General features: G+C 72.6%; 37 protein-coding genes and 2 pseudogenes. 17 read left to right on the plus strand and 22 right to left on the minus strand.

All coding sequences use genetic code 11. The annotated features are described in order from the left end of the window. Together AB0D10_RS41275 and AB0D10_RS41280 are read right to left on the minus strand one after the other, a co-directional pair. A pseudogene (locus AB0D10_RS41275) lies at nt 1-512 on the minus strand (hypothetical protein); the annotation flags it as partial. A 201-nt stretch (nt 513-713) separates the two neighbouring features. Next, entirely contained in the window at nt 714-1,025 is a 312-nt protein-coding gene (locus AB0D10_RS41280; RefSeq protein WP_360266604.1) for a hypothetical protein, read from the minus strand. Between the two features lie 240 nt (nt 1,026-1,265). On the opposite strand from AB0D10_RS41280, the gene AB0D10_RS41285 reads away from it, so the two are divergent. The 3 genes from AB0D10_RS41285 (at nt 1,266) to AB0D10_RS41295 (ending at nt 3,240) form a co-directional block, all read left to right on the plus strand. Further along, complete coding sequence (locus tag AB0D10_RS41285) at nt 1,266-2,027, plus strand: alpha/beta hydrolase (RefSeq protein ID WP_360266607.1); 762 nt, start codon at nt 1,266-1,268, stop codon at nt 2,025-2,027. Beyond that, nucleotides 2,020-2,478 carry a winged helix DNA-binding protein gene (locus AB0D10_RS41290; protein WP_360266609.1) on the plus strand — a complete coding sequence of 153 codons (459 nt, stop codon included), beginning with the start codon at nt 2,020-2,022 and terminating at the stop codon, nt 2,476-2,478. Before AB0D10_RS41285 ends, AB0D10_RS41290 begins: the two co-directional genes overlap by 8 nt. A gap of 144 nt (nt 2,479-2,622) precedes the next feature. Beyond that, entirely contained in the window at nt 2,623-3,240 is a 618-nt protein-coding gene (locus AB0D10_RS41295; protein ID WP_360266612.1) for a hypothetical protein, read from the plus strand. A gap of 38 nt (nt 3,241-3,278) precedes the next feature. On the opposite strand, the gene AB0D10_RS41300 is transcribed toward AB0D10_RS41295, so the two are convergent. The 5 genes and pseudogenes from AB0D10_RS41300 to AB0D10_RS41320 form a co-directional block, all read right to left on the minus strand. Further along, a complete protein-coding gene (locus AB0D10_RS41300) occupies nt 3,279-4,202 on the minus strand; it encodes a carbohydrate ABC transporter permease (RefSeq protein ID WP_360266614.1) in 924 nt (307 codons plus the stop codon). Continuing rightward, nucleotides 4,199-5,464, minus strand: a pseudogene (locus AB0D10_RS41305) (sugar ABC transporter permease); the annotation flags it as partial. The pseudogene AB0D10_RS41305 and the gene AB0D10_RS41300, both read right to left, overlap by 4 nt. Before the next feature lie 54 nt (nt 5,465-5,518). Beyond that, entirely contained in the window at nt 5,519-6,847 is a 1,329-nt protein-coding gene (locus tag AB0D10_RS41310) for an extracellular solute-binding protein (protein ID WP_360266617.1), read from the minus strand. Nucleotides 6,848-6,906: 59 nt separating this feature from the next. Beyond that, a complete protein-coding gene (locus AB0D10_RS41315) occupies nt 6,907-8,616 on the minus strand; it encodes a glycoside hydrolase family 13 protein (RefSeq protein ID WP_360266619.1) in 1,710 nt (569 codons plus the stop codon). A gap of 197 nt (nt 8,617-8,813) precedes the next feature. Further along, a complete protein-coding gene (locus tag AB0D10_RS41320) occupies nt 8,814-10,121 on the minus strand; it encodes an ABC transporter substrate-binding protein (RefSeq protein WP_360266622.1) in 1,308 nt (435 codons plus the stop codon). 144 nt (nt 10,122-10,265) lie between these two features. Here AB0D10_RS41320 and AB0D10_RS41325 point away from each other — a divergent pair, with 144 nt between their 5' ends. Genes AB0D10_RS41325 through AB0D10_RS41335 form a run of 3 tightly spaced genes read left to right on the plus strand, consistent with a single transcriptional unit; the run spans nt 10,266 to nt 13,910 of the window. Further along, entirely contained in the window at nt 10,266-10,769 is a 504-nt protein-coding gene (locus AB0D10_RS41325) for a PadR family transcriptional regulator (protein ID WP_360266625.1), read from the plus strand. Continuing rightward, a complete protein-coding gene (locus tag AB0D10_RS41330) occupies nt 10,766-11,539 on the plus strand; it encodes an ABC transporter ATP-binding protein (protein ID WP_360266628.1) in 774 nt (257 codons plus the stop codon). The genes AB0D10_RS41325 and AB0D10_RS41330 overlap by 4 nt, the downstream gene beginning before the upstream one ends. Before the next feature lie 4 nt (nt 11,540-11,543). Continuing rightward, nucleotides 11,544-13,910, plus strand: coding sequence for an FtsX-like permease family protein (locus AB0D10_RS41335; RefSeq protein ID WP_360266631.1), 2,367 nt, complete (start codon nt 11,544-11,546; stop codon nt 13,908-13,910). A gap of 145 nt (nt 13,911-14,055) precedes the next feature. Here AB0D10_RS41335 and AB0D10_RS41340 read toward each other — a convergent pair whose 3' ends face one another. Further along, entirely contained in the window at nt 14,056-16,083 is a 2,028-nt protein-coding gene (locus AB0D10_RS41340) for an AAA family ATPase (protein ID WP_360266700.1), read from the minus strand. A 512-nt stretch (nt 16,084-16,595) separates the two neighbouring features. On the opposite strand from AB0D10_RS41340, the gene AB0D10_RS41345 reads away from it, so the two are divergent. Both AB0D10_RS41345 and AB0D10_RS41350 read left to right on the plus strand, forming a co-directional pair. Next, nucleotides 16,596-17,198, plus strand: a complete 603-nt coding sequence (locus AB0D10_RS41345) for a hypothetical protein (RefSeq protein ID WP_360266634.1) — start codon at nt 16,596-16,598, stop codon at nt 17,196-17,198. A gap of 202 nt (nt 17,199-17,400) precedes the next feature. After that, complete coding sequence (locus AB0D10_RS41350) at nt 17,401-18,195, plus strand: NAD(P)-dependent oxidoreductase (RefSeq protein ID WP_360266703.1); 795 nt, start codon at nt 17,401-17,403, stop codon at nt 18,193-18,195. A gap of 144 nt (nt 18,196-18,339) precedes the next feature. On the opposite strand, the gene AB0D10_RS41355 is transcribed toward AB0D10_RS41350, so the two are convergent. Beyond that, the gene (locus tag AB0D10_RS41355) at nt 18,340-18,636 is read right to left on the minus strand and encodes a hypothetical protein (RefSeq protein ID WP_360266637.1); all 297 of its coding nucleotides are present in this window, start codon (nt 18,634-18,636) and stop codon (nt 18,340-18,342) included. Between AB0D10_RS41355 and AB0D10_RS41360 the strand changes: the two genes are divergently transcribed. Both AB0D10_RS41360 and AB0D10_RS41365 read left to right on the plus strand, forming a co-directional pair. After that, complete coding sequence (locus AB0D10_RS41360) at nt 18,611-19,069, plus strand: hypothetical protein (protein ID WP_360266640.1); 459 nt, start codon at nt 18,611-18,613, stop codon at nt 19,067-19,069. The genes AB0D10_RS41355 and AB0D10_RS41360 overlap by 26 nt on opposite strands. 680 nt (nt 19,070-19,749) lie before the next feature. Further along, nucleotides 19,750-20,193 carry a hypothetical protein gene (locus AB0D10_RS41365; protein ID WP_360266642.1) on the plus strand — a complete coding sequence of 148 codons (444 nt, stop codon included), beginning with the start codon at nt 19,750-19,752 and terminating at the stop codon, nt 20,191-20,193. A 305-nt stretch (nt 20,194-20,498) separates the two neighbouring features. Here AB0D10_RS41365 and AB0D10_RS41370 read toward each other — a convergent pair whose 3' ends face one another. Further along, nucleotides 20,499-20,660, minus strand: coding sequence for an NUDIX hydrolase (locus AB0D10_RS41370; protein ID WP_360266645.1), 162 nt, complete (start codon nt 20,658-20,660; stop codon nt 20,499-20,501). 88 nt (nt 20,661-20,748) lie between these two features. Next, entirely contained in the window at nt 20,749-21,465 is a 717-nt protein-coding gene (locus tag AB0D10_RS41375; protein ID WP_360266648.1) for an SDR family oxidoreductase, read from the minus strand. A 72-nt stretch (nt 21,466-21,537) separates the two neighbouring features. Here AB0D10_RS41375 and AB0D10_RS41380 point away from each other — a divergent pair, with 72 nt between their 5' ends. Further along, nucleotides 21,538-22,353, plus strand: a complete 816-nt coding sequence (locus tag AB0D10_RS41380; RefSeq protein ID WP_360266650.1) for a helix-turn-helix transcriptional regulator — start codon at nt 21,538-21,540, stop codon at nt 22,351-22,353. 62 nt (nt 22,354-22,415) lie between these two features. Here AB0D10_RS41380 and AB0D10_RS41385 read toward each other — a convergent pair whose 3' ends face one another. Both AB0D10_RS41385 and AB0D10_RS41390 read right to left on the minus strand, forming a co-directional pair. Continuing rightward, the gene (locus AB0D10_RS41385; RefSeq protein ID WP_360266653.1) at nt 22,416-22,622 is read right to left on the minus strand and encodes a hypothetical protein; all 207 of its coding nucleotides are present in this window, start codon (nt 22,620-22,622) and stop codon (nt 22,416-22,418) included. Beyond that, nucleotides 22,619-23,464 carry an HD domain-containing protein gene (locus tag AB0D10_RS41390; RefSeq protein ID WP_360266656.1) on the minus strand — a complete coding sequence of 282 codons (846 nt, stop codon included), beginning with the start codon at nt 23,462-23,464 and terminating at the stop codon, nt 22,619-22,621. Before AB0D10_RS41390 ends, AB0D10_RS41385 begins: the two co-directional genes overlap by 4 nt. A 318-nt stretch (nt 23,465-23,782) precedes the next feature. Between AB0D10_RS41390 and AB0D10_RS41395 the strand changes: the two genes are divergently transcribed. Next, nucleotides 23,783-24,139: a helix-turn-helix transcriptional regulator gene (locus AB0D10_RS41395; protein ID WP_360266659.1), complete on the plus strand. Its 357-nt coding sequence runs from the start codon at nt 23,783-23,785 to the stop codon at nt 24,137-24,139. Nucleotides 24,140-24,145: 6 nt separating this feature from the next. Here the strand turns inward: AB0D10_RS41395 and AB0D10_RS41400 are convergent, their stop codons facing one another. The 3 genes from AB0D10_RS41400 to AB0D10_RS41410 all read right to left on the minus strand — a co-directional run bounded on the left by AB0D10_RS41400 (nt 24,146) and on the right by AB0D10_RS41410 (nt 28,407). Then, nucleotides 24,146-25,882, minus strand: a complete 1,737-nt coding sequence (locus tag AB0D10_RS41400; RefSeq protein ID WP_360266662.1) for a hypothetical protein — start codon at nt 25,880-25,882, stop codon at nt 24,146-24,148. 340 nt (nt 25,883-26,222) lie between these two features. Then, nucleotides 26,223-27,500, minus strand: coding sequence for a hypothetical protein (locus AB0D10_RS41405; RefSeq protein WP_360266665.1), 1,278 nt, complete (start codon nt 27,498-27,500; stop codon nt 26,223-26,225). A 430-nt stretch (nt 27,501-27,930) separates the two neighbouring features. Beyond that, entirely contained in the window at nt 27,931-28,407 is a 477-nt protein-coding gene (locus AB0D10_RS41410; RefSeq protein WP_360266667.1) for a hypothetical protein, read from the minus strand. Between the two features lie 247 nt (nt 28,408-28,654). Here AB0D10_RS41410 and AB0D10_RS41415 point away from each other — a divergent pair, with 247 nt between their 5' ends. Continuing rightward, nucleotides 28,655-29,851, plus strand: coding sequence for a hypothetical protein (locus AB0D10_RS41415; protein WP_360266670.1), 1,197 nt, complete (start codon nt 28,655-28,657; stop codon nt 29,849-29,851). A 514-nt stretch (nt 29,852-30,365) separates the two neighbouring features. Here AB0D10_RS41415 and AB0D10_RS41420 read toward each other — a convergent pair. The 3 genes from AB0D10_RS41420 to AB0D10_RS41430 form a co-directional block, all read right to left on the minus strand. Beyond that, nucleotides 30,366-32,408 carry a protein kinase gene (locus tag AB0D10_RS41420; RefSeq protein ID WP_360266673.1) on the minus strand — a complete coding sequence of 681 codons (2,043 nt, stop codon included), beginning with the start codon at nt 32,406-32,408 and terminating at the stop codon, nt 30,366-30,368. Between the two features lie 1,062 nt (nt 32,409-33,470). After that, entirely contained in the window at nt 33,471-33,680 is a 210-nt protein-coding gene (locus AB0D10_RS41425) for a hypothetical protein (RefSeq protein ID WP_360266675.1), read from the minus strand. A 281-nt stretch (nt 33,681-33,961) separates the two neighbouring features. Further along, a complete protein-coding gene (locus tag AB0D10_RS41430; protein ID WP_360266678.1) occupies nt 33,962-34,630 on the minus strand; it encodes a hypothetical protein in 669 nt (222 codons plus the stop codon). 112 nt (nt 34,631-34,742) lie between these two features. Between AB0D10_RS41430 and AB0D10_RS41435 the strand changes: the two genes are divergently transcribed. Then, on the plus strand, nt 34,743-35,402 hold the full coding sequence (locus tag AB0D10_RS41435; RefSeq protein ID WP_360266680.1) for a TetR/AcrR family transcriptional regulator: 660 nt from the start codon (nt 34,743-34,745) through the stop codon (nt 35,400-35,402). Between the two features lie 61 nt (nt 35,403-35,463). Here AB0D10_RS41435 and AB0D10_RS41440 read toward each other — a convergent pair whose 3' ends face one another. Continuing rightward, nucleotides 35,464-36,024 (minus strand): TetR family transcriptional regulator, encoded by a 561-nt coding sequence (locus tag AB0D10_RS41440; RefSeq protein WP_360266683.1) that lies wholly within the window; start codon nt 36,022-36,024, stop codon nt 35,464-35,466. 37 nt (nt 36,025-36,061) lie between these two features. On the opposite strand from AB0D10_RS41440, the gene AB0D10_RS41445 reads away from it, so the two are divergent. After that, the gene (locus AB0D10_RS41445; RefSeq protein WP_360266686.1) at nt 36,062-37,108 is read left to right on the plus strand and encodes an epoxide hydrolase family protein; all 1,047 of its coding nucleotides are present in this window, start codon (nt 36,062-36,064) and stop codon (nt 37,106-37,108) included. A gap of 141 nt (nt 37,109-37,249) precedes the next feature. Here the strand turns inward: AB0D10_RS41445 and AB0D10_RS41450 are convergent, their stop codons facing one another. Then, nucleotides 37,250-38,341: a vWA domain-containing protein gene (locus AB0D10_RS41450; RefSeq protein WP_360266689.1), complete on the minus strand. Its 1,092-nt coding sequence runs from the start codon at nt 38,339-38,341 to the stop codon at nt 37,250-37,252. Between the two features lie 329 nt (nt 38,342-38,670). Between AB0D10_RS41450 and AB0D10_RS41455 the strand changes: the two genes are divergently transcribed. Further along, the gene (locus tag AB0D10_RS41455; protein WP_360266692.1) at nt 38,671-39,057 is read left to right on the plus strand and encodes a hypothetical protein; all 387 of its coding nucleotides are present in this window, start codon (nt 38,671-38,673) and stop codon (nt 39,055-39,057) included. Between the two features lie 406 nt (nt 39,058-39,463). Beyond that, entirely contained in the window at nt 39,464-39,739 is a 276-nt protein-coding gene (locus tag AB0D10_RS41460; RefSeq protein ID WP_360266695.1) for an EsaB/YukD family protein, read from the plus strand. A 33-nt stretch (nt 39,740-39,772) separates the two neighbouring features. On the opposite strand, the gene AB0D10_RS41465 is transcribed toward AB0D10_RS41460, so the two are convergent. Then, nucleotides 39,773-40,540, minus strand: a complete 768-nt coding sequence (locus AB0D10_RS41465) for a hypothetical protein (RefSeq protein WP_360266698.1) — start codon at nt 40,538-40,540, stop codon at nt 39,773-39,775. Nucleotides 40,541-40,941: the final 401 nt, after the last annotated feature.

Below are 40,941 nucleotides of genomic sequence, written 5' to 3' on the forward strand. Positions count from 1 at the left end.
GCCGGGGCCGGGGCCGGGGCCGGGGCCGGGGCCGGGGCCGGGGCCGGGGCCGGGGCCGGGGCCGGGGCCGGGGCCGGGGCCGGGGCCGGGGCCGGGGCCGGCAGCAGCAGCTTGACGTGGTGCTCGAAGTACCGGCCGACCCCGTGCCGCGCGGCGGCCTCGTCCGAGGCCGGGACGCCCTGCGCCCACGGCGTCGCCTCGATCTTCGCCCGCAGCACGGTGAACCCGTCCGTCGCCAGCCGCCCCGCGGTCCGGGCGGTCACCGCCGCGACCTCCTGCACCGTCCCGGCGGCCCGCAGGGTGAGCATCGGCTGTGACGGCGACGCACCGCGCTCCAGCAGGATGTGCGTGAACTTCAGGCCGTGGCCGCCGGCCCACGCGGCCAGCGCCTCGGCGGCACCGGGCCCCACGGTCAGGTGCACCTCGAAGTCGCCCCGGACGTCGGGCGGATCGGGCTGGGCAAACTCGCCGGGCAGGCCGGCGAGTCGCTGGTCAGGACGAGTGGCGAGCATGGGGAGCATCCTGCCAAGCCCCTCTGACAACGGCCCGCCCACGCCCGGCCGTACGGCGACGATCCCTCCCTGGCCCACGGCGATGCCGCCGGCCCGCCGAGGCGTTCAGGGGTTCAGGCGTTCAGGCGTTCAGGCGTTCAGGCGTTCAGGCGTTCAGGCGTTCAGGCGTTCAGGCGTTCAGGCGTTCAGGCGTTCAGGCGTTCAGGCAGCGGAGAGGAGCAGCTTGAACGGCGCGCCGTCGGCGTCGGGCGTCCAGCCGTTCGACCGCGCGGCCCGGATGCCCGCGGCGACCTCGCGCGGCAGGACGAGTTCGGCCGGCACCGGGTTCGGTTCGGCGACGGCCGGCCGCCCGGTCTCCACGACGAGCGTCGTTCCGGGACGGGCCGCGTCCTCGACCACGTACCCGAGGGTGCTGCCGTCGTAGTCGCAGCACCAGTGCCTGCTGCTCACCCGCCAGCGGTACTCCACGCCGTCGACGACGATGCGGCGGGAACCCTTCTTCGTCAGTGCCACGCTCTGCCCTTCGCTTCCGACTGCCGGTAGCCGTCCGCGGGTCAGTCTCCCTTCCCGGCGCACGCGTGTCACCGGGTTTGGCCCGGAGCTCCGGCGCGATCGCCCGGCGTCCGCTCGGTGTCCGCCCGCGGATCACCCCGCCGCTGCCCGGGGGCCCGCCGGAACCGGCGATCTCCGGCAGTCCGGCGTGCGACCCAGATAACTTGTGTCACGACACATATGTCGCGTAACATGTTTGCTATGAACACGAACGAAGCACTGAGCAGTCCGACCCTCGTCTTCATCCCCTGCTTCTCCGGCGCCCCGTGGAGCGCCGAGCAGCTCGCCCCCTACGGCGAGGCGCCCAAGCGCACGCTGCGCCTGCCCGAAGGCGTCGACGACATCGAGCGCTACGCCGACCACGTCGAGACCGCGATCGCGGACCTGGACGACTACGTGCTGATCGGCGACTCGTTCGGCGCGAACATCGCGCTCGCGCTCGCCACCCGCCGCCCCCGGGGCCTGCGCGCCCTGGTCCTGTCCGGCGGATTCGCGGCCAACCCGGTCGACTCCAAGCCGTGGAAGGCCCTGATGCGGGTGGTCGGCAAGGCCCGCGGCCCGCTCTACCGGCAGCTGACGCTGCGGGCCCACGCCCACCGCCTCGCCTCCCCGTTCGACGACAACGGACAGGTGCCCTGGAGCGAGGCGCGCAGCCGCGACCTGTTCCTCGCGAACACCCCGGCCACCTCCTTCGACGCCCGCCTGCAGGCCGTCCTCACGGCCGACTACGTCGACGCGCTCGGCCGGGTCCGGGTCCCGACCCTGCTCCTGACCCCCTCGCACGACGTGCTGATCGGCGAGAACGCCTCCAAGGTCATGCTCGCGGGCATCCCCGACGCCCGCGAGGTCGTGCTGCCGAACACCGGCCACATGTTCCGCTTCTCCCACCCGGCCACCTACGCCACCGCGGTCAAGGACTTCCTCGCCACCCTGCCGACCACCCGACAGGGCACCGATGCGTAAGGCCGAGCACCTGCGGTTCGCGATCCTGGCAGCCCAGCGCGAAGGCAACCGGCTGCTGATCCAGGCCCTCAAACCCCACGGCATCACCCCGTCGCAGGCCGAGGTGCTGCGGCTGCTCCAGCAGCACGGCACCCTGACCCTCAACGGGCTCGGACAGCTCCTGGTGTGCGAGAGCGGCACCAACCCCAGCCGACTGGTCGAACGCGTCGTCGCGGCCGGGCTGGTCGAGCGCCGCACCGACGCCGCGGACCGCCGCTACCTCCGGCTCAGCCTCACCCCCGAGGGCGAACGCCTGGCCACCGCGGTCGCCGGGATCGAGGAGTTCCTCTACAGCTCGATGGACGCCGCCTCCGAGGGCCTGGACACCGACGCGATGCTCGACTTCCTGCACCGATTCATCGATGCCCTGCCCTCCGGCGAGGCCCTCAACAAGCGGCTCGCCCTCGACTGACGCCACGACCCGCACGAGACCCGCACGGGACCCGTCGACTGCGCGCCGAGGAAGGAGCGACCCCCTGCACCCCCTGGCTGCCCGCGCGCACAGCCGGTCGGCGAAGGTGGGGGACGACAGGTCGGCGAACGGAAGGCGGAGGCCTTGCAGCACTTCACATTGACGTCCAAGCAGGAGGCCCGCTGCCCCGTGTTCCTGAACGGGGTGATCCACGAAGAGTTCTCGGACGGCGGCTACGACCGGCCGATGCACTACGCCTGGCACTACGCCACGGGCGGCGCACCGACGGCCGACCTGCCGCCCGAGCTGTGGCTGATCACGAAGGACCGGGCCTACGACTTCGACTTCCACACGTCGTTCGGCGGGCACGTCGTCAGCGGCGACTTCCTCTCGCTGATGCGGTCGACCGACACCGGCCGGTGGCAGGCCGCGAGGCTGCACCCGGTGTCCACCACCGGCCGACGGATCGCGCGCAAGGACTACTTCTTCGTGAAGTTCCCCCCGACCGAGCTGCTGAAGGTCGAGGACGTGGTCGACCTGGAGAACTCGAAGATCGACTTCCGTCGTGACGGACAGATCAAGAAGGTCTGGGAACTCCGCTTCAGGAGGCCGCCGAAGCGCGACCTGTTCCTCCTCGACTGCATCCCGCTGCTCGGTGTCGCCTTCTGCTCGAAGAGGTTCGCCGACAGCGCGAAGCTGTTCGGGCCGAAGGGCGTCGACTTCGTCGCGCTACCCGACATCGGAACCGTCCGGAGCGCCTGAGCGGCCGCCGTTCAGCACAGCATCGGGACCCGCCGGTGTCACTTCACGGATCCGGCCATCGCTCCCTGGATGAAGAACCGCTGGAAGCAGAGGAACACGCCCACGGGGACCAGCAGGGACAGGAACGCACCGGGTGCGAGGATGTCCATGTTGCTGCCGAACTGCCGCATCTGGGACTGCAGGTAGACGGTCAGCGGCTGCGAGTCGTTGCCGGCGAAGATCAGCGCGACCAGCATGTCGTTCCAGACCCAGAGGAACTGGAAGATGCACAGCGAGGCGACGGCCGGTGCGGCGAGCGGCAGGGCGAGGGTGCGGAAGATCCGCCACTCCCCGCAGCCGTCCATCCGCGCGGCTTCCAGGAGTTCGGCGGGGATCTCCAGGAAGTGGTTGCGCATCAGGAACACGGCGAACGGGAGCCCGTAGCCGACGTGGAACAGCACGACGCCGGGGATGGTGCCGAACAGCCCTACGGCGCCTTCGAGTTTGGCGACCGGGATGAGCCCGACCTGGACGGGGACGACCAGCAGTCCGACGACGCCGAGGAAGACCGCGTCCCGGCCGGGGAAGCGCATCCAGGCGAAGGCGTAGCCGGCGCCCGCGGCGAGGGCGACGGTCAGCAGGGTCGCCGGGACGCTGATGAGCACGGTGTTCCACAGCGCCTTGGGGACGTCGCCGCCGCCGAGCAGCGCGGTGTAGTTCTGCAGGGTGAGCTGGGCGGGGTCGGTCAGCGCCGTCCACCAGCCTCCGGTGGCGGCGACCTGCTTGGGGCGCAGCGAGGAGACCAGCAGGCCGACGGTGGGCACCAGCCAGGCGACGGCGGCCACGGTCAGCACGGCCTGGACGAGGCCGCTTCGGGTGAGGGCGGCGAGCCGAGTGGTGAGCGGCAGGGCGGGCCGGCCGCCGGGCGCCGGTGCGGGCGCGGTGGTGCCGGGGGCGGACGGAGCCGCCTGGGTGGTGGTCATGTGCGGCTCCCTCGGAAGCGTCGGACGTTGAGAAGCATCACCGGCACGACGAGGAGCAGCAGCAGGACGCTGAGCGCGCTGCCGAGGCCCTGGTCGTTGCCGCCGCCGAAGGAGACCAGGTAGAGCCGGAGCGCCAGGACGCTCGCGTCCTGCTGCACCGGTCCGGGCGCGATGATGTACACCAGGTCGAAGATCTTCATCACGTTGATGACCATGGTGATGAACACGACGCCGAGGACCGGGGCGAGTTGGGGCACGGTGATGCGGCGGAAGATCTGCCATTCGCCGGCGCCGTCGATCCTGGCCGCCTCGATGGTCTCGCGGGGCAGGTTGGCGAGGCCCCCGGCGATGATGACCATGGCGAAGCCGGCCCAGATCCAGATGTAGGCGCCGATGATGGCCGGGGTGATGAACGCGGGGCCGAGCCAGTCGATGCCGCGGTAGGGGGCGGCGAAGTTCGCGGCCGGCATCACGACCGAGGTGGTGGCGGACGGGGCCGCGCCGAACCGGAAGGTTCCGTCGGCGGCGGTTGTGGTGGTGCCGACCGTCCTCCCTCCGTCCCGGAGTTGGACGGTGACGCCGGGCAGGCCCTTCTTCCCGGCCTCCAGTCGGCCGGGGTGGCCGCCGCCGCCCGGGACGAAGTCGAGGAACACCGTGCCGCTGACCCCGTCGCCGCCGGCCGGCTCCTGGGCCGTCAGGGCGGTGGCCGGGAGCGCTCCGGGTTGCACGCCGACGAGCGGCAGCAGCACGACGCGCGTGCTGGTGGGTGCCGTGACGTCGCCGCCCTGGGCCTGGTCGAGGCCGGCGCCGGGGCGCGGGTGGGCGCCGGGGTAGGACGGCCGGTCGTCGAAGGTGTCGTGGACGGCGACCGCGGCGGCGTTGAGCACGCCGCGGTGCGGGTCCGCGTCGTACACCGTGCGGAAGATGATCCCGGCGGCGAGGAAGGAGATCGCCATCGGCATGAAGACGAGCAGCTTGAACGCGGTGGCCCAGCGGATCTTCTCGGTGAGCACCGCGAACACCAGACCGACGGCGGTCACCAGGGCCGGGGCGACGGCGACCCAGATCGCGTTGTTGCGCACGGCGGTGAGGGTGGCGTGGTCGGTGAAGGCGGTGCCGTAGTTGTCGAGTCCGACGAATCGGTGGCCGGAGGCGTCGAAGAGGCTGCGGGCCACCGAGTAGCCGATGGGATAGACGACGAGGGCGCCGAGCAGCAACAGGGCGGGCAGGACGAAGAGCAGGGCGAGGCCCCGGTGGCGCCGGAGGGCGCCACCGGATGCCCGGCCACTGCGGGGTGAGCGCAGGGACATGGTGGATCAGCCCTTGTAGGCCTTGGCCGCGTCGGCTTCGAGCCTGGCGGCGGCGCCCTGGACGTCGGAGGGGTCGGCGAGGAAGTCCTGGAGGTCCTTCCACTCGCCCTGGCCCGCGGTTCCTCCGAACGCGGCGGGGGCCTGGTCCGACATGTCGAAGCGGAAGGTGTCGCCGGCGTCGATCACCGACCTGGCGAACTGCCGGGTGGTGTCGTCGGGGTAGACCGAGGGGTCGACGGCCTTGTTGGGCGAGATGAAGCCGCCGGCCTTGGCCCAGACGGTCGCGGCCTCGGGGCCGGCCAGGAACTCGACGAACTTCTGCGCGGCCTCGGGGTGCTTGGCGCCCTTGAGGACGACGGCCGCGTCGCCCGCGCCCATGACGGGGGCCTTGCCGCCGTCCACGGCGGGGAAGGGGAACACCTTGGCGTCGGTGCCGACCTGCTTCTTCAGTTCGGAGGCGATGACACCGCCCACGAAGTCACCTTCGTGGGTCATGGCGGCCTTGGGCTGTGCTCCGAAGACCTGCTGGACGGACGTGGGGAAGTCGGTCTGCAGGGCGCCCTGCCCGCCACCGGCGACGAGTTGCCTGTCACCGAAGACCTTGCCGAGCGTGGTCAGGGCCTTGAGGACCGACGGGTCGGTCCACGGGATCTCGTGCCGGGTGAGCTTGTCGTAGAGCTCGGGTCCGGCCTGGGAGAGGTAGACGTTCTCGAACCAGTCGGTCAGGGTCCAGCCGGCCTGGCCGCCGATGGCGAACGCCGGAGTGCCGGAGTCGGAGAGCGTCCGGCCGACGTTCAGCAGGTCGTCGAAGGTGGTCGGGGGCTGGACGCCGGCGTTCTGGAAGGCGGAGGGGCTGTACCAGACGGTCGACTTGTCGGCGGCCTTGAAGTAGAGGCCGTACTGCGTGCCGTTGACGGTGCCGAGGCCGGACCAGATGCCGGCGTAGTTCTTCTTCGCGGCGTCGGTGACGGTGGGTCCGAGCGGCGCCAGCCAGCCCTTGTCGGCGAACTGCTTGATCACGCCGGGCTGGGCGACCATGACCACGTCCATCGGGTCACCGCCCTCGATCTTGCTGCCGACCACGGTGGAGAGGTTGTCACCGGTGGAGGTGTAGCTGACGGTGGCTCCGGTCCTGGCCGTGAAGGCGTCCAGCACCTTCTTGAAGTTCTCCTGCTCGGTGCCGCTCCACACGGCGGCGACGGTCAGGGTCTGTCCCTTGAGTTCCTGGGTGGTGGAGTCGGCGGCGGTGCCGCCTCCCCCGCTGCCGCAGGCGGTGGCGGTGGCGGCAAGCACGACGGACGCGGCCAGGGTGGGGAGAGCGCTACGGAGTCTCATCGTCGAGTCCTCTTCCGTGAGGTGGGTGGGGGTTCGGGGCTTCGTGGTGCGGTGGACGGTCAGTTGGAGCCGGCGGCGCAGTGGTCGATCCACCAGGCGGCGGTGGCGGGCGGCAGGACGCCGTCGGCGCACGGGCCGCTGGCCAGCAGGGGCGGGCCGAGGACCGGAGCCGGCGCGGGGGTGTCGCCGAAGTTGACGGCGCACACCAGGCCCTCGCCGCGGACGAACGCGAGGACCCCGGGCGGGGTCTCCAGCCATCGCAGTGTGCCCTCGCCGAGTTGCGGGAGTTCACGGCGCAGCTGGAGGGCGGTGCGGTACAGGTGGTAGACGGATCCACCGTCGGCCCGTTGCCGCTCGGCCGTGCGGGCGGCGAAGGAGTCCGGCTGTGGGAGCCAGGGGCCGACCGGGGTGTCCGGCGGGCTGAACCCGAACGGGGGTTCGCTACCCGACCACGGCAGCGGTATCCGGCAGCCGTCGCGGATCCCGGTGCGGCTGCCGGTCCGGCGGAAGATCGGGTCGGTGATCGACTCGTCGGGCAGGTCGAGGACTTCGGGCAGGCCGAGTTCCTCGCCCTGGTAGATGTAGGCGGCTCCCGGCAGGGCCAGCATCAGCAGGGCGGCGGCCGTGGCCCGGGCGGGGCCGGAGGCCGGATCGTCCCCCGCGAACCGGCTCACCGTGCGGACCTGGTCGTGGTTGTTGAGCACCCAGGTGACGGTCGACCCGGTGGCGGTGATGTCCCGCACGGCGTCGTCGATGACCCGGTGGAAGTGCGCGGGGTCCCACGGCGCGTGCAGCAGGTGGAAGAAGAAGGCCTGGTGCAGTTCGTCGGGCCGCACGTACAGTGCCTGCTCGGCCGGCGTGGGCACGGAGGCCTCGCCGACCAGCAGTCGCTCGCGGCCGTCGCGGACGGTGTACTCCTCGCAGACCGCGCGCCACCGCCGCCAGACTCCGTGCACCTCCGGCTGGTTCCAGGCCAACGGGTTGACCGAGTCGCGGGTGCGCTCGTCCACGTCCGGGTCGGGCGAGTCCGGCAGTTCCGGGTGCTTGTACAGACCGGCCGCCACGTCGATCCGGAAGCCGTCGACGCCGCGGTCGAGCCAGAACCGCAGCACCTCCTCGAAGTGGGCGGCGACGTCGGGGTTGCGCCAGTTGAAGTCGGGTTGCTCCGGGGTGAACAGGTGGAGGTACCACTGGCCGGGCCGGCCGTCGGCCTCGGTGACCCGGCTCCAGGCCGGGCCGCCGAACATGGCCCGCCAGTTGTTGGGCGGGAGTTCCCCTTCCTGGCCGCGCCCGTCGGCGAAGTGGAACCGCGCCCGCTCGGGACTGCCGGGACCGTTGGCCAGGGCCTTCCGGAACCACGGGTGGTCACGTGAGCAGTGGTTGGGGACGACGTCCAGGACCAGCTTGAGACCGAGCAGTCCGCAGTCCGCCACCAGGCGGTCGAACTCGGCGAGGTCGCCGTAGACCGGGTCGACGGCGCAGTGGTCGGCGATGTCGTAGCCGTGGTCGTGCTGGGGCGAGACGTAGAACGGGTTGAGCCAGACGCCGTCGGCGCCCAGCTGCCGCACGTGGTGCAGCTGTTCACGGACGCCGGCGAGGTCGCCGACGCCGTCGCCGTCGGTGTCACGGAAGCTGCGCACGTAGATCTGGTAGATCACCGCGTCGCGCCACCAGGTACGGGCGGCGGCGGTGGTGGGGGTGGTGGGGGTGTGCGGACGAGCGCGCGGCAGGGTGACCGCGTCGCCGTCGGGGAGGGTGGGGTTGTGCATCTCGCTACTCCAACGGTTATGCATTCGCGTTAGGTATAGCAGGCAGATGCGGACGCTGTTAAGCCCTTGTTTGAGGGAGTTTTCCAGAAGTTACGGAACGACGCACCGGACCATGCATAGATACGTGTTAGGTACTCGCGGGTAGGGGTTCTCGCACGGCAGGGGCTGCACGCCCCCGGGCCGTCGTCGGCGTCGGCTCAGCCGACGATGGCGCGCAGGTCGGCGGCCAGCCGCGGCAGCGCCGCCTCGGCGTTCCGACGGCCCGACACGACCTCGAACGCCGTCTCGCTGAACGCGAGGCTCAGCTGCTGGTACTGCGGAACGGCGGGGCGCGCCCCCGCCGCCAGGATCGCCGTGCGCAACACGGGCAGGTAGGGGAAGCGGGCCGTCAGATCCGGCTCCGCGTAGAGGTCGGCCCAGACCGGTGGCAGCCCGCCGTCGGTCAGCACGCGGTACTGTGCCCGGCGACTCGTCAGGTAGGCGATCAGCGCCCGCGCGGTGCGCTGGCGCCGGGAGAACCGGCTCACCGCCAGCCCCGAGCCCCCCAACACGCCGCTGCCCGGGCCGTGCGGTCCCGGCAGCGGCACCACACCGAACCGTCCCTCCACCGGGGAACCGGCCGCGCCGACCTCGTGGTAGACGTACGGCCAGTTCCGCAGGAAGAGCAGGCCACCCCGGCCGAACGCCGCGCGGGACTCCTCCTCCTGGTAGCCGAGCACCTCGGGCGGGATCCAGCCCTCGCGCACGCCCCCGGCCAGGAACTCCAAACCGGCCCTGGCCTGTGGGCTGTCGACGACGACCGCCCCGTCGCCGGCGAGCAACTCCCCGCCGGCCGAGCGGATCGCCTCCAGAGCGTTGACGGAGAGGCCCTCGTACGGGCTCAGCTGCCCCGCGTACCCGGACAGCCCGTGCGCGGGCGCCAGTGTCCGTGCCTGCCGTGCCAAGTCGGCCCAGGTGCCGGGCGGTCGCTCACCGGCGGCCTCCAGCACGTCGCTGCGGTAATACAGCAGAGCGGCGTTGGCGACGAACGGCACCGCGTACAGCCGCCCGTCGTAGCGGCCCGTGCGCACGACCGGTGGCAGGAAGCTGTCCAGTGCGAAGTCCGACTCGTCCAGCGGCACGGTCCAGCGCCTGGCCGCGAACTCGGCCGTCCACACCACGTCGAGGTTGAGCACGTCGAAGCGGCTGCCGCCGGCCGACAGCTCCCCGGCGAGTTGGGCGTGCACCTCGTCGGCCGCCTCGGGCAGCTCCACCAGTTCGGCGGGCTGGTCCGGGTGCTCGGCGTTCCAGTCGGCCAGCAGCCCGCGCAGGTAGCGGGTGGTGTCCCGGCCGGTCGCCAGCGTGACCGGCCCGACACCGTCCGGATCGCCCGACGCCTGCGCTCCGTCCGCCAGGCCGTACCAGGCGGACCCGCCCCCGGCCGCGAGCACCGCCGTCCCGCCCACCAGCGCGCGCACCACGCGCCGACGACCCGCGTCGGGGCCGGTGGGCGGCCGGTCGTCCATGGAGCTCCTTCGATCCGCCGGCACGGGTGGGCGCCGGGGTACGTCCCTTTATACGGCCTCCCTGCTGGTGGGGGCCCACCTGCCCGTACTGTGTGACCGAGGTGTAACCAGCGAACAGGGACGAGAAGGAAGAGGTGACGCCCGGTGCGCCATCAGCTGCTGGCGCTGCTGGCCCGGCAGCCCGCCTACGGGTACGAACTCAAGCAGGGGCTTGAGCAGACCTTCGGCGCGGCGTACCCTCAGCCGAACATCGGCCAGATCTACGTGACCCTCAGCCGACTGGAGAAGTCCGGACTGATCCGCGGCACCGAGGTGACGCAGGAGGGCAGGCCGGACAAGAAGGTCTACGAGATCACGGAGAAGGGCACCGAGGAACTCTCCGGCTGGTTCGAGGCGCCCACCGAGGGCCCCCGGGTCAGGGACGAGTTCTTCATGAAGCTGATCCTGGCCGAAGGCATCGACCTCGCCGACCAGCTGACGCTGATCAACAACCAGCGTCGGCACTGCATCAACATGATGCGCGGACTCAACAAGCTGGCCGCCACCGAGCGCGGCAACCGGACCTCGCTGCTGCTGATCGAGGGCGCGGTCCTGCACCTGCAGGCCGACCTCGACTGGCTGGAGCGTTGCCAGGAGGAGCTCACGTGACCGGCTCGGAGCCGACACCGCCATCGATACCGCCGCTGCTGGCCGCCGACTCCGTGGTGCGATCGCACCTGAGCGGCTCGACCGTGATACCCGCCGTCCGGGGCATCAGCCTGCGGATCGACCGGGGCGAGTTCGTCGCCGTCACCGGCCCCTCGGGCGCCGGCAAGTCCACCCTGCTGCACCTCCTCGCCGGACTGCTGCGGCCCGACGAGGGCGAACTGTGGCTCGAAGGCCGCCGCGTGGACCGTCTGCGGGAGTCCGCCTGGGCACGCCTGCGCCGCCGGCACTACGGAATGGTCTTCCAGAGCGGCAACCTGCTCCCCGACTTCTCCGTCGCCGACAACATCGAACTGACCGCGCTGCTCGCGGGCATGTCCGGCCGCACCGCCCGCGAACGCCGCGAGGAACTCCTCGAAGACCTCGGCCTCGCCCACAAGGCCACCGCCGGGCCCGGCGAGCTCTCGGGCGGTGAGCGCCAGCGGGTCGCCCTGGCCCGCGCGCTGGTCAACCGGCCGCAGCTGCTCCTCGCCGACGAGCCCACCGGGAACCTCGACAGCCGGAGCACCCGCGACGTCCTCGCCCTGCTCAGCCGCTACCACGAACAGGGCACCACCATCGTGCTGGTCACCCACGACGCGCGGGCGGCCAGCACCGCCGACCGCGTCGTCAGCCTCTTCGACGGCCGGATCGCCGACGACGCCCGGGTCGAGGAACCCCCGGCCGCGCGGCGCGCCGTCGGGGTCCGTGACGTCATCGATTTCGGCAGGTGAGCCGGTGCGCGCCCTCCTCCGCTGGATCCGCGCCGACCTGCGCTCGCACCGCATCCACGCGCTTCTGATCGTCCTCGCCACCGGCGGCACCGCCGCCGCCCTCCTGCTCGCCGGCACGCTGCTCGGCGCCGCCGCCGACCCGTGGCAACGGCAGTTCCGGGCCGCCGGCTCACCCGACATCCGGATCGACCTGCGCCCGCCGACGACCGCCCGGGGCAACGCCGACGAACTCTCGGCCGCCGTGCTCGCCCGCGAACCCGGCGTACTCGCCGTCTCACCGCCCCAGCACACCGCCGAGACCACACTGGTCGGCCGACGAGCCGACGGCGCGGCCACCACCGGCCCGCCCGGCCGCACCACCCTCGTGCTGCGCGGGGACACCCCGGGAGCGGCCCGCCCACTCCTGCGCTCCGGCACCTGGCTCGTCCCCGCCGACACCCGCGGCATCGTGCTCGAACAGTCCGCGGCCGACGCCGCCTGGGCCCACCCCGGCGACCACCTCACCGTCCTCGACAGCCGCGGCGCGGCCGTCGAACTCCAGGTCCTCGGCATCGCCGACAGCCCCGACCAACTGCCCAGCCAAGCCGCGGGCTACGACCTCGGCTGGGCGTCGCCCGCCACCCTCGACCTGATCCAGCCGGACCAAGCGGCCCAGGGCCTCACCCTCGGCCTTCGCCTGGCCCGCCCCTCCGACGCCGCGTACACGGCCCAGCGGGTGGTCAGCGTCCTCGGCGCCGGGCGCGTCTCCCGCATCACCACCTGGCTGGACGCGCGGGACGCGCGGCAACAGGACAACCGGCTGGCCGGCCTGCTCCTCGGACTCAGCGGACTCGCCGCGCTGCTCGCCGCCGCCCTCGCGGTGGCCGGCGCCGCAGGCGGGCGGATCAGGGCGAGGACGGGCGACATCGCCCTCCTCAAGGCGGTCGGCTTCACCGCCGGCCAGGTCGCCTGGATGTTCATCGCCGGGCAGCTCCTGCTGGCCGGCGCCGGAGTCCTGCTCGGCGCCGGCGGTGCCGCGATCGCCGTCCACACCGTCCCGGCCCTCGGCGGCGGAACCGACGCGCTCCACGGACTCGTCCCCGGCGGCACGGCGACCACCGTCGCCGTCGCCGCGGCCGCGCTCCTCGCCGTCGGGGCCGCCGCGGCACTGCCCGCACTGCGGGCCTCCCGGGTCGCCCCCGTCCCGCCGACCGACGGCACCCGGCCACCCGCCATGACGGCACGGCCGGTCCGGCTCGGCCCGCTCCGGCGGCTGCCCCCGGCCCTCGCGTTCGGCCTCGGCAGCGTCCTGCGCCGACGCTCGGACCTGGTCGGCAGCGCACTGCGCCTGACCGTCCCGGTCGTCGCCGCCACCCTGGCCCTGAGCACCTGGGCGACCCTCGACGCCGTCACCCGGCCCGATCACGGCGCCACCGTCCCGTCCGTCACCGCCCGCCGGACCACCCCCGACCAGACGCCCGGCGACGGGCAGCTCGCCGCCGCCCTGGCGGCCGACACCGCCGTGAGCGGCGCCTACCCCGGCGCGGAGATGCAGGCCCTCGCGCCCGGCCAGTCCGCGACACTCACCCTGCGCGCCGTCGGCACCACCGAGGCGCCGTACCCGTACACCGTCGTCGAGGGCCGGACCATCCACGCCACGGACGAGGCGGTTGCCGGACAGGGCGCCCTCGACCTGCTCGGCGCCCGGGTCGGCCAGTGGGTGCGGCTCACCACCGGGAACACCCCCCGCATCCTGCACATCGTCGGACGGAATCTCGAACCCGAACACGGCGGCCGCGTCCTGTCCACCGGCTTCGACACCCTGGACCGGCCCGGCGACCCCACCCACCCCGACTTCTGGCAACTGACCCTGCGCCCCGGCCAGGACCCGGCCGCCGTTCAGCGCGACCTCCCCGCCCGCGTCGGCCTCGCCGGGCGGACGGAGATCCGCCTCCCCACCGGCCCGGTCACCAGGCCCGGCGCCCTGCGGGCCAGCGTCGTCGGTCTCCTCCTCGTCCTCGCCCTCATCGGCCTGGTCGACCTGCTCACCACAGCCACCGCCGGCTTCCAGGAACGCCGCCGGGACCTCGGCCTGCTCAGGGCGATCGGCCTCACCCCGAGCCAGTCCGCCGTCGTACTCGCCGTCCGCGGGACAGCCATCGCCCTGATCACCGTCGCCGTCGGCTCGGCCGTCGCCATCCCGCTCGTCCGCCGGCTCATCGACCGGCAGGGCGAGCTGAGCGGCATCGGTGCGGGCATCGCCCGTGCCCCGTCGACCTGGACGGTCCTCGCCATGGCCGCCGTCTGCGCCACCACGGCAGCCGCGCTCTGCGCACTCCCGGTACTGCGTGTCCCCCCGCCCGCCCGGCCCCCGGACAGCGCCGGCCGGTAGGCCGTCCGGCCCCTCGGCGAGAACCCCACCCCACCGGCTCGCCCGTGCTCACCGGCACCCGGACCGGCCGTGGCGACGACGCCGGGAACCACGGCGCAGCAGACACGCCAACGCAACGCCGCGCGGCGACGCGGGCGCCGAACCGTCAGGCGGGGTGGACGGTGATCGTGCAGAGGCGCTTGGTGGCCCGGGTCAGGGCCACGTACAAGTCCCTTTCCCCACCGGGGCGGGCGGCGATGATCTCCTCGGGGTTCATGACGACGACGCCGTCGAACTCCAGACCGCGTGCTTCGGACGCCGGCACGATGCGTGCGTGGTGAGCAACGCCCTGGGCCGTCAGCTCGCTCACCCTGGTGTCCGCGCAGATCACTCCCAGAAGCTCACCCGGGTGCGCGGTGCTCTGGGCGCGGAGTTCCTGAACGACGGTGGTGACCGACCCGTCCGGAGGTGTGGTCACGGTGCGCGGGCTCTCACCGCTTCGCAGTGACCGTGTGGGCTCCTGGTCCGGAGCGATCCGCGCGAGCAGATCCCGGACGGCCTCCAGGATCTCCTGCGTGGTGCGGTAGCTGACGGTCAGGTTGTGCAGTTTGAACCGCGGTCCGACGTGGGGGCTCAGTGCCTCCGTCCAGTCGCGTGCCGTCGCGACCGGGCCCGCCTGGGCGAAGTCACCCACCAACGTCATCGCCCGGGACGGGCAGCGGCGGACGATCATCCGCCACTGCATGGCGGTCAGTTCCTGCGCCTCGTCGACGACGACGTGCCCGTACGTCCGCTCGGGGGGGCCGTCGACCAGGCTCGCCGCCTCGTCCAGCAACGGCACATCGGCATCGGTCCACGGGTCGTCCGGACCGCGCAGCAGAAGGGACCGCTCCTGCGCGGTCAGACCGGGCAGGAGTTCGGCGAGAGCGCCTGCGTTCGTCAGGAGCGCCTGCACGAGGTCACCCGGTACCAGCCGCGGCCACAACACCTCGACCGCGCGGTCGACGCCGGCGTCGTCGAGGAGATCGGCTCGGACGGCGTCCAGGTCCAGCTCGTGGACCGGACCCGAGTCGACCGCCCCTTCGGCACGGCGCTGGGCGACTCCCGTGAACCGGTCGAAGTTGATGCCCGTCATCCTTTCGGCATCGGCGTCGATCTGCTCCAGGAGGTCACCCATGTCTCGTCGCATGGCGTCGGTGACGGCGTCGACCAAGAGCTCCTTGAACACCCGGCGCGCGGGGTTGTGCCCCGGTGCGGCCGCCACGGCGGCATCGCGTGCCGTGGCGACCTCCTCGCCGGACAGGTGAACCAGTTCCCGTCCGACCCGCACGGTGAAGTCACCGACGGGGGCCTGGTGGGCGCGCAGCAGGCCCGCCAAGGCAGCGGCGAGATCGGAGCTGCCCTTGAGACGCGCCGCACCGAACGGGCCCACCGCGCCTGTGGACACCCCGGCCAGTTCCCGGCAGGTCGCCAGAACGACGTCGTTCTCGCCGAGCGAGGGAAGGACCCGGGAGATGTAGTCGAGGAACCGGGCGTTCGGGCCCACCACCAGGACACCCTCCTCGGCGGCCCGCGGGAACGCGTACAGGACATAGGCTGCCCGGTGCAGGGCGACCACCGTCTTGCCGGTGCCGGGCCCGCCCTGCACCACGGTCACCCCGCGGTGGGCGGAGCGGACGATCTCGTCCTGCTCGGCCTGCAGCGTCGCGACGGCCGCGTGCATCCTGCCCGTACGCCGTGCCGACAGAGCCTCGGTCAACGGGCCGTCCCCCACGACGTCCTCGTCGGTCGGGGCGCTCCCGTCCAGCAGTTCGTCGCTCACCGAGACGACCGTGCGCTCCTCGATGCGCAGGTGCCGGCGCCGCCGCAGGCCCATCGGGTGGACCGGTGTCGCCTCGTAGAAGGGCCGCGCCGCGTTCGCGCGCCAGTCCACGAGCAGTGGCAGGTCGTCCTCCTCCGTCTGCAGTCCGATCCGCCCGATGCGCAGGGCCGTGCCGTCCGCCCAGTCGACGCGACCGAAGACCAGCCCCTTTTCGGCGCCCTCCAGCCGGCCGATTTCCTTGGCCAGGCGCTCTGCGGCGATTTCTCGTTCGTATGCCTCACCGGCGCTTTCCGCCGGGGCCTTGAGCACACTCGCCCGATGTGCGCGCGCCTCGGAAAGCCGTTCGGCGAGCAACTCGTACAGGGAGGACACATAATCCCGCTCCGAGTCAACCACGCGCACAGCGGAATCATTCGTCTTCGACAACAGGGGCTCCTTCGATTCGAGCCACACCATACGGTCAAAGCTCCGCCGAAGGTAAGTCTTGACTTACTTGGCGAAGCCATGCCCCTGCGACGGAATCCATGGCGGACGGGGCCCTGTGGCATTTCATGCATTTCCACCATTCCGCATGTCGCCGATTGCGATCTCCCGGCACCCGCCTGCCGCACGGGCGAACCCGCCCTCGAATGCCGACGATGTTCTGCCACGCCCGGGAAAAGGGGGAATATCCGGCGGGGCGACCGGCGCCATCGAGCACCGAAAGGGTCGGTACTCCGGCTCCCAGCACCAGGTGTCGTATTCGGCGTCCGGGCTCGACCCGGGCGAACCGGCCTGCGATGCGGCCCGTCAGACCCTCGAACGCTTCCTGCCAGCGGGCAGCGTCTACGCTGTGACCTGCGGCCGCCGCATGATCGTTCGTCTTCACACACCGATGACCGACGGTGGCCGCACCTACCGGTGCCGGCAGGGCGGAACGGCTCATCGAGGGAGACGCAGTGCTGGGATTGCTGGGCTTCTACGACGAACTCGACAACCGCTCCGGCCAACCCAACGGATCGATCCGCGATGCTGTCCGGCCCGTCGGAGAGCCGGATGAGATGGACCTGGTCGCCTACCTGGACGCAGGCCACGTCCTGATCGACGTCATGGAAGCCGGACACGACGTCATCACCGGCAGCACCCACCGGCACTCTCCGGGATGCTCGTCCCTGGTGACCGACGGGGAATGGCTGTGGCGCCAGGACTTCCCCCACTACGTGGAAACCCACCACGTATCGCTGCCCGACGCGTTCCTCGAACACGTCCGCGGCCTGAACTACCGGATTCCCGCCGTCACCGTCGCGCAGTTCGCTCCGCACTACAACGAGACCATGCCCCTGGTCGGCTGGGCCTCGGCTGTCCCGTGGCGATCGACGGCGACCACGCTCGTACCCGAACCGCGAGCTCTGACCAGCAAAGCCCAGTTCGACGCGGCGATGCCGGCCCAGGACCGGAACCGGCCACACGGCAGCCGGGGCAAGCGGCGCAAACCGCGGAAGGCGTAGGCACCACCACCGGGAACCACCACCGGACACCACCACCGGGAACCACCCACGAGGGGCCCGGCCGGACGGTCCGGCCGGGCCCTCGCCGTGCGCTCGCGCCCCGCGAGCTGTCGCCCCGTCAGGTAAGGTCGCTCGACGCCGAATCCGACCACCAGTTCGACGGACCCGCGAGGAGTCGAGAACCATGGAGACGCAACAGACGGTGGACCGGCCCCGCCGGGTCCTGCTCACCGGTGCCGCGGGCCGCATCGGCACGAGCCTGCGCGAGCTGCTGCCCGCCTACGGGTACCGGCTGCGCTGCTTCGACCGCCTCCCCGTGCCCGGCGAACCCGACGCGGTCACCGCCGACCTGCAGGACGCCGAGGCACTGGCGGCGGCGATGGACGGCGTCGAGGCCGTCGTCCACCTGGCCGGGATCCCGGGGGAGGCACCGTTCGCCGACATCCTGGCCGCCAACATCGAGGGCAGCTACCGGCTCTACGACGCCGCCCGGGCCGCGGGCGTGCCCCGGATCGTCTACGCCAGCAGCAACCACGCGATGGGCTTCGCCGAACGGCCCGCCGACGGCAGCGCCGTGCCGGTGGACAGCGCACAGCGGCCCGACACCTACTACGGGCTCTCCAAGTGCTTCGGCGAGAACCTCGCCTCCCTGTACGCCGACCGGCACGGGATCGAGACGGTCTCGCTGCGGATCGGCTCCTTCGCCGCCGAACCGCGCAGCGTCCGGATGCTCGCGACCTGGCTCAGCCCGGGCGACTGCGCCCGGCTGGTGCACGCGGCGCTCACCGGGCCGGTGGCCGGGCACACCGTGGCCTACGGCATCTCGGGCAACACCCGCGCCTGGTGGGACCTCGCCTCGGCCCGGGCGCTCGGCTACCGGCCGCTGGACGACGCCGAGCGCTTCGCCGCCGACCTGATCGCCGAACACGGCGAACTGTCCGCCGACGACCCGGAGTTCCGCTACCTCGGCGGCCGCTTCACCCAGGCCCGGCCCTGACCACGGGCGGGTCGGCGGGTCGGCGGGTCGCGGCCGTCGGCCGGAGCCGCCGGGCGGGATCGGGCCCGGGGCTCCGGCCCGACAGAGCTCCGGCCTGGCGGGGATTCCGGCCCGGCCGACGGCTCCCGGGCGCAGCCGGGCGGATCAGTAGCGCTGGGCCTGGGCGACCCTGGAAACCAGCGCCTGGTCCCGGTCGATCGGGCTGAACGCGGTCGGGGTGGCCTTCGCCCCCGGGACGAGGTCCTTGACCCCCAGGTAGGAGGTGTCCACCACCTTGCCGGTCTCGTCGAGGAACTCGACCTTGATCGCGTACGACGCCGTCGAACTCGTGCTGTTCACGACCGTCACCAGGGCGGCGTTGAAGCCCGCGGCCTGAGCCTTGGGCAGGCCGGTGAGGGTGACGTCCGACAGGGCGTTGCCCGCGCCCTGGGTCTTCGCCAACACCGCCTGCGCCTCGGCCCGGCCCGCGGCCACCTGGGCCGAGACGGACGCCTCGAACGCCGACGCCGCCGCCGACAGCGAGGCCATGGCCTCGGAGGCGGCGGACGACGCCGCGGACGCGGCCGCCGAGGCCGAGCCCAGCAGCGAACTCTTGGCCGAGGCGACCGAGGAGGGCAGCTCACCCGAGAACGAGCTCGCGTTCGGCGAGAACGAGCGCGACGGCGAACTGGACGACGACGTGCCCGACGAACTGCACCCGGCGGCCACCAGCACCGTGCAGCCCAGCGCCACCGCAGCCAGGCCGGCCCTCCGGCTCGAACGGCCCGGCTCGCCCGAGCCCGAGGCGTTCGACGCGTGCTCCGGCTTGTCGAGGCAACGTGACATGCGTTTCTGCCTTCACCTCACGGCCGAACACCCAGCGGCCCGGTCCTGATCGGATCCAGCCTCCGCCCCGGCGCACCGGTCCCACCAGTCGGCCTACTGCGATCAGGTAGCCGACCGGCCCGCCCGGCCCGCGGCGCCACCGCCGCGGACCGGGCGCCACTGGCCGGGGCACGAGGGGCCGGGCGTCGCGGGTTCGGGCCCCCAGGGAGGCCGGCAGGTCGCGCAGCAGGCCGTCGAGCCGGGCGGCGCGCTCGGAGCCGAGGGTGTCGACGGCGCGGCGCCGGACGGCCGGCCCGGCGGCGACCGCTCCGTCGATGGTGGACCGGCCCTCGGGGGTGAGGTCGATCCTCGACGCCGCCGGCTTCCTTGCCGGCGCCGGTCTCGCGGCACCGGCCTCCTGCTCCACCTGGAACACCGACTGCCCGCGCAGGCCGTCCGCCCCGAAGCCCGACGGGCCGACCTCACCACCGCGGCCTGACCGCAGCAACTTGACCGCAGCGACTTGACCACCGCAACCTGACCACCGCAGGCCGACGGCCACGGGCCCCGAGCGACGAGGCGGACTCCGGAGCGACCGCCCGCCCACACCGCGGGCCACCGGCGGACGGCGTCCCCGCTCGGGTGCCGGCCGGGTGAACCCGTTCCGGGTGCGCCCCCGTCAGCACTGGTGAGGGGCCGACCCGTTCACCCGGCCCCGGCTGGTCCCCACGTCTCTCCTCGGGAGCAATCATGAAGCACCTCAAGGCCGTTGCCGCCACCGTGGCCACGCTCGCCGCACTCTCCGTCGCCGCGACGCCCGCCAGTGCGGCGACCCCGGGCGGCAGCGGTTCCGGCAGCAACGGCTCGACCACGTGCAGCAGCCCGGTGTGGGGCGGCAAGTACCTCTGCGGCGGCCCGTACCGTGACGGCACGGCGACCTACTACTTCCGCGACGGCCGCCAGGAGGTGTTCGTCATCGGCACCGACCACGCCGTGTGGACGCGCTGGACCGACAAGTCCGGCAACAAGAGCGGCTGGCTCTCCTTCGGTGGCACCTTCACGGGCCCGGTCAGCGTCCTCGCCACGGACATGGGGCAGGGCAACTTCGAGGTCGGCGCGGTCGGCACCGACGGCCACATCTGGAGCCGCGTCCGTGACGTCAACGGCAACTGGACCGGGTGGGCCGCGATCTAGGCACCTGCCTGCGTGGATCGGTCGTGCCACCCCGGAGCTTCGCAGCCAAGGGGTCGGTCCCGCGACTGACGTCGGGACGCTCCGGCCCGGCGGTCCGGCCGGCGGTCGGTCAGCAGACGGCCCGCCGGGCGAGCACCCGTTCGGTGCCCGCCCGGCGGAGGGTCGCCCCGGGCAGGCAGAGGGTCGCCGGCAGGCGGCGTGCTCCGGGACGAAGCGCCACTGCCGCAGGCCCGCACGCAGCTCCGTCTCCGTCAGCCGGCCGTGCCAGGCGACCGCTTCCGGGGCAGGCGTCACCCCGCCCGTGATCACGGCCTCGTGCACGCCGAGCCGGTACGGGCCGATCGCCCCCCCGGCACAGGAACGTGCACACGAAGCGGGACCGGCGCGCGGACGCCCAACTCCTCGGCCGACTCCCGGGCCGCCGCCTGCGCGTAGGACTCGCCCACGTCCACGGCCCCGCCGGACATCACCTCGTGGTGGCCGGGACCCGGGAGAGGTTCTCGGGCCGCCGGTGGACCGGGACCCGCTCCTGCCGGTCGCGGCAGACCGTACCGGTCACCAGGGCTCGGGCGTTCCGTCCCAGGAGAAGAAACCACCGGTGGGGCCGTCGTCCGGCAGCAGGGCCAGGTGGACGGCACCCCGGGCGGCCTCGGCCGGGTCACCACCGGCGGCGGCAGCCCTGGGGTTGAGATCGGTGGCCCGCAGGCCGGGGGCGAGCGCGTTGACCTTGAAGCCCTCCCCGGCCAGCGTCTGGGCGTAGAGGACGGTGAGGGCGTTGAGGGCGGCCTTGGAGGAGCGGTAGGCGGCGGCGCCCCCGCTTCCCGGGGTGAACTGGGGGTTGGGGTTGGTGCTCCAGGTGAGCGACGCGGTGCCGCTGGAGACGTTGACGATGCGCGGGTGCGAGGACCGGCGCAGGGCGGGCAGGACGGCGTTGGTCACCGTCACCACCCCGTACACGTTGGTCTCGTAGGTGCGCCGGAACTCCTCGACACCGCTCTCGGCCGGTGGAGCGAGCGACGGTGAGACGCCGGCGTTGTTGACCAGCACGTCCAGGCGGTCCACCTGGGCGGCGGCCCGTGCGACGGCGTCGGGGTCCGTCACGTCGACGACCAGCAGCCGCGCACCGGCACCGATCTCCTCGACGGCCCGCCGTCCGCGCCCGGGATCGCGGGCGCCCACGTACACGGTGAAGCCCTCGGCCGCGAGCAGCCGGGCAATGTGCTTGCCGATCCCCTTGTTGGCACCGGTCACCAGAGCTGTGCGATCGTTCATGGACACCACGGTCCCCTGACGGCGGGTCGCCTGCCAGGGACAGTCCGTACCAGCCGAGCGGCCGGAGGCGGCATGGCACGTCAGGAACTGGCCCGCTTCCTGCGGGACCGGCGGGCGGGCCTGCGCCCGCACGAGATCGGGCTGACGACGACGGACACCGCCCGCCGCACGCCGGGCCTGCGCCGCGAGGAGGTGGCCGAGCTTGCCCACATGTCGGTCGACTACTACACGCGCCTGGAACAGGCCCGGGGGCCGCGGCCGTCGGCCCGGATCCTGGACGCGCTGGCCCGGACGCTGCGGCTCACACCGGCCGAGCGCAGTCACCTGTTCCGGCTGGCGGGATCGAACGCGCCGCCCGCCGGCGACGCGGTGCGGAGGGTCCGCCCGCACGTGGCCCGGATGCTGGAGCGGCTGCCGGAGACCGCTGCCGTCGTCACCGACGCGGCCTACGGCGTCGTCGCCTGGAACCCACTGGCCCGGGCGCTGCTCGGCGGCGACCTCGCGCCCGGGACGACGAACCTGGCCCGGCGCCGCTTCCTGGACCGGGGGCCGGCGGACGCGAACTCCGGCACCGAGGAGTTCGGGCACATCGTCGTGGCGCGGCTGCGCCGGGCCGCCGACCGCTACCCGCACGACCCGCAGCTGATCGCCCTGCTGGCCGAACTGCACGCCGGCAGCGAGGAGTTCCGGCAGATCTGGCAGACCCGTCCGGTCCATGCACCGGGCCACCGCACCAAGACCGTCGACCACCCGCGGGTCGGCCTGCTGCGGTTGAACTGCGACGTCCTGCTCGTACCCGAGGACGACCAGGAAGTCGTCCTGATCACCGCCGACCCGGGGTCGCCCACACAGCGGGCCCTGCACACGCTGGCCTTGCAGGCGACCTGACGCCATGGGCGCGGCCTCCCCGTCGACGAGGACGACGGGGGCGCCGAGGACGCCGCGGGCGTTCAGCTCCAGCGGACGCGGAACCCGGTGGGCAGCAACCGCAGCGCGTCCAGTTCGGCCGCCAGCTCGGGCACGGACTCGTCGAGTCGCCGCCCCCGTACGAGCGGTGCGGAGCAGTAGATCTTGCGCAATGCGTAGCCCCACCCGGTGCCGTCTCCGTCGGCGTGCCCGACCGTGACCCGCAACCGGTGCGGCTCGTAGCGGATCATGCCGCTCTCCGCCCGGGTGGCCCGCAGGAGTCGAACGCGGACCACAGCTCGGCATCGGTCATCCGGGCGAGCCGGGCCGGGGTGAGCGCGCCGCTGTCGAGCAGCCGGCCCGCCAGGCGCCGGACCACCGAGACCGGGCCCACGTTGTCCCAGGAGGTGTGGAGCTGCGCCTCCGCCCGGACCAGGGCGACCAGTACCGCGGCGGCCTCACGGTCGGCCGACACCACCGAGTCCTCCAGCGTGAGGCGGGCCAGCAGAACGGCCGGATCGGTCTCCAGCCGCCCGGCGGCGCGCCCGCTGCGCACATAGGAGTCGAGATGGTCGAGGTTCATCAGGCCGGGGCGGCCGAGGAGCGGCGAGAGCGGCTGCCCGCCGAGAACCGCCGCGACGGACCCGGCATCGATCCCGTGCCCGGCCAGGACGGACCGGACCGGCTCGGCCCGGAGCAGCTGAGAGCCGATCGCGTGGTGGTCGAGGCCGCCGACGCCTTCAACGGTGTGGCTCAACGGCAGGTGGCCGATGTCGTGCAACAGCGCGGCGACCCGCAGCAGTTCGTCCTCCGGACGGAAGTGCGCGACCAGCGCGAGGACACCGAGGGAGTGCTCCAGCCGGGAGTACGACTGCAGGGTGCTGATCGTCGACGCCCCGCCGTGCGCGACGAAGTGCAGGCGCCGCAGCGGTGCGGTGCGCAGCAGCTCGGCTTCCACCGGGTTCAGCCGGACGGGTATCCGCCACAGCGGGTCGGTGAACACCGGGGCCATGCCCACGGCGTTGGTCGGGACGGGGGGTGCGGTGCCTTCCCCCGGATCGTGCGGCAGTGTCCGGTCCGTGTTGGTAGCCATCGGGTCACTCTAGGTCGGCCGCCCCGTTGTGGTCCTCCCCTTTATCGGCAGCCCCTCGCCCCTCCCCCGGCACCCTGCGCGACACCCGCGGCATAACGATCACACAGCCGCCGCCACCGTCGACGCCGGGGCCGCCCCGCGGGCCGGCCTCGACAGAGCCGTCGACCGGCCGTGGCGACACCTACTTGACGGCCTTGCCTCCCAGGAGCCCGAAGATGGCCCCCACGCCCAGCTTGGCGAGCGCGCGCCCAGTCCCACCCGGGCGCCGAGCGCTTCCCGTTCGAACTGGCCCGGATCCGGCTGGCGCACGGGATCCGGGTGCGCCGCGTCCAGGGCGCCGCGGCCGCCCGTGCGTTCCTCGCCCCGGCGACCGAGACGCTCGACCGGCTCGGCGCCACCGCCTGGGCCGAGCGGGCCCACGCCGAGCTGAGGGCGGCCGGGGTGGCACCCCCCGCCCCGACGCCCACCGCGGTGCCGCTGACCTGGCAGGAGCGCCGGGTCGCCGAGCCGGCCGCCGGCGGCCTGACGAACAAGGAGATCGGCGAGCAGATCCGCCTGTCCCCCCGCACGGTCAGCGCCCACCTCCACCGTGTCTTCCCCGAGCTGGGCGTCACCACGCGGGCCTCCCTCCGCGACGCCCTGACCAGGATGGACCGCCACCTGACCGCGTCCTGAGCGCACTCAGGGCGAGGTCACCGTGGCGGAGCCGGACGGGCCGGGAGAGCCGGACGAGCCGGCGGTTGCGGGGGAAGACGGGGACGCGGGAGAGGCGGGGGACGCGGGAGAGGCCGGCGACGACGGAGAGGCCGGCGACGTGGAGTTCGTGGGGCTGCCCGGGGCGGACGGCGAAGCAGAGGCGGGCTTCGGTGCGACCTGGAGGCCGGTGACGTGCCCGTCCGCGGTGAGGAAGTACTGGAGTCCCGCGTAGCCGGGCGTGACCAGGATCCCCTGGGTCATCTTGGGCAGTTGGCTGGAGCGGGCGAGTTCGGTGCCGTCCTGGGCCCGGCGCCACACCACCTGCTCGGTGGTGTACTTCTTGAGGCCCTGGAAGAACTTCACCGGAATGTCGGTCCCGATCAGGACGCGCTGGTCCGCGGGACCGATCAGGGTCGTGAAGCTGAGCGTCGTCTGGTCCTGCGTCCACGCCACCGACAGCGCGCCGTTCGCGAGGTCGATCCCGGCCAGCTTGCCCGCCCCCGCGTCCATCGCGTAGACGCGGTCGTTCTCGGGGTCGACGGAGACCATCGACGGGATGAAGCTGTTCTTGCTGCCGCTGTCGGCGAACGGCTGGATGTTCGCCACCTTGGTCGAGTCGCTCTGGGAGACGGCGACGACGCTCATGGGCGTCGGGGTCGGCTTCCCGCCGTTGGTCATCGCGACGACGTAGTCGCCGATGACGGCCATGGCGGACGCGGCGGTCTGCCCGTCCTTGAGGTACGGCACCGGCCCCCACGAGGGGTCGGGGACGAAGGCGTCGTTCCGGTAGGCGTAGCGGTAGAGCTTGGTCGCCCCCGGCAGGTAGATCTCCGGCGTGCCGTTGAGCGTCGACGTGGTGATGCGGCCGCCCATCATCTCGGGCAGCGCGACCTGGGAGAGCACCTGGAGGCTCTTCGGGTCGATCGCCACCATGATCGACGGCGGTACGGCCGACGGGTCGGGGCAGTTGAGGAAGGCGCTGAACCCCTGTTCCGTGCAGCCGGGTTGACGGTTGACGGTCTTGGCGACGATGGTCCCGTCGGGGAGCGCGTCGTAGCCGTTGTACGCGGTGTCGCGCGGGGCGGACCCGCCGGTCGGAAGGGTGGTCCGGGCGAGCACCTTGCCCGTCTGCGGGTCGATCCGGGCGATGTGGTAGCCGTAGATGACCACCAAGCTGCCGTCCGCGAGCACGTTCAGGACACCGGGGTAGTCCCACTCGTCCGTCGCGTTGGTGTTGATGAGCACCTGCCGCCAGACCTCGTTGAAGGTCCCGGGCTCCACCCGCGAGACGAACGAACCGGACGCGGCCGGGTCGTCGCCGTAGCCGCCGCCGTAGACGTACAGCTCGTCGGGGCCGCGGTCCACGATGTTGTACGGCGTGGCGTAGACCTGCTGCGAACTGTAGGCGTAGACCTGGTTGTTCGACGGGGCACCCTCGAAGTGCGCGCACCCGTAACGGTGCGTCCGGTTGGAGTCGTGGACCTCGAAGGCCGCGATGGTCGGGTACCACGGGGCGTTGCCCTCCGCGGCCGCGCAGGACTGCTCGCCGGGGACGAGCGCCGGGTCGCCGACCAACGGACCGGCCGCCGCCACCTCGTCCGCGGGCGGCGAGCTGCTGTGCGGACCGGCCGGGCGCGAACCGGAGCTGGAGCAGGCCGAGACCCCGAGGAGCAGGGCCACGAAGACGGCCGTCAGCCGGGGAAGGGGCAACCGCTGCGGCAAGGGGTCTCCTCGGATTCGATCGGCGTGCCAGTGCGCGGCTCGTCCGGCACCGGGGCGCGGAACAGGCTGGCAGAGCCCCCACGGCCGCACCCGCTGACACGCCGGGCCCGCCGGGCCCGCCACCGGGCCGATCACCCAGGCGGACCCGCCGCCGGGCCGGGGCCGGGGTGGCGCGGCGGCGGGCCGGGGCCGGGGTGGCGCGGCGGCGGGTGGTCGCGGAGCTCATCCACGATGCCGTCCGGTCGGGGTGCGGGTACGGCCGGTCGTAGCGGCGCCCGGGTGGACCCGCGCCTGCCCGGTGGGTGTCGTCGGGCGCGGGTCGGTGGGTGAGGCGGGTCGCTCAGGAACGGCGGCGGCGCAGGCGGCCGCCGAGGAGGAGCGCGCCGGTGGCGAGGACGGCCAGTACGGCGGCGGTGACGGCGGGGATGGCGTTGGAGTCGGAGTCGGTGGTGGCAGAGACAGAGACTGAGGCAGAAGCAGGGGCGGGGGCGGGGGCGCCGGGCGTGGGCACGACGGGGGTGGCGGGTGCCGGCTTGACGTCGGCGACCGGCTTGACGTCGGTGGCGGCCTCCACGCTGGTGACGGAGGTGTGGGTGACCGGCGTGGTGCTCGCGGTCGTGGCCGTGGTCTTGGTGGTGCTGGTGGGGGTGGTGACGTTGATGGTGGCGCCCTGGCCGCAGTTGGTGGTGCCGAGGAAGGGGGTGGCGCCTTCGTTGACGAAGAGGCAGGGGTTGATGGTGGTGGCGCCGAGGGGGGTGGTGGTGTCGTAGGAGACGCGGACGTGGGTGGTGGTGGTCCCTCCGGCGGCGATGGTGGAGTCGCGGCCCTGGAGGTAGACGCCGGGCCGGTCGGCGGGGTCGGTGCCGGTGACCTTGGGGAGGGTGGTCCAGGTGCCGTCCGCCGTGCGGATCTGGACCGTGGCGTGGGGGTCGGTGAAGAGCACGTTGCCGAGGTTGACGTAGGCGGAGGGGGTGGGGTTGGCGAGGACGGCGTCGAACTCGATGGGGTCGCCTCCGGCGACGGCGGTGGCGGGGACGTGGGTGAGGGTGGTGGTGATGGGGTCGACGGCGATGGTGCGGAACTGCTCGGCGAGGTTGTCCCAGGTGTCGGGGGTGGTGAGGCGGGAGCCGAGGGTGATGGACGGGAAGCCGCCGTTGCTGGCTCCGTCGTGGGGCAGGCCCATCGGGGCGCCGATCCGCAGGTCCACCGTCACGGTCTGGCCGGGTGCGACGGTGATGCCGTTGAGCATGCCGTTGTAGGTGGCCTCGTCGGCCCCGGAGTAGAAGTCCAGCGGCACGGGCGTCCAGGTCCCGTTCGAGGGGTCCTTGTAGTCGATGGTGATGGCGTGCGGCGGGGTGCCGGGTCCGGTCTCGGTCTGCAGGACGAGGGTGTAGGCGGTGGCCCGGGTACCGGTGTTGGTGACGGTCTCGGTGAACGCGACCGGCTGCCCGGCGAAGCCCACCGCCGCGGGTGCCTGCACGTTCAGCGTTCCGGTGGTGGAGCCGTCGGCGGACGCGGCCTGGGCCGGCAGAGCGAGGGTACCGAGGGCGAGGACGCCGAGCGTGGCGGCGACGACAACGCAACGGCGGGAAGAGCGGGTGCGGATGGTGCTGGACATGGTGATTTCCCCCCGGAAACAACATGTTGTGGACATGCCGAACCAGTGGTTCGGCCACGCCGGTGACAAGTGAACGTGCGAACGGATGTGCGGATGTACGGGTGTGCGCGTGTGCGCGTGTGTGAGTGGTCGAGACGCCCCGCGAACGGACGGGTGTCGGGTCGCGGTGGTCGGCGCTCGGACGGAAGATCCCCCCGCCTTCGGAAGGTGGCCCCCTTCCGTGCCTCTCACTGATACAGACGTGCGGCACCCGCCGGGGTTGCAGGCGACTTCCAAAAAGTTTTCCGCGCCCTCCCGCACCGCCCGCCAGCCGCCACCACACCACTGAAAGCACGCCCACCGCACCGCAGTTGACGCCCGACGACGCCGATCCACCCAGGCGAAAGTACGCCCGGCCCGGCAGCCGCGATCAGGGACGCCGACGCGGCGTTCACGACCAACCGCGCACCGACACCGCTCCGTGCAGAACCCGGCCGGCCACCCGCTCCTCCTCCAGCCAGCGGGTGAACACGGCGATGCGCGTGTCGAGGTCCTGCTCGGCCGTTCCGACCGGCCAGATCCGCGGCGGCACGACGACCACCACGGCCTCACCGCGCGCCTCGGCCGCCTCCAGCCAGCGGGGGGACACCTCGACCCGTGAACCCGGCTCCCACCCCTGGCGGCCGCCGACCAGCACCAGCCGTTCCACCCGGCCGCCGGCGACCTCGATGGCACCGGTGGTCGCCGGGGGCTCGCCGGCGGCGACCACGAAGCCGCTGTCGACGGCGGCCTCCACCAGCTCGGCGTGCAGGTCCGCACCGACCCCCACCACCAGTTCCGCGACCGGCGGACCCTGCGCCGCCTCACGCACGGCCAGCGCCCACACCACCGGCCCCTTGGCCCCGCCGTCGTTCGTCTCGCTCGCCATGACCGTTCAACGATCCGCCGGCCGGACCGCATCCCCCGATCGCCCGCGCTTCACACGTCCGGCCCACATTCGGCCCGCCTCCGGCCCACATCCGGCCCGCCTCCGGCCCGCGGTGGCCGGACGGCGGCCGGACGGTGGCCGGCGGGCGGGCGAGTGGGGTCCACTCCGGTAACCGGCCCCCGAATGCCATGCCCATGACGTAGCCTCACCCTATCCCCACAACTCCATCACAGGAGGGGCAAGCGCAGTGAACTTACGTCTACCCAAGGCCCGTTGGGCTTCCGCCCTGCTCTCCGCCGCCATCGTCCTGGGCACCGGCGGCGCCGCCGGTGCGGTGACGAACACGGCGAACACGGCGAATGCGGCGGTCTCAGCGAACGCGGCAACCGTCGTCAGTGCGGCGAACACGGTGCCGGCCGGCGGCGCCAAGCCGCCCGTCGGCGGCGTCGAACGGCTGATCCCCTTCCCCGACGCCACCTGGACGCAGCGGGCGCTGATCAGCCCCGACGGGCGGCGCGCGTACGTCGGGGAGGAGACCCGCTCGGGCAGCCGCCTGGACGTCGTCGACACCCGCACCGGCGCGTTCCTCGCCCAGGTACCGACCGGCACCGACTTCTGGAGCGGCCCGAAGGCGCTCGCCCCGGACGGCAAACTCCTCTACCTGATCACCCAGGGCACCCTGAACGTCTTCGACACCGGCACCAACACGCTCCGGGCCAGCGTGCCGGTGCCGGACCAGCCACGCCCGGCCGGCTGGACTGCGGGCTCCCCGTACGGCCTGGCCGTCAGCCCGGACGGGGCGACGGTCTACCTCGGCCAGAGCGGGCCGTACCTCAACAGCGTTCCGAACCCGTCCTTCCTGCCCGGACGCCTGCTCACCTTCTCCGCCCCGGGCACCGCGTTCACCGGCGACGTGCCCCTGCCGACGACGTCCCCGCGCGAGATCGTCGTCCGGCCCAACGGCACCACCGCCTACCTCAGCAGCCCCGACGGCCTCATCCGCGTCGACCTCACCGGCCCCCGCCCGGCCGTCGTGCGCACCATCACCGCCCCCGGCTTCATCGACGAACTGGCACTCGCCCCGAACGGCACCCGCCTGTACGCGCTGACCAGGCCCGACGGCCGGGTCCAGGTCATCGACCTCACCACCGACAGCCTCGCCGCCACGATCGACCTCGGCACCGGGATGCGCCAGATTCCCGGCTTCGCGCTGAGCCCGCACGGCGACCGGCTGTACGTGCTGGAGGACACCGACCTGCCGAGCCCGACCGTCGCCGCGTACGACACCGCGACCAACCGGCCCGTCCCGCGCGAGAACTTCGCCGAGTTCGACCTCGAACACGGCTCGAACCTGACGGTCGGCCCGGACAGCCACACCTTCTACGTCACCGGCAACAACTACACCGACAACCCCGGCACCTTCCTGCAGATCGTCAGCTTCTAGCGGATCCACCCCCAGCAGGCCCCGCCCGGAGGCGATCCCGGAAGGGAACCGCCTCCGGGCATCCGGGCCGGTGGGGCTACAGCGCCGTTGCCTCAGCCGGCAGTCGCCGCGAAGGCGGCACAGGTGGGAGCCGTCCACAATCCGGCGGACCGCCCGTCGACGTGCCTGCTGCCGTTTGTTCAGCCGTTCGGGCCGCAGACAGGGCCGCCGAGTTGCCGGCGGGAGTACCGGACCACGGCGGTCTCCGAGGTCGTCGAAGGGCCGAGGCGGCTGTTCGGACTCCTGCCTGCGTGATCATGAAGCACATGCCGGCTCGGCGGCAGCCGATTTCTTGCGTCTGGGCCTCCTGTCTCCGGGCAGCACCGACCGTGGTCGAGACGGCCGCGCTGCGGTGCCTGATCACGGACCTCGCCCTGGAGCTGTGCCGGACCCGCTCCTGACTTCGCCCCTTACCCCGCCGCGGACAGCTCCGACGCAGACGAAGGTGGTCAGCGCCGTCGCGCCCACCTCGATGTCAGCTCTTCACCGGTAGATCGCAGTTCTTGCGGTCGGCCGCGTACTGCTCGTCGCTCGGGGTGCCATATGCCCCTTCCAGATAGCCCTGAGCGAGAGCGACGCAGGCCGCCTCGGTACCGGTCCTGATCGTGCCGGGGTCCTGCGCGCCGGTGCTCCGGCCGAACGCCAGGGAGGCGCAGCCGACTCCGGCGATGCTCGCGTTGCCGGCGTGAGCGTGGATCCGGTCCAGATAGGAGATCGCGTCGGCGCAGTCCAGTGGCATGTCCGCCGGGCTGAGGGTCATCGAGGCGATCATCCGGTCCACGTCCTGGTCCTGCGCGGCGGAAAGGTCCCCGTAGGTGGTGATCCGGATGTGCGAGGCCGGCAGCCACCACACCCGGTGGGTATGGGTGCGAGTGCCGTTGTAGTCGGGCAGCAGGTCGGTGCGGACGGTCCAGCTCTGGGCCTTGCGGTTGCCGACGGACACCAGCGGACCGGCGTGAGCGGACGTGATCGTCTCCGAATCACCACCGTCCTGTCCGGCCCACAGGACGCTGGAAGCTCTGAGGTCGGTGGGGAACATCCGGTCGGCCGTCTCGCTGGGGTCGAAGGCGATCAGCATGCCCGCGAAGCCGCCTCCGGCGGGCTGGTAGCGGCCGAGGGACACGCCTGCGCCGTTGGCCGGCACCGCCGGGCCGTCGTTCCGCGGATCCTTGGTGACGAGCCAGTCACCCGGGACGGTGATGCCCATACCACCGAAGAGGCTCTGGATCATCGCGGTCGGGGTGGGGAGCGGAGCCGGCAGGGCGGTCCGGGTGAGGGTAGGGGCGGGAGACGAGCTCACGGGCTCGCTGGGCGTGGCGCTCGGGCTGGCCGGGGCGGAGCCGGTACCGGTACCGGCAGGGCTCGGGGCGGTCACGGCGGCAGTGCGGGTGCCTCCGGCCCGGTCGCCGCCGCTGTTGGTCACGGCCAGGACCAGGCCGGTGGTGAAGGCGGCGAGCGCCACGCCACCGGCGAGGGCGCGGACCCCCGTGCTGCTGCCGAGGACCGCGTCCAAGGGGCGGCGCGGGGGCGGCGCATCGACCGGCGGAACCGTCGGCCGGACCTCGGTCCGTGCGTCCGCAACGGCACGCGCGAGGACCTTGGTGAGATCGGTGTCGGCTGCGGGCACGTCCCAGTGGGAGGGCGGCAGTGCCGCGACAGGCGGCAGCCCCCGGGCGGGAGTGTCCACGACCCGGGTGAACGCCACGGTGGGAAACACCTGGGTGCCGCCCGGGCCGTAGACGGCCGCAACGGCCTCGGCCAGGGCGTCGGCGGCGGGCCGATTCACCGGGTCCCTGTCGAGGGCAGCCATGACCTGCGCGGCGAGGCGTTCGGGGACGCCTCCGAGGTCGGGGGCGGTGTTGGCGATCCGGAAGTCGATGCCGGTGGGGCTCCCGAAGGGATGGCGACCGGTCGCAGCGAAGCACACGAGCACGCCCCACACGAACACGTCGGTGGCCGTGGTGGTTTCACCCCGGGTGAGTTGCTCGGGGGCCATCCAGCCGGGAGTTCCGGTGGTCATGCGCGTCGCGGTGACGACGGTGGCATCGAGGTGATGGGCGATGCCGAAATCCAGGACGCGCGGGCCGTCTGCGGCGAGGATGACGTTGGTGGGCTTCAGGTCCCGGTGCGCGACACCGGCCCAGTGGATGCAGGCGAGAGCATGGGCGGTCGCGGCGGCGAACGTCGTCAGCCTCTCATCCGTCAGCGGCCCGTGGCACCGGACGTGCTGGTGGAGGGTGTTGCCTGGCACGTAGGGCGTGGCGAGCCACGGCTGCGCAGCATCCGGGTCGGCGTCGACCAGTGGCACCAGGTACGGGCCTTCGACCTTCCGCAGGACAGCGACCTCCCGGGCGAATCGCCGACGATGCACCACGTCCTGTGCGTGGTCGGCATGAAGAACCTTCACCGCGAGCGGCCGCCGGGTCTCGGGATGAAGGCAGTAGAAGACGGTTCCCATGCCGCCGGCACCGATGCGTTCCAGCGGGCGGTAGGAGCCTATGAGATCAGGAAGTGCCACAGCCCGAATTCTTCCTCACGCCACGGGAGTTCTGCTCGGTGAATCGGGGACAAAGGTGGCCGGTGGCAGGACAGTGGCCTTCGCTGCGCCACTGCCCGCCAGCGCGGGCGCACCGTCTCCGTCCGCTCGGACGGAAGGACCCTCTTCCTTCCTGGAGTGGAGGGCTGGTGGACCGAGCCCTGTTCGCACACCCGTTCACCGGTGAGCCGGGCCTGACGGGAAGCGGCGCGGCTCGAACCGTCACTGCGGCCATCGGGTACCGTGAACTTCCTTGTGGCACTGACAACTTGTACCTGGTGGTGGATCCGAGCGCCCACCAGGATGATGACATCGTGACTCAGATCGACATCTCCAGCTGGACCGCCGGTATCGGGTGGAGTACAGGCCGAACCCTGAAGATCGCCGGAAGTGACTGCCGGGCGGCGCCTCCCGCCAGGGCTCTCGACGCGCCTCGCCGTCCTCCGGATGCCCCCGAGAGAGGGCCCCGGCTTCTACGTCCTGGCCAGGCAACTCGGTTTGCTCCCGCCCGGCGTTTCGAAGCAAGCTCGGTGGGAGTTCTGGTTGGGTCAAGTCACGTCGCTCCAGCGGCAGTACGCCGTCGCGCCCCGCTGAGGACGGGCCCGGCCGGATCAGCCCCCGGCCGGGCCGGCGGCGACGCAGAACTCGTTGCCCTCCGGGTCTCCGGAGACACGGAACTAGCGGTTCTACGGCAGGGCCGAGAGTGCCCCGCCCGGGTCGGTCCCGGACGGGGCAAGGCGGTTCTACTTCGCGGTGCGGTGGTGCGGGACGGCCCAGCAGTCACGCGACCAGAACCGGGTAAGGCCATCGGTCCACGGTCGGCAGTCGTTCGGCGTACGGGGGGCGTGGCGGACCGCGTAGCAAGCTCCGGCGAGGATCTGCCACCCGTCGCGCTCGCACCGCAGCAGCCCCCGGGGATCAGCAGGCCCCGCCCGCCGGAGTTCAGCAGCAGGACGGGGCTGGATAGGCGCGGGTCAGACTCGGACGAGCTCGGCAGCGCGCTGCCCCAGGTCTGCGGCGCCGGGGATCCCACGTCGGGCCCAACTAGTCATTGTGGTACGGACTTTGTGACAGAAGCTGCCGACCGTAGTCACGGGCAGCCCGAAGGGCCTCTTCGTCGGCGACCTGGACCTCGTTCGTGCCCGGCTCGTAGCCGTAGGTCTCCTCGAAGTTCGAGATCATGGAGCTCACCGCATCCGTGATCTCGTCACGCCACTGCGACAGCCATGCAGCCGAGTACGAGAGCTGATCCATGGCCCGGATCATGCCACTGCCGCCTTCAGCAGGGGCCCCGCCCGTGCGTGGGCTGTCGGAGCACAGTGACACGAGCCCATGCCCGTCCAGGAATACGCGACACCTCGACATGCGAGCCCACCAGTCTCATGCCCCGTCTCGGGCCCGGCCTGCTCGACTCCTTCGCCGAACGCGGACGCATGACCGGAAGCCCGCCGCGGCACCGCGCGACGGGCTTCCGGAAACCTCGGGGCCGACTCCGCCAGGCCGTTCGGTCGTCAGGACGGCAGGCTTTCAGAGCCTCAGGCCGTCCGGTCGGCCGCCTGGCGGGCCAGGCGGCTGCGCACCGCCCACACCGCCGCGCCGAGGGTGAACCCGTAGACGGAGACCAGTCCGTGGCCGTTGTCCTGGGCGAGCCACATCGCGAGGCCGAGGGCCGGGACGCCGGCCGCCAGGGCGATCTCCTTGGGCAGGCGGGTGCGGGTGAGGAAGGCGAGGGCGAGGGTGGCGCCGAGGAAGTAGGTGGCGCCGGAGCTGCCGGCGAAGTTGCGGGGGTCGGTGCTGGGGCCGTCGCCGAGGCCGAGCAGGGTGTCGACGCGGCCGGGCAGCACGATGCCCGCGAGGAAGAGGAGCAGGGTGAGCGAGCCGCCCCAGTACCAGTGGGCGAGCGCGGCGACGGCGGCGAGGGTGACGAGGTTCCACAGGCCGCCGAAGAGGCCGCCGTTCTGCATGAACACCGAGGTGAACTCGCGCCACCAGCCTGACCTGGCGGGGTCGGCGTCCAGCGCGTCCATGGCGCCGGACCAGACCAGCTGGAGCAGGACGCCGCCGACGGCGAGCGCGCTCAGGACGATCGCCGCCCACGGCAGCGGACGGCCGCGCAGCGTGTCACGACCGACCACGCCGAGCCCGCAGTTGACCATCATGACCATCAGCGCGGCCGTGGTCACGTTGAAGACGATCGCCTCCATGTGTCCGCCCCTCCCCCGGGTGACGATGCTTCCCAACACCGTTCGAAAATCTGATGGCGCAAACGTAGCACAGTTTTCGAACGGCGTTGGAAAGCGTTGTACGGTGGACCGCATGAAGCTCACCAAGGAGCGCATCGTCGACGCGGGGATGGCAGTCTTCGCCGAGGTCGGCTACCAGAACCTGTCGATGCGCCAGGTCGCCGACCGCCTGGACGCCCACGCGGGCAGCCTCTACTACCACGTCCGCGGCAAGGACGAACTGCTCGCCCTGATGGCCGACCGGGTCTGCCTGCAGGCCCACGACGACGGCACCGAGGCCCTCGCAGCCCTCCCGCCCGCCGCCACCTGGCAGGACCGCATCGAGGCACAGGCCACCGCCCTGCGCCAGAGCATCAAGCAGCACCCCGGCGGCGCCCTGCTCCTCGCCGAGAGCCCCGGCGTGCTCAGCACCGGCGCCCTCTCCCTGATGGAACGCCTGCTGCGCACCCTCCTCGACGCCGGCCTGCCCGCCGACCACTGCGGCATCGCCGCCGACACCCTGCTCAGCCACGTCACCGGCTTCGTCCTGCAGGAACAGAACCAGCCCACGGCACCACCACCGGTCACCGCGGAGCTCTACGCCGACCTGTGCGCGCGCTTCCCCCTGCTCATGGGCCCGTCGATCCCCCGCCCGAGCCAGGACGAGAAGTTCCTGCGGAGCGTCCACCTGCTCTGCGCCGGCTTCGCGGCACTCACCGGGGCGGAGCCGCAGGACATCCCGCGCACGTCCTGAGGACGCCCCGGCGCAGGTGCCCCGCCGCCGGGCCTGACCACCCGCCCCGGGCCGCCGGACCTCAGCCGTCGGCGAGGCGCTGGATGGTCGCGCCCAGCCAGGCCTGGAGGTCGGCGGGGTCGCCGAGGTCGGAGCGCAGGACCCGGCGTCGGGTCGAGACGCCGAGGACAAAAGCGTCGATCGCCTCGGCCCGGCGGCGGGCCTCCGCGTCGTCGAGGCCGCTGTCGCGCAGGTAGCGGTGCAGCGGCTCCAGCGAGTTGGTGTCGAGGAAGGCCGCCAGCGCCTCCGCCGCCTGCGGGCGCTCGCCGGACGCGCGGTGCAGCACGAGCAGCGGGTCCTCACCGGCCGTGCCGAACCAGCGCCGGACGATGCTCGCCGCGAGGCGCGGGCCCAGGTCGGAACGGTCGCCGTCGAAGGAGCCGGAGACCGGGATCTCCACCTGGGTCGCCGCCAGGAACAGGCCTTCCTTGCCGCCGAAGTAGCGCGTGACGAGGTTGGGCGACACGCCCGCCGCGTCCGCCACGCCCTTGACCGTGACGGCGGCGTACCCGTGCCGGGCGAACTGGGGTCGCGCGTGGTCCAGGATCCGCTGCCGGGTCGCGGCCGCATTGCGCAAAGTCATGTATATGAGCATACACATCGTGTGTACGCTCATACACATGACCGACGACATCAGGGAACGGCTCCACCGCACGCGGCGCGTCACGACCCCGTGGAGCGAGGACGAGCGGCGCGGCATCAGCGGGACCCACCTCGACGAACTGCTCGACCACTGGGAGCACGCCTACGACTGGACCGTCCACCGGCGCCGCATCGATGCGCTCCCCTGGGTGACGGTGCCGGCCGGCGGCACCGACCTGCGGATGATCCACCAGCGGTCCGCGGACCCCGACGCCCCGGTGGTCGTCCTGCTGCACGGCTGGCCGGACTCGGTGCTGCGGTTCGAACGCGTCCTGCCCCTGCTCACGGACGTGCACGTGATCGTGCCCGCCCTGCCGGGCTTCCCGTTCGCGCCCCCGCTCACCACGCCCGGCATGTCGGCCGACCGGATCGCCGGGATCCTCGCCGACGCCCTGGACCGGCTCGGACACCCCCGCTACACGGTGTCCGGCGGCGACGTGGGCGGCACCGTCGCGGAACTCCTCGCCGCCCGGCACCCCGACCGGGTGGCCGCCCTGCACCTCACCAACACCGCCCCGCAGCGTGCCCTCACCGCGGACCCGGCGAAGCTCACCCCCGAGGCGGCGGACCACCTCCGCCGCTGCGCGCAGTGGTTCCGGAGCGAGGGTGGGTACATCGCCGAACAGTCGACCCGACCCAACACGCTCGCGGTCGCCCTCGGCGACTCCCCCGCCGGGCTCGCAGCGTGGATCGTCGAGAAGCTGGAGTCCTGGTCCGACGGGCCGGCCTTCACCCCGGACGAACTCCTCACCTGGGTCACCGCCTACTGGGCCACCGGCACGATCGGCACCTCCTTCAGCACCTACACCGAACCGGTCGACCTTCCCGACCGGATCGACACCCCGACCGTGCTCTCCGTCTTCGCACACGACACCAAACCGGAACCGCGCAGCTACGCCGAGGCGTTCCTGGACGTCCGCGCGTACGTGGAACACCGGACGGGCGGCCACTTCGCGGCCTGGGAACAGCCGGAGGCCTACGTCCGCGACCTCCGGCGCGCGGTCGAGCTGGGCCGTCGCGGCTGAGCGGGACGGCGGTGCGCACGCGCCGTGGGCCGTGAGCCGTGGGCTGTGGGCCGTAGCCGTGGGCCGTAGCCGTGCCGGGCGTTACGCCCGGCACGACCCACGGTGGCTCGGCTCGGCTCGGCTCGGCTCGGCTCGGCTCGGCTACAGCATGACCAGCAGCTTGGTGCCCGGCACCAACTTCCGGTTGACGGAGGTCGACTGGACGAACACGGTGTACGACGGGTTGTCGCCCGGCTTCACCGCGACCTCCGACGCCGGCAGGCCGAGCAGTCGGCGGGCCGCCGGACCGGAGAACACCTTGCCCGTCATCCGGCCGGTGGCCGGGTCCTTCTCCGCCACGGCGAGCTGCTTGCTGCCCTGGATCTTCTCCCGCTTGGACAACTCGTAGTAGGCGCAACCGGTCTTGTACGCGTGCCCGGTGCGGGTGACGAACTCGCGGATCGGCGACTGCTCGTCGACCGGGACCAGGACGTACTTGCCGGCGTCCAGGGCGTCGAGGCTGGCCGCCACGTCGGCGGTGTTCAGGTCCTGGCCCATGGTGAAGAGGTTCCTGGTGCCGCGCACACCCTTCTCCCGGCCCCGCAGGAAGCTCGTGGCCGCCGTCTTGACGGTGCCGATGGCCTCCTCGACGCCCTTGGTGGAGTCCGCGTCCCAGATCGCGATGTTGCCCGCCGGGAAGCCGTACTCCTGGGCGGTGCGCTTGGCCAGGGAGTTGGGGACGAGGATCGCCGAGGTCCAGTGGTCGGGCAGGTCGTCCATGGCGCCCTGGATGCGGCCCATCCACTCGTGCAGGACGGCCTTGCCCGGGCCGGCCCCCATGCGGGTGTGCATCTTGCCGATCCGCGAGTAGCCGGAGGCGTTCTCCGCGCCGTCCGTCACGACGACCTGGAGGAAGGAGTGCTCCCCGTAACCCTCCCAGATGTTCTTCAGGTCGTCGACGGACTTCACGGCCGCCTCGATCAGCGCCGTCGCACCGTTGTCGACCTTGTAGAGGCCGCGCAGGGACGGCAGGTGCTTGACGTCCATGTCCCAGACCAGGTTGTGCACCTCGTGGTCGAAGGCGTAGAGGCTGATGCGGGTCTCGTGGCCGAGCCGGTCGGACTCCTCCTGGAGGCCCTTCACGAATTCGTCCACCACGCGGACGAGCTGCGCCTCGTGCTGGCGCATCGAACCGGACTTGTCGACGACGAGCGAGACGTGATTGACCTTGTGCTTGATCCTGTTCGCGGCCATTCCTCTACCCCTTTTCCAACGCCCTTGTGGCGCCATTTCCGGCGCCTTTCCAGCGCGCCCCTCCGACGTTGGTTCCACACTACGGTGAGGCACTGACAATCCGCTCTGACCTGGGAGTTCACCCCGGTTGTCCGAAAATTGACGGTCGAACGGGATGCACGGGCGAGGCGTTTCCCAGGCCCGGTGTCGGGGACGTCCCGCGCGATTTCCCCCGACGGCAGCGGGACGAGGGAGCACGGCGGTTCCGTACCGTACTTCCGAGCCGCGGTTCCGCACCGCGCCGCCGAACCGTGGTTCCGAGCAACGACAACGGCCGAATTCGGCCGACTGTGCTCCGCGGAGCGGATTTTGGGAAAGAATCCCCCGGGTGGCTGGCCGTCGCACTCGAACGGATCGTCGAGGACGTCGAGATCCACTGGCTCAAGGTCATCGACACCCCGGTCGTCCTGGCCGGCGACGACGAATCGGACTTCGCCCCGCCGGACTTCACCCAGGACCCGCCCTCCCGGATCGGCGTCGCCGTCCCGGTCGGTTTCGGGGGCCAGGTGGAGGGCCACGACCCGGCGGTGGCCTGGGGCCTGCTGTTGTGGGTGATGGTGCCCGGCGACCGGGAGGGGGAGACCCTGCAGAACGTCTGGCTCCGCTACGAGATCGGGGCGGACCACGCGGCCGAGAGCCTGCGCATCGTCCTCCAGGCCCCGGACATCCAGTTCTGAGACCCGCCCGGTGAGGCACCGGAGTCGGCACCCGCACCGGCACCGGTTCCGACACCCGATCCGGCACCGGTTCCGGAACCGACCACCCACACCGGCCGTGGCCATGGCGCTGATCGGACACGACCGACCCGGACCGGAACAGGCCCGACCCGGACCGAACCGGGCGAAGCGGACGGGACCGACGGAACGCTTTCGGTCCCGGACCGCAATCCTGTCGGTCCCGCTCGTCATGCCCTCCGGCACACTCCGTTCCTATCGTGGGGCCACCGGAGTTCGCCGGACGCACCCGGTGCCCGAGGCACCGCCCGACCCGTGCCCGACCTGCCGTGCCGCGCAGGTCGGGGTGCGGGCGCCGGCCCGCCCGCCACCTCCGGCTTCCCATCGCCGTCGAAACCCGAGGTGCCGCATGACCGTCCTGACCACGCTCTCCGCCGGGAGCGCCGTGCGCCGGCTGACCATCGTGGGCCCGCACGGCCTCGTCGAACTGGCCCTGCCCGTCGCGGTGCCGATCACCAGGCTGCTCCCGGTGGTGCTGCGGTACGTCGCCGGGCCCGAGGCCGGCGAACGCACGTGGGTGCTGCGGAACCCCGGCGGTCCGGAGCTCGACCCCGAGGGCACGCCCCTGTCCCTCGGCCTGGCCGACGGCGACGTGCTGCACCTGCTGCCCGCCTCCGTGGACTGAGCGGCGGGCTCCACCGCCCGCGGCCCGGCGCCGTCAGCCCGTCAACCCCTCGGCGGTCCACCGGGACCGGGGGTCGTCACAGCCGCCGACGCCGAGCCGTTCGCCGTAGCCCTGCTCGACGAGGCAGCCGCCCCGGTGGGCGTGGAGCCGCAGCCGGGTGGTGGCCCGCCCGTCCGACGGGTCGCCCCCCGGGGGCCCCAGGGGGGTGAAGGCGTCCACGACGCTCCACCGCTGGCCCCCGTCCTGCTGTGCCTCGTCGGGCAGCTCGTACGCGAGGTAGACCGAACCGTCCTGGTCGGCGGTGAGCACCAGCGCCGCGGGCGCGTCCTCGTCCGTGCCCACCAGTAGGGACCGGACGACCACCTCGTCCTCCGACACCGGCCGGACGGACCATTCCTGGCTCTCCTCCGCGCTCTCCGGCATGGCGACCACGGCGGCGCCCTCGGCCGCGCGGGAACCACCGACTCCGGCCGCCGTCATCCTCAGCGCCGCCGGCCGGGACGTCAGGGTGCCGACCCCGCCCGGCTGCCCGACCCCGCCGGACTGTCCGGCCTCGACCGGCTGCCCGGGCCGCCAAGGTCCGACCCCGGGCAGGGCCACCTGCCGGTCGGTCCGGCCGACCGGCTCACGCAGGAGAGATCCGCCGCGGTCACCCGGCCGCTCCGGGCCGATGACGGCGGTGGATGGCGGCGCTTCCGTGCTCGGCGCCACCGGGCTCCCCTGACGCGCCACCAGGAAGCAGGTGAGCAGGGCGAGCGCTGTGGTGGTCTGCGCGGCGGCGCGCGCGGGACTGTGAAACAACTGGACTTTCCTCCCCGGCGGTTCGAGCGGTGCGGTACGGCTCCCGGGCCGCCGGCCGGTCCGGCCGACCGAGGTCCGCTCCGCCCGTAACCGACGCAGACCGGAGTCGGTTACGGGCGGCGACGATTACGGTGTCGACGGTTACGGTGTCGGCGGTACGACCGGTGACGCCCGGAGTCGGCCGACGACCGGGCCGGGCGCGGGCGGCGGCCCGGAAGCCAGGTCCGATCAGACGGCGGTCGGTGCGGCGGTCGGTGCGGCGGCCAGCGTGGCCCGGATCGACGTCATCACGGTGGCATCGGTCAAGGTGGTGGTGTCGCCGACTTCGCGGCCTTCGGCGATGTCGCGCAGGAGGCGGCGCATGATCTTGCCGGAGCGGGTCTTGGGGAGTTCGCCGACGA

The organism is Kitasatospora sp. NPDC048545 (assembly GCF_040651155.1).
In the GTDB taxonomy this organism is placed as follows: Bacteria; Actinomycetota; Actinomycetes; order Streptomycetales; family Streptomycetaceae; genus Kitasatospora.

Coding starts and splice junctions, on each gene's coding strand:
- AB0D10_RS41285 (WP_360266607.1), top strand. CDS start 1,266: ATGAACACGAACGAAGCACTGAGCAGTCCGACCCTCGTCTTCATCCCC.
- AB0D10_RS41290 (WP_360266609.1), top strand. CDS start 2,020: ATGCGTAAGGCCGAGCACCTGCGGTTCGCGATCCTGGCAGCCCAGCGC.
- AB0D10_RS41300 (WP_360266614.1), bottom strand. CDS start 4,202: ATGACCACCACCCAGGCGGCTCCGTCCGCCCCCGGCACCACCGCGCCC.
- AB0D10_RS41310 (WP_360266617.1), bottom strand. CDS start 6,847: ATGAGACTCCGTAGCGCTCTCCCCACCCTGGCCGCGTCCGTCGTGCTT.
- AB0D10_RS41315 (WP_360266619.1), bottom strand. CDS start 8,616: ATGCACAACCCCACCCTCCCCGACGGCGACGCGGTCACCCTGCCGCGC.
- AB0D10_RS41320 (WP_360266622.1), bottom strand. CDS start 10,121: ATGGACGACCGGCCGCCCACCGGCCCCGACGCGGGTCGTCGGCGCGTG.
- AB0D10_RS41365 (WP_360266642.1), top strand. CDS start 19,750: ATGAAGCACCTCAAGGCCGTTGCCGCCACCGTGGCCACGCTCGCCGCA.
- AB0D10_RS41370 (WP_360266645.1), bottom strand. CDS start 20,660: ATGTCCGGCGGGGCCGTGGACGTGGGCGAGTCCTACGCGCAGGCGGCG.
- AB0D10_RS41375 (WP_360266648.1), bottom strand. CDS start 21,465: ATGAACGATCGCACAGCTCTGGTGACCGGTGCCAACAAGGGGATCGGC.
- AB0D10_RS41380 (WP_360266650.1), top strand. CDS start 21,538: ATGGCACGTCAGGAACTGGCCCGCTTCCTGCGGGACCGGCGGGCGGGC.
- AB0D10_RS41385 (WP_360266653.1), bottom strand. CDS start 22,622: ATGATCCGCTACGAGCCGCACCGGTTGCGGGTCACGGTCGGGCACGCC.
- AB0D10_RS41390 (WP_360266656.1), bottom strand. CDS start 23,464: ATGGCTACCAACACGGACCGGACACTGCCGCACGATCCGGGGGAAGGC.
- AB0D10_RS41405 (WP_360266665.1), bottom strand. CDS start 27,500: ATGTCCAGCACCATCCGCACCCGCTCTTCCCGCCGTTGCGTTGTCGTC.
- AB0D10_RS41410 (WP_360266667.1), bottom strand. CDS start 28,407: ATGGCGAGCGAGACGAACGACGGCGGGGCCAAGGGGCCGGTGGTGTGG.
- AB0D10_RS41425 (WP_360266675.1), bottom strand. CDS start 33,680: ATGGATCAGCTCTCGTACTCGGCTGCATGGCTGTCGCAGTGGCGTGAC.
- AB0D10_RS41430 (WP_360266678.1), bottom strand. CDS start 34,630: ATGGAGGCGATCGTCTTCAACGTGACCACGGCCGCGCTGATGGTCATG.
- AB0D10_RS41435 (WP_360266680.1), top strand. CDS start 34,743: ATGAAGCTCACCAAGGAGCGCATCGTCGACGCGGGGATGGCAGTCTTC.
- AB0D10_RS41440 (WP_360266683.1), bottom strand. CDS start 36,024: ATGACTTTGCGCAATGCGGCCGCGACCCGGCAGCGGATCCTGGACCAC.
- AB0D10_RS41445 (WP_360266686.1), top strand. CDS start 36,062: ATGACCGACGACATCAGGGAACGGCTCCACCGCACGCGGCGCGTCACG.
- AB0D10_RS41450 (WP_360266689.1), bottom strand. CDS start 38,341: ATGGCCGCGAACAGGATCAAGCACAAGGTCAATCACGTCTCGCTCGTC.
- AB0D10_RS41460 (WP_360266695.1), top strand. CDS start 39,464: ATGACCGTCCTGACCACGCTCTCCGCCGGGAGCGCCGTGCGCCGGCTG.